General features: G+C 75.1%; 41 protein-coding genes and 1 tRNA gene (1 of these 42 running past the window's edge). 13 read left to right on the plus strand and 29 right to left on the minus strand.

Going from position 1 to position 57671, the window contains the following annotated elements; translation table 11 throughout:
- Positions 1 to 367, plus strand: partial view of an MMPL family transporter gene (locus ACH4SE_RS10085; protein ID WP_398542851.1) — the end only. Its footprint begins 1868 nt before the window's first position; 367 of the gene's 2235 nt are visible here — the last part of the coding sequence; its start codon lies beyond the left edge, outside the window; its stop codon occupies positions 365 to 367.
- A 15-nt stretch (positions 368 to 382) separates the two neighbouring features.
- Here the strand turns inward: ACH4SE_RS10085 and ACH4SE_RS10090 are convergent, their stop codons facing one another.
- The 5 genes from ACH4SE_RS10090 to ACH4SE_RS10110 form a co-directional block, all read right to left on the minus strand.
- Positions 383 to 574 carry a MarR family transcriptional regulator gene (locus ACH4SE_RS10090; RefSeq protein WP_398542852.1) on the minus strand — a complete coding sequence of 64 codons (192 nt, stop codon included), beginning with the start codon at positions 572 to 574 and terminating at the stop codon, positions 383 to 385.
- A gap of 146 nt (positions 575 to 720) precedes the next feature.
- Positions 721 to 1584, minus strand: a complete 864-nt coding sequence (locus ACH4SE_RS10095) for a ketose-bisphosphate aldolase (protein WP_398542853.1) — start codon at positions 1582 to 1584, stop codon at positions 721 to 723.
- A gap of 30 nt (positions 1585 to 1614) precedes the next feature.
- Positions 1615 to 2505 (minus strand): SIS domain-containing protein, encoded by an 891-nt coding sequence (locus ACH4SE_RS10100; RefSeq protein ID WP_398542854.1) that lies wholly within the window; start codon positions 2503 to 2505, stop codon positions 1615 to 1617.
- Positions 2506 to 2808: 303 nt separating this feature from the next.
- Entirely contained in the window at positions 2809 to 3309 is a 501-nt protein-coding gene (locus ACH4SE_RS10105; protein WP_398542855.1) for a MarR family transcriptional regulator, read from the minus strand.
- Positions 3310 to 3722: 413 nt separating this feature from the next.
- Positions 3723 to 3795 (minus strand) — tRNA-Arg (locus ACH4SE_RS10110).
- 444 nt (positions 3796 to 4239) lie between these two features.
- Here ACH4SE_RS10110 and ACH4SE_RS10115 point away from each other — a divergent pair.
- From ACH4SE_RS10115 to ACH4SE_RS10140, 6 genes are all read left to right on the plus strand, one after another.
- Positions 4240 to 5865, plus strand: a complete 1626-nt coding sequence (locus tag ACH4SE_RS10115; protein ID WP_398542856.1) for a dynamin family protein — start codon at positions 4240 to 4242, stop codon at positions 5863 to 5865.
- A gap of 5 nt (positions 5866 to 5870) precedes the next feature.
- Positions 5871 to 7889 (plus strand): ATP-binding protein, encoded by a 2019-nt coding sequence (locus tag ACH4SE_RS10120; protein ID WP_398542857.1) that lies wholly within the window; start codon positions 5871 to 5873, stop codon positions 7887 to 7889.
- A 127-nt stretch (positions 7890 to 8016) separates the two neighbouring features.
- Positions 8017 to 8451, plus strand: coding sequence for a single-stranded DNA-binding protein (locus ACH4SE_RS10125; protein WP_398542858.1), 435 nt, complete (start codon positions 8017 to 8019; stop codon positions 8449 to 8451).
- A gap of 191 nt (positions 8452 to 8642) precedes the next feature.
- The gene (gene ettA, locus ACH4SE_RS10130) at positions 8643 to 10307 is read left to right on the plus strand and encodes an energy-dependent translational throttle protein EttA (protein WP_398542859.1); all 1665 of its coding nucleotides are present in this window, start codon (positions 8643 to 8645) and stop codon (positions 10305 to 10307) included.
- Positions 10307 to 10744: an acyl-CoA thioesterase gene (locus tag ACH4SE_RS10135; protein ID WP_398542860.1), complete on the plus strand. Its 438-nt coding sequence runs from the start codon at positions 10307 to 10309 to the stop codon at positions 10742 to 10744. The genes ettA and ACH4SE_RS10135 overlap by 1 nt, the downstream gene beginning before the upstream one ends.
- Positions 10741 to 11493 carry a hypothetical protein gene (locus ACH4SE_RS10140; protein WP_398542861.1) on the plus strand — a complete coding sequence of 251 codons (753 nt, stop codon included), beginning with the start codon at positions 10741 to 10743 and terminating at the stop codon, positions 11491 to 11493. Before ACH4SE_RS10135 ends, ACH4SE_RS10140 begins: the two co-directional genes overlap by 4 nt.
- Positions 11494 to 11539: 46 nt before the next feature.
- Here the strand turns inward: ACH4SE_RS10140 and ACH4SE_RS10145 are convergent, their stop codons facing one another.
- The 4 genes from ACH4SE_RS10145 to ACH4SE_RS10160 form a co-directional block, all read right to left on the minus strand.
- Positions 11540 to 12574, minus strand: a complete 1035-nt coding sequence (locus ACH4SE_RS10145; RefSeq protein ID WP_398542862.1) for an ABC transporter ATP-binding protein — start codon at positions 12572 to 12574, stop codon at positions 11540 to 11542.
- Positions 12571 to 15450 (minus strand): FtsX-like permease family protein, encoded by a 2880-nt coding sequence (locus ACH4SE_RS10150; protein ID WP_398542863.1) that lies wholly within the window; start codon positions 15448 to 15450, stop codon positions 12571 to 12573. The genes ACH4SE_RS10145 and ACH4SE_RS10150 overlap by 4 nt, the downstream gene beginning before the upstream one ends.
- Position 15451: 1 nt before the next feature.
- On the minus strand, positions 15452 to 18763 hold the full coding sequence (locus ACH4SE_RS10155) for an FtsX-like permease family protein (protein WP_398542864.1): 3312 nt from the start codon (positions 18761 to 18763) through the stop codon (positions 15452 to 15454).
- A gap of 202 nt (positions 18764 to 18965) precedes the next feature.
- On the minus strand, positions 18966 to 19370 hold the full coding sequence (locus tag ACH4SE_RS10160; protein ID WP_398542865.1) for a globin: 405 nt from the start codon (positions 19368 to 19370) through the stop codon (positions 18966 to 18968).
- Positions 19371 to 19443: 73 nt separating this feature from the next.
- Between ACH4SE_RS10160 and ACH4SE_RS10165 the strand changes: the two genes are divergently transcribed.
- Positions 19444 to 20361 (plus strand): methyltransferase domain-containing protein, encoded by a 918-nt coding sequence (locus ACH4SE_RS10165; protein ID WP_398542866.1) that lies wholly within the window; start codon positions 19444 to 19446, stop codon positions 20359 to 20361.
- Positions 20362 to 20374: 13 nt separating this feature from the next.
- Here the strand turns inward: ACH4SE_RS10165 and ACH4SE_RS10170 are convergent, their stop codons facing one another.
- The 15 genes from ACH4SE_RS10170 to ACH4SE_RS10240 all read right to left on the minus strand — a co-directional run bounded on the left by ACH4SE_RS10170 (position 20375) and on the right by ACH4SE_RS10240 (position 40135).
- The gene (locus ACH4SE_RS10170; RefSeq protein WP_398542867.1) at positions 20375 to 21343 is read right to left on the minus strand and encodes an FHA domain-containing protein; all 969 of its coding nucleotides are present in this window, start codon (positions 21341 to 21343) and stop codon (positions 20375 to 20377) included.
- Between the two features lie 89 nt (positions 21344 to 21432).
- Complete coding sequence (locus ACH4SE_RS10175; protein ID WP_398542868.1) at positions 21433 to 22776, minus strand: VWA domain-containing protein; 1344 nt, start codon at positions 22774 to 22776, stop codon at positions 21433 to 21435.
- A 58-nt stretch (positions 22777 to 22834) separates the two neighbouring features.
- Entirely contained in the window at positions 22835 to 24247 is a 1413-nt protein-coding gene (locus ACH4SE_RS10180; RefSeq protein ID WP_398542869.1) for a PP2C family serine/threonine-protein phosphatase, read from the minus strand.
- A gap of 4 nt (positions 24248 to 24251) precedes the next feature.
- Positions 24252 to 26831, minus strand: coding sequence for a tetratricopeptide repeat protein (locus ACH4SE_RS10185; protein WP_398542870.1), 2580 nt, complete (start codon positions 26829 to 26831; stop codon positions 24252 to 24254).
- A 199-nt stretch (positions 26832 to 27030) separates the two neighbouring features.
- Positions 27031 to 28320 carry a hypothetical protein gene (locus ACH4SE_RS10190; protein ID WP_398542871.1) on the minus strand — a complete coding sequence of 430 codons (1290 nt, stop codon included), beginning with the start codon at positions 28318 to 28320 and terminating at the stop codon, positions 27031 to 27033.
- Positions 28321 to 28348: 28 nt separating this feature from the next.
- Positions 28349 to 29350, minus strand: a complete 1002-nt coding sequence (locus ACH4SE_RS10195; RefSeq protein WP_398542872.1) for a glutamate ABC transporter substrate-binding protein — start codon at positions 29348 to 29350, stop codon at positions 28349 to 28351.
- Positions 29351 to 29402: 52 nt separating this feature from the next.
- Entirely contained in the window at positions 29403 to 30851 is a 1449-nt protein-coding gene (locus ACH4SE_RS10200; RefSeq protein WP_398542873.1) for a hypothetical protein, read from the minus strand.
- 237 nt (positions 30852 to 31088) lie between these two features.
- Positions 31089 to 32111 (minus strand): N-acetylglucosamine kinase, encoded by a 1023-nt coding sequence (locus ACH4SE_RS10205; RefSeq protein ID WP_398542874.1) that lies wholly within the window; start codon positions 32109 to 32111, stop codon positions 31089 to 31091.
- Complete coding sequence (locus ACH4SE_RS10210) at positions 32102 to 33379, minus strand: 6-phospho-beta-glucosidase (protein WP_398542875.1); 1278 nt, start codon at positions 33377 to 33379, stop codon at positions 32102 to 32104. Before ACH4SE_RS10210 ends, ACH4SE_RS10205 begins: the two co-directional genes overlap by 10 nt.
- Positions 33376 to 34281 carry a carbohydrate ABC transporter permease gene (locus tag ACH4SE_RS10215; RefSeq protein WP_398542876.1) on the minus strand — a complete coding sequence of 302 codons (906 nt, stop codon included), beginning with the start codon at positions 34279 to 34281 and terminating at the stop codon, positions 33376 to 33378. The genes ACH4SE_RS10210 and ACH4SE_RS10215 overlap by 4 nt, the downstream gene beginning before the upstream one ends.
- An 85-nt stretch (positions 34282 to 34366) precedes the next feature.
- A complete protein-coding gene (locus ACH4SE_RS10220) occupies positions 34367 to 35320 on the minus strand; it encodes a carbohydrate ABC transporter permease (RefSeq protein WP_398542877.1) in 954 nt (317 codons plus the stop codon).
- The gene (locus ACH4SE_RS10225) at positions 35320 to 36651 is read right to left on the minus strand and encodes an ABC transporter substrate-binding protein (RefSeq protein ID WP_398542878.1); all 1332 of its coding nucleotides are present in this window, start codon (positions 36649 to 36651) and stop codon (positions 35320 to 35322) included. The genes ACH4SE_RS10220 and ACH4SE_RS10225 overlap by 1 nt, the downstream gene beginning before the upstream one ends.
- A 132-nt stretch (positions 36652 to 36783) precedes the next feature.
- Positions 36784 to 38010, minus strand: a complete 1227-nt coding sequence (locus tag ACH4SE_RS10230; RefSeq protein ID WP_398542879.1) for an ROK family protein — start codon at positions 38008 to 38010, stop codon at positions 36784 to 36786.
- A 268-nt stretch (positions 38011 to 38278) separates the two neighbouring features.
- Entirely contained in the window at positions 38279 to 38821 is a 543-nt protein-coding gene (locus ACH4SE_RS10235; RefSeq protein WP_398542880.1) for a hypothetical protein, read from the minus strand.
- A 234-nt stretch (positions 38822 to 39055) separates the two neighbouring features.
- Positions 39056 to 40135, minus strand: a complete 1080-nt coding sequence (locus ACH4SE_RS10240; RefSeq protein ID WP_398542881.1) for a mechanosensitive ion channel family protein — start codon at positions 40133 to 40135, stop codon at positions 39056 to 39058.
- A 250-nt stretch (positions 40136 to 40385) separates the two neighbouring features.
- Between ACH4SE_RS10240 and ACH4SE_RS10245 the strand changes: the two genes are divergently transcribed.
- Both ACH4SE_RS10245 and pepN read left to right on the plus strand, forming a co-directional pair.
- Positions 40386 to 40922 (plus strand): HNH endonuclease, encoded by a 537-nt coding sequence (locus ACH4SE_RS10245; protein WP_398443084.1) that lies wholly within the window; start codon positions 40386 to 40388, stop codon positions 40920 to 40922.
- A 254-nt stretch (positions 40923 to 41176) separates the two neighbouring features.
- Positions 41177 to 43753 (plus strand): aminopeptidase N, encoded by a 2577-nt coding sequence (gene pepN / locus ACH4SE_RS10250; RefSeq protein ID WP_398542882.1) that lies wholly within the window; start codon positions 41177 to 41179, stop codon positions 43751 to 43753.
- Between the two features lie 155 nt (positions 43754 to 43908).
- Here pepN and ACH4SE_RS10255 read toward each other — a convergent pair whose 3' ends face one another.
- A complete protein-coding gene (locus tag ACH4SE_RS10255; RefSeq protein ID WP_398542883.1) occupies positions 43909 to 45237 on the minus strand; it encodes an MFS transporter in 1329 nt (442 codons plus the stop codon).
- A gap of 104 nt (positions 45238 to 45341) precedes the next feature.
- On the opposite strand from ACH4SE_RS10255, the gene ACH4SE_RS10260 reads away from it, so the two are divergent.
- Entirely contained in the window at positions 45342 to 45878 is a 537-nt protein-coding gene (locus ACH4SE_RS10260) for a MarR family winged helix-turn-helix transcriptional regulator (RefSeq protein ID WP_398542884.1), read from the plus strand.
- A 372-nt stretch (positions 45879 to 46250) separates the two neighbouring features.
- On the opposite strand, the gene ACH4SE_RS10265 is transcribed toward ACH4SE_RS10260, so the two are convergent.
- Together ACH4SE_RS10265 and malQ are read right to left on the minus strand one after the other, a co-directional pair.
- Positions 46251 to 46481: a hypothetical protein gene (locus tag ACH4SE_RS10265; RefSeq protein WP_398542885.1), complete on the minus strand. Its 231-nt coding sequence runs from the start codon at positions 46479 to 46481 to the stop codon at positions 46251 to 46253.
- 47 nt (positions 46482 to 46528) lie between these two features.
- Positions 46529 to 48667 (minus strand): 4-alpha-glucanotransferase, encoded by a 2139-nt coding sequence (gene malQ / locus ACH4SE_RS10270; protein ID WP_398543192.1) that lies wholly within the window; start codon positions 48665 to 48667, stop codon positions 46529 to 46531.
- A gap of 167 nt (positions 48668 to 48834) precedes the next feature.
- Between malQ and ACH4SE_RS10275 the strand changes: the two genes are divergently transcribed.
- Together ACH4SE_RS10275 and ACH4SE_RS10280 are read left to right on the plus strand one after the other, a co-directional pair.
- Entirely contained in the window at positions 48835 to 49644 is an 810-nt protein-coding gene (locus ACH4SE_RS10275) for an ABC transporter ATP-binding protein (RefSeq protein WP_398542886.1), read from the plus strand.
- 112 nt (positions 49645 to 49756) lie between these two features.
- Complete coding sequence (locus ACH4SE_RS10280) at positions 49757 to 52246, plus strand: FtsX-like permease family protein (RefSeq protein WP_398542887.1); 2490 nt, start codon at positions 49757 to 49759, stop codon at positions 52244 to 52246.
- A 691-nt stretch (positions 52247 to 52937) separates the two neighbouring features.
- Here ACH4SE_RS10280 and ACH4SE_RS10285 read toward each other — a convergent pair.
- Together ACH4SE_RS10285 and ACH4SE_RS10290 are read right to left on the minus strand one after the other, a co-directional pair.
- Positions 52938 to 56282 (minus strand): S8 family serine peptidase, encoded by a 3345-nt coding sequence (locus ACH4SE_RS10285; RefSeq protein WP_398542888.1) that lies wholly within the window; start codon positions 56280 to 56282, stop codon positions 52938 to 52940.
- Positions 56283 to 56490: 208 nt separating this feature from the next.
- Positions 56491 to 57612, minus strand: a complete 1122-nt coding sequence (locus tag ACH4SE_RS10290) for a hypothetical protein (protein ID WP_398543193.1) — start codon at positions 57610 to 57612, stop codon at positions 56491 to 56493.
- Positions 57613 to 57671: the final 59 nt, after the last annotated feature.

The raw sequence follows: 57671 nt of genomic DNA on the forward strand, positions 1-57671 counted from the left end.
CCGGACCGGCGACCACCGCACGTCCGTCGTCTTCGGTCTGCGGCGGACCGGCGGGCTGATCACGGCCGCCGCCGTGATCCTGGCCGTGGTGATGGTGGGCGTGGGTATGTCCCGGGTCGCCAACACCAAGATGCTGGGCCTGGGCATCGCCCTCGCCGTCCTGATGGACGCGATGGTGATCCGCACGCTGCTGGTGCCCGCGGTGATGCGGCTGACCGGGCGGGCCACGTGGTGGGCGCCGCCGGTCCTGCGCCGCTTCCACGAGCGGTTCGGCATATCCGAGGGCGGGGACGCCGTCCACGGGGAGGGCGGAGAGGCGCCGCGCTCCGGCGAGCGGCGCGACGCCCAACCGGCAGGCAGGAGCTGACGGCCGGCCCGGTTCCTAGCGGCCGCGGTTCCCCGGCCGCCGGGCGCTCCAGGCCCGGATGGTGTCCGCGTACCAGTACGGTTTGCCTCCCTCCACCCGGTCGGGATCCGGGAGGTGCCCGTGCTTGCGGTACGAGCGCACCGTGTCGACCTGCACACGGATGAACGTCGCGATGTCCGCGTACGACCACAGGGTCCGGTCCGGCATGGCGCTACCTCCCGAGTGAGGACGACTGTCCGTCAGCACGCTCGCCGGGACAACGACGCCGGTGGGGAAGCCGCGTCGGCCTGTCGATCACCTGTGACGCGGGCCCCGCGTAACGGTGACAAATGTCGCGAACGGGTAACAGCGCGTCAGGAGGCGGAAGGAGAGGGCGACACCTCGCGGGAGACGACCTGGAGGAGGTGCCGGGCGGTGGCGGTCATCGCCTCCCGGGCCGGGCGCAGATAGCGGCGGGGATCGACCACGGCGGGATCGGCGTCGAGGCGGTCGCGGACGGCCGAGGTGAAGGCCACGTTCAGGGCGGTGCCTATGTTGACCTTCACCATGCCGGAGGCGACGGCCAGGCGGAGTTCGTCGTCGGGCACGCCGGAGGAGCCGTGCAGCACCAGCGGTACGGCGACCGACGCCCGCAGCCGGGCGATCAGGGCGTGGTCGAGGCGGGCGGTGCGGGTCGTCATCGCATGCGAGCTGCCGACGGCCACGGCGAGCGCGTCCACGCCGGTGGCTGCGGTGAAGGCGGCTGCCTCGGCCGGGTCGGTGCGCACGCCGGGGGCGTGGGCGCCGTCCTTGCCGCCGATCGCGCCGAGTTCGGCCTCGACCCAGAGCCCCTCGGAATGGGCCCAGGCGGCGATGCGGGCGGTCACCCGCACGTTCTCCTCGTAGGACAGGGCGGAGGCGTCGTACATGACGGAGGAGACTCCGGCGGCGGCGCCCGCGTGCACCAGGTCCTCGCCGGTGACGTGGTCCAGGTGGACGGCCACGGGCACGGCCGCCGCCTCGGCGAGGCGGACGGCGGCGGCGAGCAGGGGCGCCGCGCGGCCGCCGTGGAAGGCCACCGCGTTCTCGCTGACCTGGAGGATCACCGGCAGTCCTGCGGCCTCCGCGGCAGCGGCGACGGCTTCGGCGTGCTCCAGGGTGATCACGTTGAAGGCGGCGACGCCGCGGCCCGCGGCCCGTGCGGTGGTGACGAGGTCGGCGGTGGACACGGCGGTCATACGGCCCTCCGGGGCGCGTGGCGGGTCGGGTCAGCCGAGGACGACCGAGCGGGTCAGGTGGCGCGGGCGGTCGGGGTCGAGGCCCCGGCGCGCGGCGACTTCCACCGCGAGGCGCTGGGCGCGGATCAGGTCGGCAAGCGGATCGAGGTCCTGCCGCGCCTCAAGGGCACCCCCGGTGGCCGCGATGGCGTCGGCGAGCCCGTCCGGCAGGCCCCCGAAGGCCCAGACCGCCCTGCCCGGGCCGGTGATGCTGATCGGGCCGTGGCGGTATTCCATCGCCGGGTAGCTCTCGGTCCAGGCCCCGGCGGCCTCACGCATCTTGAGAGCCGCTTCCTGCGCCAGGCCGTAGGTCCAGCCGGTGCCGAGGAAGGTGGTCTGCTCGGCCGCGGGCAGCGCGGCGGGGAGGTCGGCGGTGACGGCGGTGCGGGCGTCGGCGACGGCGCCGGTGAGGTCGTCGCCCAGGTGGGCGCGGAGCAGGGCGAGCGCGGTGGTGGCGAACCGGGTCTGCACGACGGAGCGTTCGTCGGCGAAGTCCAGCACCACGAGCTCGTCGGCGGCCTGCCGCACCGGGGTGCCGGGGTCGGCGGTGACGGCGGTGACCGGGACGCCCGCGTCCCGCAGCCGTGTGCACGCCCGGAGCACTTCCGTGGTGGTGCCGGAGCGGGTGAGCGCCAGCACACGGTCGTAGCCGCGGCCGAAGGGGTATGCGGAGGCGGCGAAGGCGTCGGTGAGCCCGTGGCCGGCCTGCTCGCGCAGCACCGCGTAGGACTGCGCCATGAACCAGGAGGTGCCGCAGCCGATCACCGCGACGCGCTCGCCGCGCCGCGGCAGCGCTCCGGCGGCGTTCGGGACCAGCTGTGCCGCGCGCACCCAGCAGTCGGGCTGGGTGGCGATCTCGGCGGTGGTCAGGGAAGCGGACATGGGTGCTCCTCGACAGCGCAGGCGGTGCCGGCCCGCCCCGGAGTCGGGGCGACGCGTGCAGTGTAGATGAGCGTTCGTGCGCGAAACCAGCCTTGATCGAGCAGAAATGTGCACGACGGGAGGGGGATGTCCGGGCGGCAGGCAGCGCGGGGACCCGAGGGGGTGGAGGGCAGGGGAGCCTTCGCGCGGGCCCGGCGGCCGCCCGGGCATGGCGGAGCGCGCGGCGGGCGGTGTGCCTGTCGCGGCGGGGTGGGAAAGGGGGGACGGGGGCGGAACGGCGGGGCGGGCAGCAGGCCTACCGCGTCAGCTGTCCGCCAACTCGTCCGTGGCGAGCCGTCCGGCGCGCGACGTGCGCAGCAGGAAGTCGGCGACCAGGAGCAGTTCGGCCTCGTCGTAGTCGGCGCAGATCCCGTCGACGGCGCTGTTCATCGCCGCGAAGAGGCGGGTCACTTCGGCGGTGCGCTCCTTGATCACCTGGACCAGTACGGACCGGCGGTCGGTGGGATTGGGCGTGCGCACCACCCAGTTGCCCCGCTCCAGCCGGTCGAGGACGCCGGTGAGGGTGGCCGGGTGCATGCCGGCGCGCTTGGCGAGGGCGGTCGGTCCGATCGGCCCGTGCCGGCTGATGAGGTCCAGGCACTCCAGATCGGCGTCCCGCAGGTCGAGCTGCATGCCGATCTGGTGGTTGAGCAGCGCCATCTGGATGCTGAGGTCGCGCAGGCCGTCCTGGATCCGGTGGGTCAGGCGCCGCCTCCGCCGTGTTGCCGAAGCTGCCGACGTGGTCCCGGGGAGTGTGGAATCCATACGCAGACGATCCTCGTAATCGCTAGCACGCGGGGACGGGCGGAACCACCGCACCGCCGCGTCGCGACCTCCGGGCGGATGATCTCCTTCCGGTTGCCGCGTCTGCGGTTCGGCAGAGGTGGCTTGGCGCACACCCTCTCACAACCCCAAAAGGGACTCATACGACTTACGTAAAACCTCGCTACCCCTGCCGACAGGTGGGGCGGGTGGGATGGACGAGGTCATCCGCGCCGCGCGCGGGCCGCCCGGCGGGGTGCGGCACCTGCGGCAACCGCGGTGCGGGGTGCCGGATCGGCGGAGTGGACGGACGTGTTCCTTTACGCCGTTGCTACGTACGTCCCGCTAGATTCGGGCCGCCGAAACGGTGGATGCGGCGGCCGGTGCCTCTGGGGGAGGCACCGGCCGCGCGAAGGCGCCCCCGGCAGGACTCGAACCTGCGGCCAAGTGCTTAGAAGGCACCTGCTCTATCCGCTGAGCTACGGGGGCCGGACAGCGGCCGCGGCTGTCTTCGCCCCTGGCTGGTTCCGTGACCTGTGCCGTGGTCAAGGATAGGGCGCCGCGTCCGTGCTGCTGTCTGCTTCAGCCGCGTGGCACGTTGTGGAGGTTCGGTGAAGCGGTCCGATAATCGCAGGCAGGCGCGCGAGCCGCATCGCTTTTGACGGGTCGCAACACTGCTGTTGTGCACTCGTTATGCCGGTGGCTCGTTCTGACTCCCACGTCCCAGCGGGCACCGCCTACCTGGGCTTCCTCATCGGCCCCAGCCCTTTCGCGCGCCTGCTGACCACCCCTTTCCGCCGGCGGCCGCCCTGGTCGCGTCCGGCGGCCGCGCGGCCCGTCCCGCCGCCGCCGGTTGGGCGTTATCCGGGCCGAATGGGGCCAATTGCCCGAAATACGCTTCATAAACAACCCAATATCGGGCATTCTGCCGACGTGGCGATCTTGGATGTACGGCCCGAGCTGCTCGACGCGCTGTCGGCGCTGCGTGATCGCGTCGACACCGCCTGCTTCCCTTTCCCGCTGCCCGGCGCCGACAGCGCCCGCCGCACCCGTCAGGAGCTGGTGGCGCAACTCGACGACTACCTCGTGCCACGGCTCACCGCGCCCGAGGCGCCACTGCTCGCGGTGGTGGGCGGCTCGACAGGGGCGGGCAAATCCACCCTTGTCAACTCACTTATCAGCCGTCGTGTGAGCGAATCCGGCGTTCTGCGCCCGACCACCCGCACCCCCGTGCTGGTCTGCCACCCCGAGGACCGGGCGTGGTTCGCCGACCCCCGGGTGCTGCCCCGTCTGTCCCGGGTCTGGACGGTACGCCAGCGGGTCCGCGGGGACGACGACGCCCCCGACCGCAGCGCACCGGCCCGTGCCGAGCTGCGCCTGGAATGCGACGACTCCCTGCCCCGCGGCCTCGCCCTGCTCGACGCACCCGACATCGACTCCCTCGTCGCCCGCAACCGCGAGCTGGCCGCCGAACTCGTCTGCGCCGCGGACATCTGGATCCTGGTCACCACCGCCGCCCGTTACGCCGACGCACTGCCCTGGCACCTGCTGCGCACCGCCCGGGAGTACGACGTCACGCTGGCCACCGTCCTGGACCGCGTACCGCACCAGATCGCCGACGACGTTAGCAGCCACTACGCGGCGCTGCTGGCCAGGGCCGGGCTCGGCGACGTGCCGAGGTTCACCGTGCCCGAGCTGCCCGAGTCCGCGGGCGGCGGGGGGCTGCTGCCGCAGACCACCGTCGCCGGGCTGCGCGCATGGCTGGCGCACTGCGCCCAGGACCCCGCCGCGCGGCAGCACGCGGCCCGCCGCACCGCCGAGGGCGTGCTCAACTCCCTGCGCAGCCGGCTGCCCGCGCTGGCCGCCGCCTCCGCCGCGCAGCACGCGGCGGCCCTGCGGCTGGCCCGCGTGGCCGAGGAGGCGTACGAACGTGCCGCCCGGAACATCGACGCCGCTGTGCGCGCCGGTGTCCCGCTCGCCGGGGAGGCGCTGGCCCACTGGCGCGGCTACCCGGCCTGCGGTCCCGACGCGCTGCAGGGCGCCCTCGTCGAGGAGGTCGCCGCGCTGCTGCGCGCGGAGACCGACGCCGCCGACGAACGCATCGCGGAGGCCTGGCGGAACGACGCGGCAGGGGCCGCGCTGCTCGACGACCCCGCCACCCGCCCGGACCGCGACCAGGTGGCTGTCGCGGCGCGGATCGACAAGGGCGTACGGCGCTGGCGCCGCGCCGTCGTCGACCTCGCCCGCGCCCACGGGCGCTCCGGGCACGACGGCGAGCGGGCGGCCGCCGACCCCGACGACGTCGCCGCGCTGCTGTGCACCGCGCTGCTCGGCGGCAGGCGCGGGCGGGCGGCCGGCGAGCGGCTCGCCGACACGGTCGGGGCACAGGCGGCGCTGCGGATGCGCGACGCCGCCCGCGACCGGCTCGCGGACGCCGTCGCGGGCCTGCTGGACGCCGAGCGCGACCGCCGGCTCGCACCGGTGGACGCCTACGACGTCACGGCCGGGCAGCAGGCCTCGCTGATCTCCGCGCTGTCCCTACTGCAGAAGGAGAGGTGACCCCGGTGCGCCCGACCACCACCGACCAGTCGTCCACGGCGCCGGAGCCGGAGGCGGGAAACGCGCTCCCCGGTACCGCGGGCCCGGCGGGCTCCGGCGCCCCGGCGGGCGCGGAGGCGGGCGGCGGCCCGGCAGCCGACCCGCTCGGCGAGCGCGTGGACGCCCTCGGCGAACTCCTCGGGCTGTCCCGGGCGCGGATCAGCCCCGACGCCCTCGCCGAGACCGGCGAGCTGCTCGAACGCGTCGCGGAGCGGCGCAGACTCTCGCACGAGCACACCGTGGTGGCCCTCGCCGGGGCGACCGGCAGCGGCAAGTCGTCGCTCTTCAACGCCCTCGCCGGGCTGCCCCTGTCCGCGACGGGACTGCGCAGGCCGACCACCGCCAGGCCCGTGTCCTGCGCCTGGCACCCCGAGCGGGCCGCGGGACTGCTGGACCGGCTGGGCATCGCCCCCCAGGACCGCTACGCCCGCCGGGCCCGCATCCCGGCGCCTGCCGGTGCCTGCGACCGGCCCGGCGGCGGTGCCGCGACGGGCACGGGCGGTGCGGAGCCGGGAACGGACGCGCGCCCCGAGGCGGCCACCGAGGACACGGACGCCGCCGCAGCCTCCGGCGCCGGCGGATACGGCGGGGCCGACGGCATCCCGGTCGGTGACGGCGACTTCCCGTTCGGCACCGGCGACCTGGCGGCCGGCACCGACCGGCCCGCGGACCGCAGCGGCGAGGCCGCGGAAGCCGCCACGAGCCTGGACGGCCTCGTTCTGATCGACCTGCCCGACCACGACTCCGCGGCGCCCGGCCACCGCGCGCAGGTGGACCGGCTGCTGGAACTGGTGGACGTCGTCGTATGGGTGCTGGATCCCGAGAAATACGCCGACGCGGCGCTGCACGAACGCTATCTGCGGCCCCTTGCCGGCCATGCCGACGTGACGGTGCTGGTGCTCAACCAGGTCGACCGGCTGCCGGGCGACTCGGCCGACCTCGTGCTCGACGACCTGCGCAGGCTGCTCGACGAGGACGGCCTCGCGGTCGGCGAGCACGGGGAGGCCGGCGCGGTGGTGCTGGCCACGTCCGCCCTCACGGGACAGGGTGTGGCCGATCTGCGGGGCGTGCTGGCGCAGATCGCCGACGAGCGTGTCGCGGCCGGCCGGCGGCTGGCGGCCGACCTGGACCTGACGGCGGACCGGCTGCACCCGCTCTACGTGGCCGAGGGCGGTGCCGGGCTCACCGACCCGGCGCGGGAGGAATTCGTCGACCGGCTGGCGGACGCGGTGGGAGCTGCCGCGGCGGGCCGCTCCGCGGAGCGGGACTGGGCGGCGGCCGCGCGCGCGGCGTGCGGCACGCCCTGGGGGAGGCTGAGGGGGGAACGGACGGTGGCGGGCGCCGGCTCCCCGCAGCCGCCGGCTGCCCCCGGCCGGCCGGGCGGCGCGGCGGGCGTGGCGGGGCTGGTGGCCTCCCGCCCGCTGGTCGGCGAGGCGGTGCGGGGGCTGGCCGCGGACGCCGCACGGGGGCTTCCCGAGCCCTGGGCGCAGGCGGTGCGCGACGCCGCCCGGCGCGGTGGAGAAGGGCTGCCCGCGGCCCTGGACACGGCGGCCGGCCGCGCCGAGCCGGGACCGCCGGAGCGCCCGGGCTGGTGGTCGGTGGCGCACGCCGTGCAGTGGCTGCTGATGGTGCTCGCGGTCGCGGGGGCGGTGTGCCTGATCACCCTGGCGGTCGGCTCGCTGGAGCTGCCGTGGTGGCCGCCGGCGGTGATGACCGCGGCCGGAGGGGCCGGCGGCCCGCTGGTCTCGGCGGGCTGCCGGGTCGTGGCGCGCGGCCCCGCCCGGCGGCACGGGCAGGCGGCCGAGAGGCGGCTGCGGGACGCGGCCGCCGACTGCGGGCGGGCCCGGGTGCTGGAGCCGGTCGCGGCCGAGCTGATGCGCTACCGCGAGGTGCGCGAGCAGTTCGCCGTCGTCGCCGCCTCCTCACCCGGTTCCCCGCGTGCGGGGGGCCGTGCCGCCGCGTCCCCCGCCCGCTCGTCCGGATGACCGGGTTATCCACAGAGGCAGGTTATCCACAGGCTTGGGACGGTTCTTCCGTGACTGTCCGGGATCCAGGGCACGATGTTCTCAGCGCGTCCCGCAGGGGGACGCCGGGAAGAGTGAGGACCGTGCGATGAACGAGACCCTGGTGACCGTGGTCGGCAACGTGGCGACGGAGCCCGAGATGCACACGACGGCGGCGGGCGTGGGCGTGACGCGCTTCCGGCTGGCCACGACGGCGCGGCGCTGGGACGCGGCGCGCGGGGCGTGGGCGGACGGGCCGACGAGCTTCTACACGGTGCGCGCCTGGCGGACGCTCGCCGGGCACGTCAAGGAGTCGGTCGGGATCGGCGAGCCGCTCGTCGTGCAGGGCCGGCTGAAGATCCGTGAGGAGGAGCGCGACGGGCGCCGCTACACCGACGCCGAGATCGAGGCGGTGGCTGTCGGCCACGACCTGGCACGCGGCGTCGCACGGTTCAGCCGGACGCTGCCGCCGCCCGTGGCCCGTCCCGAGCCGGTGGCGCCCCCGCCGGACGCTCCGGCGCCGGTGCCCCTGCCGGTGGCCTGAGCGTCCGGCGCACGGGAGGGTGACGGGCCGCTCCGGGCGGCGCTCCCCGCGCCGCCGCCGGTCCGGCGCGACCGCGCCCGGCGCCGGTACCCGTTCGCCCCGTGGGGTGGACGTACGGCAAGATGGGGTGTATCTGCCCTCACGCGGCGGAGCCGCACATTGGCCCTTCTCGATCTGCCGGACGGTTTCTCTTGGCTGAGTACATCTACACGATGCGCAAGACGCGCAAGGCGCACGGCGACAAGGTCATCCTCGATGACGTGACGCTGAGCTTCCTGCCCGGCGCGAAGATCGGTGTGGTCGGTCCGAACGGCGCCGGAAAGTCCACCGTCCTGAAGATCATGGCGGGTCTGGAGCAGCCGTCGAACGGCGACGCGTTCCTGTCGCCCGGGTTCAGCGTCGGCATGCTGCTCCAGGAGCCGCCGCTCGACGAGTCCAAGACCGTGCTGGAGAACGTGCAGGACGGCGTGGCCGAGGTCAAGGCCCAGCTGGACCGCTTCAACGAGATCGCCGAGCTGATGGCGACGGACTACTCCGACGCGCTGCTCGACGAGATGGGCCGGCTCCAGGAGAAGCTCGACCACGCCGACGCCTGGGACCTGGACGCGCAGCTCGAGCAGGCCATGGACGCGCTCGGCTGCCCGCCCGGGGACTGGCCGGTGACCACGCTGTCCGGTGGCGAGAAGCGCCGGGTGGCGCTGTGCAAGCTGCTGCTGGAGGCGCCCGACCTGCTGCTGCTGGACGAGCCGACCAACCACCTGGACGCCGAGTCCGTGCAGTGGCTGGAGCAGCACCTGGCCAAGTACGCCGGCACGGTCGTGGCCGTCACCCACGACCGGTACTTCCTGGACAACGTGGCCCAGTGGATCCTGGAGCTGGACCGCGGCCGGGCCATCCCCTACGAGGGCAACTACTCCACCTACCTGGAGAACAAGGCGTCCCGGCTCAAGGTCGAGGGCCAGAAGGACGCCAAGCGGCAGAAGCGCCTCAAGGAAGAGCTGGAGTGGGTGCGCTCCAACGCCAAGGGTCGGCAGGCCAAGTCCAAGGCGCGCCTGGCGCGTTACGAGGAGATGGCGGCCGAGGCCGACAAGGTGCGCAAGCTCGACTTCGAGGAGATCCAGATCCCGCCGGGCCCGCGGCTGGGCTCCGTCGTGGTCGAGGTCGAGCACCTGTCGAAGGCCTTCGGCGACAAGGTGCTGATCGACGACCTGTCGTTCACGCTGCCGCGCAACGGCATCGTGGGCGTCATCGGCCCCAACGGCGCCGGCAAGACCACGCTGTTCAAGATGCTCCAGGGGCTGGAGGAGGCCGACTCCGGCAGCATCAAGGTCGGCGAGACGGTGCGGATCTCCTACGTCGACCAGGGGCGGTCCAACATCGACCCGAAGAAGACGCTGTGGGAGGTCGTGTCGGACGGCCTGGACTACATCAACGTCGGCCAGGTCGAGATGCCGTCGCGGGCCTACGTGTCGGCGTTCGGCTTCAAGGGGCCGGACCAGCAGAAGCCGTCCGGGGTGCTCTCCGGCGGTGAGCGCAACCGGCTCAACCTGGCGCTGACCCTCAAGCAGGGCGGCAACCTGCTGCTGCTGGACGAGCCGACCAACGACCTCGACGTCGAGACGCTGTCCTCGCTGGAGAACGCGCTGCTGGAGTTCCCCGGTGCGGCCGTGGTCGTCTCCCACGACCGGTGGTTCCTGGACCGGGTGGCGACGCACATCCTGGCCTACGAGGGCAACTCGAAGTGGTTCTGGTTCGAGGGCAACTTCGAGTCGTACGAGAAGAACAAGGTGGAGCGGCTGGGGCCGGACGCCGCACGGCCGCACCGCGCCACCTACAAGAAGCTGACACGCGGCTGATGGCACGACACGTCTTCCGCTGCCCCCTGCGCTGGGGGGACATGGACGCCTACGGGCACGTCAACAACGTGGTCTTCCTGCGGTATCTGGAAGAGGCGCGGATCGACTTCATGTTCCGCCTGGCGCCGGGGGAGGGGAGCGCGTCCTTCACGGGCGGCTCCGTGGTGGCGCGGCACGAGATCGACTACCTGCGGCCGCTGGTGCACCGGCACGAGCCGGTGGTCGTCGAGACGTGGGTGACGCACATATCGGCGGCGTCCATGACCGTCGCCTACGAGGTCAGGGACGACGAGACGGTCTACGCCCGGGCCACGACGGTCGTGGTGCCGTACAACCTGGCCGAGGGACGTCCGCGGCGGATCACGCCGGAGGAGCGGGCCTTCCTGGAGAAGTACCGCGACGACGAGCGTGACGGCGACGGGGCCGTCGCCGTATGACCGCAGTGCGGCTGGTGCTCGGCCATGACAGCGGCTCCGCCGGGGCTCCGTCCGGGGCCCGCGGGCCGGGCGGGGCGGGCGGTGACGGCGAGCGGGAGGCCGCGGACCTGGCCGCCTTCCTCGGGCGGCTGGTGCGCTGGGACAAGGCGGCGGTCGTGCGGCTGCGGTCCGCGCCGGGCGAGGCGGCGCTCGGGGTCTTCGGGCACCCGCCGTTCGGCGGCGTGCTGGCCGTGCGCAGTGCCGCGCTGCGCGGGGCCGGGCCGGTGGGTGCGGCGGTCGACGCCACGGTGTCCGCCGGGCAGCTGCTGGAGGAGGTGACGGCGGCGGAGGAGGGTTTCGCGCTGCCGCCGTCCGTCACCGGGCCCGCCTGGGCCGGGGTGCTGCCTCCGCGCACCGGCTGGCAGCGGGTCGCCGAGCTGGACCCGGGCCAGGTGCGTGCGGCCGCCGCCGAGGCGGTCGCGGAATTCCGGGCCCGCACCGAGCGGCTGCCCCGGGAGGAGCGGACGCGGGCGGCGCTGGACGCGCTCGCGGAGGAGCTGTGGACGCGCCCCTGCCAGGGCACCACGCTGCGGGTGGTGCACGCCGCCCACGCGCTGGGCTTCCTGCGCGGCGGTGACGGCGCCGTCCCCACCGAGGCCCCCGTGGCGCTGCTGGCGGCGGGCCCGTGGACGCGGTTGCGTACGGCGTACGGCTCGGTGGCGATCCGCCGCGGGGCCCCGGGCGCCGGGCTGAGTTTCACCCCGGCGTGAGGCAGCGGGCGGGCGCGGGCCCGCCGGACGCGGCCGCTGCGGCCGGCTACTGCTGAGCGGTGGGGTGGTCGTCGGGGCGGACGGTGATGTGGTCGGGCTGGAGTTCCAGCAGGACGCGGCGGCGGATGGCCAGGGCCTCGGTGTAGTCCTGCGGGAGCTGGAGGCGGCCCGCCCGGTCGACGGTGGCGTACTCGCGGGCGACGACCGACTCGCGGCCGTGCTCGTCGATCTCGGTGCGCCGGACGACCTCGGACGCGGTGCGCCCGTCGCGGATGGCGACCGTGCGGTGGACGGCGTCGGCGACGGACTGGTCGTGGGTGACGACCACGACCGTGGTGCCCAGCTGCTCGTTGGCGGTGCGGAACGAGGCGAAGACCTGCTCGGCGGTGGTGGAGTCCAGCTCGCCGGTGGGCTCGTCGGCCAGCACGACCTCCGGGTCGTTGGCGAGGGCGACGGCGATCGCCGTGCGCTGCTGCTCGCCGCCGGACATCTGCGCGGGGCGCCTGTCCTGGCAGTGGGCGACGCCCAGCAGGCCGAGCAGGTCGGCCGCCCTGGCGGCGCGGCGGCGGCGCCCGCGCGGGCCGGAGCCGCCGGAGAGCTGCATCGGCAGCATGACGTTCTGCGCGGCGGTCAGGTAGGGCAGCAGGTTGCGGGAGGTCTGCTGCCAGATGAAGCCGACGACCTCCCGCCGGTAGCGCAGCCGCGACCTGGCGTCCATGGCGAGCAGGTCGTAGCCGCCGACCGAGGCCGCGCCCGCGGTGGGGACGTCGAGCCCGGCGAGGATGTTGAGCAGCGTCGACTTCCCGCTGCCCGACGCCCCGACGAGGGCCATCAGTTCGCCCTTGGCGACCAGCAGGTCCAGGCCCTGGAGGGCCTGTACCTCCACGCCGTCCGCGGTGAAGATCCGTACCAGCCGGTCGCAGCTGATCAGCGCGTCCTGGCCCCAGGCGGCACGGTCGCGGCGTTCGGCGGCCAGCCGTTCGAGGTCGGCGAGGCTCGCGGGTGCGGGTGCGGGTGCGGGTGCGGGTGCGGGCGCCGTACCGCCGTCCGCCGCGTCCGCCGTCACGTCGTCGTCGCTCATGTCGTCCGGTCACCCGCTCTCAGCTCGGTGCTCTCGTGTCGTCGTGCGGCGGCCCACGCCTGGGCCAGCAGGACCGCGCAGGCCAGCAGGACCAGCCCCGCGGAGGGTACGGCCAGCGACCAGGGGTCCGCGCGGAGGGTCACCGCCAGGGCGGGCGGCGGCACCGCCGAGGTGGTGCCCGTCCCGCTGCCGAAGGCCAGCGTGCCCAGGTCGATGCCGGGACGGAGCAGCGGTATCGCCGCGAGGCCCACCAGCGCACCGCCCACTGCCGCCAGCAGCACCTGCGGCAGCATCTCCAGCAGCACCAGCCGCCGGGACTGCCGGCGTGTCAGTCCCATCGTGCGCAGCCGCGCCAGCAGCGCGGTGCGCCCGGGCGCAGCGGCCATGAGGGACAGCAGCAGGGCCAGCGCGCTGTAGCCGGCTCCCGCGGCGACGGCGGACAGGTACACGGTGCGGGCGCCGTGCTGGAGCGGGGTGTCGGCCATCGCGGCGCGCTGCTCGGAGCGCAGCAGCACCGTGGCGGCGTTCGGCCCGGTGTGGGCGGCGACGTCGCGCAGCGCGGCGGTGTCGATGTGCTGCCCGGGCGCCTCGGTGGCGAGCAGCATCGTCGGCCCGCCGTACTGCGGGAGCGCGCCGAGCTGAGCGTGCTGGGCGTGCAGTTGCGCCGCGGAGACGATGACGAACTCGCCGTCGGTGGCGGCCGGGGTGGAGGAAAGGGTCGCCACCGGGCGGATATCGCAGCCGCCGACGTCGGTGGGCACGTGCGTGGTACGGCCGCCCAGCAGGCCGGCGATCTTCGGCGAGACGACGGCGGGCAGCGGCCCGTGCGCCCCCGCCGCGGCGCCCGGGCCGAACGCGTCCGGCGGGAGGTCCGGCAGGCCCGCGTCGCGGGTGATGCGGGCGTACGCGGCCGGGTCGTCGACGACCAGCAGTTCGTAGTTCTGCGGGATGTCCTGGTCGGCGGCGTGCGGCTCGACCCGTACGGCGGCCACGTCGCCGATCCCCGGCACCTTGCGGACCCTGGCCGGCAGTGCGGCGTCCAGCGGGAAGAGCGAGTCGACCCGGGCGTCGGCCCCCACGGCGACCGCCGCCGCGCGGTCCCGCCCGTGCGCGATCCCGGCAAGCACCGAACCGCCGAAGGACGCGACCGTCAGCGCGACCAGCATGGCCACCAGCGGCAGCGGTCCCCCGTCCGGCGCCCGTCCGGCCCGTGCGAGCCCCAGGTGCGCCACGGCCCCCCGCAGCCGGGCGGCGGGCCGGGCGAGCCGGCGCAGCGGCAGCGGGTAGAGGCGCAGCAGCACCAGCGCCGCGGCCACCGCCACCAGCACCGGCGCGGCTGCCAGGTACGGGTCGGAACCGTCCGCGGAGCCGCGCCGCCGCAGCGTCGCCACCGCCCCGGCGACCAGCAGCGCCACGGTCAGCTCCAGGACGAGCCGCCGCCGCGAGGGGCGGATCGCCACGAGGTCCTCGCGCTCGGCCGGGCGCGGCCGGCGTACGGCGAGGGTGGCCCGCAGCGGCAGCGCGAGCACGCCGGCCGCGGTCACGAGCGCGCCGAGTGCCACGGCGGCCGCGTGCCGCCCGGTCGGCAGGAGCAGCAGGGCGAGGGCGGTGCCGAGGATCCCGGCGGGCAGCGCGGCCGTGGAGGTCTCGGCGGTCACGCGGACGAAGACGCCGCGCAGCGAGCCGCCGCGTGCGCGCAGCAGGGCGGTCTCGCGCCGCCTGCGGCCGGCGGCGAGCCCGGCGGCCATCAGCAGCACGGCCAGCGCGGTGGTGCCGACCCCGACGGCCGCGACGAGCACCGGCGGATGCGCGGCGGTGCGGTCGGCGTCGAAGGCGGCGAGGACCCCGCCGACCCCGGCGACGGAGTGCAGGGCCGAGGAGCCGGTGTCGGTCGCGAGGCGGGTGGCGAGCGGGCCGTTGCCGAAGGAGGCCAGTTCGTCGCGCAGCGCGGGCACGTCGTGCGCGGTGAGCCGCGCGGTGTCCAGCGGGTGGTGCCAGTAGAGGGAGGCGCCGGTGCCGAGCAGCGGGATGGACTGCGCGGAGGCGCCGTCGATGAGGACGGTGAAGTGCCAGTACGTCCTCGGCGGGTCGATCATCGGGTGCGGCGGGAAGCTGACGAGCGGCGCGAGCAGGTCGTCGTCCACGGTCCAGAAGCCGGACTCCGGGTCGCGCGGGGCGAGGATGCCGCTGATGCGCACGGACAGCGGTGTCGCGCCGAACTTCATCAGGTGGACGGTCTGGCCGACCTTCAGGTGCAGCACCTGCGCGGTCTTCTCGGTGACGGCGCCCTCCAGCGAGAGCGCGGGTCTGCCGGTGCCCGGCGCGGGCAGCCGGCCCGCCACGACGCGGGCGTGCCGGGCGAGTCCGGCCTGCGCGACCAGGTCGGCGCCCGGCGCGTGGTCGGAGGTGCGCGGCAGTTCGGGGTCGGGGACCTCCGCCTCCGCGCCGCTGCGCACTCCCTGCACCACGCCGCCGGGCAGCAGCCGCAGGGGCGGGCGGACCAGGGCGCGGAAGGCCTTCTCGACGGCGTCGAGGGACGCGGGGTCCAGCGGGTCGCCGGCGGGGTCCCCGGACGTGCCGTAGTCCTCGGCGAGCGAGATCCCGTGGTTGCGCGGGGCGGCCTTCGCGACGGCGTGCCGCAGCGCGGTGTCCTCGTAGCGGTCGACGGCCCGCGGCAGGGCGGCGGCCAGGAAGGACGTGACCAGGACGAGCGCGGCCAGCGCCAGTGCCCCGCCGGGTGCGGCCCGCAGCCGCAGCACCAGCCACGATCCGGCGACGGGCAGGCCCCCGGCGCGCACCCCGGGGCCCGCGCCGGTCGGAGCCTGCGGGCCGGGCGGGTCCTCGGGGCGGGAGGGCGGGGGCGGTGTGGGCGGCATGTCAGTCCTCCACCTGGTGTCGCAGCGCCGCCGCCGGATCGCCGCGGCGTGCCGCGGTGACGGCCAGGACGGCGACCGGGGCGGCCAGCAGCACGGCGAGCAGCTCGGCGAGCCGGCCCACCGGGAGTTCCACGACCAGCGGCGGGACCGGGCGCGCGGCCTGGCCCGTCAGCACGATCAGCGGCGTGATCAGGCGGGTCAGGAAGGCGCCCAGCAGCACTCCGACGACCAGCGAGACCAGCACCAGCAGGGCCTGCTCGGCGGCCAGCATGCGGGCCAGCTGCCGGCGGGGCGCGCCCAGCGCCCGCAGCACCGCGAACTCGCCGCGCCGTTCCCGGGCCGCCCCCGCCGCGCCGACGGCGAAGCCCACCGCGGCCAGCACCGCGGCGGCGACCACCGCGGCGGGCAGCGCGGACTGCGGCCCGGCGCCCAGCGGGTCGGCGCGCAGCCCGGCGGCGGTCTCGGCGCGGTCGAGGACGGTGTCGACGTCGTCGCGGGCGCGTAGTGCGGCTGCGGCGCGCTGCGTGGCACCGGGGCGGGTGGCCAGCCACCATTCGGTGGGCTGGACGGGGAGCGCGTCCTGCGCGGAGAGGATCTCGTTGACGGCCCGCAGGTCGAGGAGCAGTCCGCTGGTGGCACCGGTTGGGTCGGTACCGGGCAGCGCGCGCACGGCAGCCGTGATCCTGACCGGCGTGGTCAGGCTGCCGATCTGCACCTGGATCGTGTCGCCCGCCCTGGCGCCGACCGCGCTGAGGTACGCGTCGGTGGCCACCCCGGTCAGCGGCGGCGGCACGGGCTCGGGGGCCCTGACGCGGACGGTCGCGGCGTTCTGCAGGTAGGTGTTCCCGGGGAAGGCGCCGGTGCGGTAGGCCAGGGTCAGCAGGGCGGGGCCGCTCGTGCGCGGGGCCTCGACGGCGGGGGAGGTGACGCCCGGGGCGGCCGCGAGCGTGCCGTCGTCGAAGGCGGCGCCGGCCTTCCAGGGGGTGCCCGCGAGCGTGCGCAGCGGCTCCTGCGTGCCGTCGGCGAGGGTGGTGCGGGCCGAGGTGAGGGTGAGGACGTGGGCCTCGGCGCTGTCCGGCACGGTGAAGGACGCCTCCAGCTGCTCCAGCCGCAGGGGGCCGGCGGGGGCGCCCTTCCCGGCGGCCAGGGCCAGGTCGAGCGTGAGGGTGTGCGGGCGGCCGTCCGGCGGCAGGTCGCCGAGCGCGAAGTCGTACGGGACGCCCTCGGCGTCGACGAGCACCGCGCTGACCCGGTCCGGGCCGTCGGGTCCGTCCGTGCCGTCGGTACGGCCCGTGGAGCCGCCGGTGGAGCTGAGGGTGGCCTGGAAGTCCACCTGCCGGACGGTGGCGCCGAGGGCGAGGCCGGCGGTCACCGGGGTGGAGCGCAGCGGGGCGAGCAGCTCCGGCAGTGTGCGGCCGCCGGCCAGGTCGGGGCGCAGCCGCACGGCCCGTGCGGCCTGGGCGGTGTCCAGGACCAGCGCGCTGGTGGTCCTGCCGCTGGGCAGCACCAGGGTCTCGCGGGCCGCGGGTGCTGCCGCGGTGAGGCCGGGCACGGCGGAGAAGATCCCGGCCTGGCCGAAGGGCGGCGTGGTCATACCGGTCACCCGCAGGTCGGCGCCGACGGCGTAATCGGCCTGGTCGCGCTGCGAGCGGTCCCAGCTGGCGCCCTGCCCGATTGCGAACATGCCCATCGCCACGGCCAGCACGAGCAGCAGCGCCACCCCGGCGCCGCGCTGCGGTCTCCGGGAGAGCTGCCATCCGGCCAGGGCCAGTGACAGGCTCCTGCCGCGGGCGGCGCGCCGTTCGCCGAGCCGGGCCAGCAGGGGCAGCAGCCGCAGCACGAGCACGGTGCCGGCCAGCAGGCACAGCGCGGGCGCCGCGACCAGCACGGGATCGACGCCCAGCCCGCCGGAGCGGTCGGCGCTGAGTGCCCCGCCGCCGGAGGCGCGGCGCTGGAGCTGCCAGTAGGCGACGCCCGCGACGGCGAGCAGCGCCACGTCCGCGCCCGCCTGGAGCACCCCCGGCACGCCGCGGCGGCGCCCGGTGCGCGTGCCCGGGGTGCTCCGCAGCGCGGGCAGCACCACGGCGAGCGCGCAGGCCAGCGCGGCGGCCCCGGCGACCAGCCAGGCGCCCGCCGCGCCCGTGCCGCCGAGGGTGACCCCGGTGCGGGCCATCGCGCCCGTCCCGGCCATCAGCCGGGTGAGGGGGCCGGCGAGCAGCGGGGCGGCGACGGCGGCGGGCACCGCGAGCAGCAGCGCCTCACCTGCGGCGAGCCGTGCGACCCGGCCGCGCGAGCCGCCGCGGGCCCGCAGCAGGGCCGTCTCGCCGGCCCGTTCCTCGGCGAGCAGCTGCGCGACGAGGAGCAGTGAAAAGGCCGCGAGGATGACCAGCTGGAGGGCGCCGATGAGCAGGGTGGAGCGGGTCACGAGCAGGCTGCGGCGCAGCCCGTCGAGCAGGTCGGGCAGCCCGCTGCTGGTCTGCGCGGCGCCGGTGGCCCTGTCGGCGGCGAGCGCGGCGGTGGTGTCCTTGACGGAGGTCTCCAGCGCGTCGACACGGCGGGCTCCGGCGCCGTCGAAGTCCGCGGTGGCCTGCCAGGACATCTCGTCGGCGGCGACCCGCCCGGAGGTGAAGGTGCCGGGGTCGGCGAGCAGCGGGCCGTATGTGGTGAAGGCCAGGGTGTGGATGCCGCGTCCGCCGAGCGGGTCGAGCTGCCAGTAGGGCGAGCCGGGGTCGGCGGGGCGGTAGACGCCGGTGACGGTGACGTGCAGCGGCGGGCCGCCGAGCCGGTCGGCGAGGGTGAGCTGCCGCCCGGCGGCGAGGTGCAGGGTGCGCGCGACCGTCTCGGGTACGGCCACCTCGACGCCGGGGGAGCCCTTGGCGGCGGGCCGGGGCCACCGTCCACCGGCGAGCGCGAGCTGCGCGTGGTCGAAGGTGGCCAGCAGCGTCAGGTCCGGGTCGGCGCTCCGGGGGGTGCCGGCGGGGCGCAGGGCCGGGGGAAGCGCGAGGGGGCCGGAGCGGGTGCTGGTGGCGACGGCCGCCGGGAGCCCGTCGAAGGCGCCGCGCAGCCGTTCGCGGACGGCGCGGTCGAGGTCCGCGACGCGCTTGCCGTCCTTGCCCGTCAGTGAGGCCTTGGCGTTGTAGGTGGAGCGGTCGGCGGCCTGGTGCTGGAGGGTGCGGCGGACGGCGGCGTCGCCTATCGCCCCGGTGTACGCGGCGAGCGCGGCCAGCACGCACGTCGTCAGCAGCACGGTCAGCAGGGCGGCGGACAGCAGCAACCGGTGGGCGCGGACGCGCAGCAGTACGAATCCGGTCACGCGAGAGCCCCCCGTCATGTTGCTCTCGGGATGCTCTCAATGGGCGGGGGTGCGGCGAAACATGGCGTGGATTGTCGGAATGCGATCGTGACCGTCCGCAGATCGGGCGCGGAACGGCCGCCGGGGTCTCCTTCCGCACGCCCCCCGCGCCCGGCGCACCGAAACGGAACGCCGGCGTGGGAGGCGCCGTCCCCGTCCGGGCTCAGCCGGGGGTGTTCACCATCGAGGCGGCCGCGTACACGAGGTAGTCCCACAGCTGCTTCTCGTGCTCGGGCGCGAGGTCCAGGTCGTCGACGGCCGCCCGCATGTGGCGCAGCCAGGCGTCGTGCGCGGCGCGGTCGACACGGAAGGGGGAGTGGCGCATCCGCAGCCGCGGGTGGCCGCGCTCGTCGCTGTACGTGCGCGGGCCGCCCCAGTACTGCACGAGGAACAGCCGCAGCCGCTCCTCGGCCGGGCCCAGGTCCTCCTCCGGGTACATCGCCCGCAGTTCCGGGTCGTCCGCGACGCCCTGGTAGAAGCGGTGGACCAGACGGCGGAAGGTGTCCTCGCCGCCGACCTGCTCGAAGAACGTCTGCTGCGCTGCGCTGCCCTGCGGGATGTCGGTCACACCACCATTTTCTCAGACCGCCCGGACCGGGACCCGGGTCGTAGGACCCCCGCCGGTGGCGCACGATGGAGGTATGGCCGGGCAGGGGCACGACCAGCGGATGCGGGCCGCGGCGGCCACGCTGCGGCACCGGATGGTGCGCCGCATCGTCGCCGGCGGCGGCCTCGCCGACCCCGCGTGGCGGGCCGCCTTCGAGGAGGTGCCGCGCCATCTGTTCGTGCCCGAGTACCACCGCGGCGCGGGCGAGGACGCGCGCTACGCCGCCGACGACCCCGACCCGCGGCGCCGGTTGCACTGGCTGAGCGGCGCCTACGCCGACCAGCCGATCGCCACCCACGTCGCCCGCGGCGGCGAGCTGGTGTCCTCCAGCAGCCAGCCGTCGCTGATGGCGCTGATGTGCGAGGCGCTGGACATCCGCGAGGGCCACCGGGTGCTGGAGATCGGGGCCGGCACCGGCTACAACGCGGCCCTCATCGCGCACCGCCTGCACGGCACCGGCGCGGTCACGACGGTGGACCTGGAGGAGGCGATCACCTCCGCGGCCCGCGCGCACCTCGCCGCGTACGGGACCCCCGAGGCGCTCGCCGTCACGGTGGTCACCGGCGACGGGACCTTCGGCCACGCGCCGGGCGCACCCTACGACCGGGTCATGGCGACGTGCGAGCTGCCGTCCGTGCCGCCCGCCTGGATCGCGCAGTGCCGTACGGGGGCGCGCATCCTCGCGCCCATCGCGTCCGGTCTGGTGCTGCTCGACGTGCGGGGCCCGGAGCGGGCCGAGGGACGCTTCCTGTCCACGCCCGCCTACTTCGTACCGCTGCGCGGCGAGGGCGCGGGCATCCCGCCGGACGCGGTGGGCGGTGAGCCGTCGCTGCTGGACCGGCGCCCGTCCCGCACACGCTTCGGGATGAGCGTCGACGGGTCGCGCCAGTGGATCTGGCTGGACGATCCCGGGGGCCCGGACACCTGGCCCGTCCCGGCGGCGTCCCCGTAGCGCGGGCCGGCGCTCAGATCCGGCGGATGGTGATCGTGGTCCAGGCGCCGACGTGCACCCGGTCGCCCTCGGCCAGCGGGATCGGGGTGTAGGGGGGGATGGGGTCCTCGGCGAGGTTGACGGTCGTGCCGTTCGTCGAGTCCTGGTCGACCACCGACCACGAGCCGTCCGGCTGCTGCACCAGCACCGCGTGCTTGTGCGAGACACCCGGGTCCTCCGGGGCGCGCGACAGGTCGATGTCCGGGGCCTCGCCCGTGCTGTGCCGCTGCCGGCCGATCGTGACCTGATGGCCGGTCAGCGGCAGCTGCACCTCCGGCGAGTACGCGGGGAAGTACAGGCCGCCGGCCTCCGGGCCGCTGCGGGCCATCATCGAGGTGAAGTACTCCCGGTCCGCCGCGACGACCGCCATCCACGCGCTCCCCGTACCGCCCTGCGCCGGCACCACCGTCGGCGCGGCGGCGGCCGGGGTGGACGCGGTGGGCGGGGCGGTGGGCGCGCTCGGCGGGTCCAGGAGGAAGTCGCCGGAGCCGGACGTCACCGTGACGGACTCCGAGGGCAGCGGCTCGGCGGGGCGGTTGACCCGGGAGGGCTGCGACATCGGCGACTCGAGGCGCTGGTACGGCGGCCGCTCCGGCGCGAGCGGCCCCGGGTGCGCGGGGGGCTGCCCGGACAGGGCGGGGGCGGCCGCGGCGCCGGGCGGCACGAAGGTCGTCGGGGAGTGGGTCTGGAAGTTGTAGCGGCACTCCTCGCAGAACAGCGCCTGCCCCTCGCGCGGGGTCCCGCACGCCGGGCAGAGCTGGCCGGACCCGCCCGCCCCGGGGCCGAAGACGGGCTGCGGCGAGACCGGCGGCGTCGACGAGGACGACGCCGACGACGACGGGGGGCGCGAGCCGTACGTCGCGGACGGCGGCGGGGCCATCCGCATGCCGCAGGAATCGCACCAGTCGCTGTCGGCGGACTCGTGGCCGTTGGGACAAAGCATCGTGCCGACTCCCCCTCCGCCTTCCGCGGCGGATCCACAGGTTGTGCGCGCCAGCTGCCCCGGGGCGCCGGACCACGGCGCCCCGTGCGCTATTTCTTCACCCGCACGGTCTTCGTCGACCGTGTGTCCAGGGTCATTTCGTCGGCCTCGGCGACGCGGGCCTTGAGCCGCACAGTACCGCTCGCGGCATCCACCACGTCCACCACCTTCGCCAGCAGCTTCGCCGTGTCCTCGTTCCCCGAGGCGCTGGCCAGCTGCACCGCGCGGCCCAGCTTGGCCGTCGCGCCGTCCATGTCGCCCGCCTTGCGCGCCTCCAGGCCCTGCTGGATGACCTGCGCCAGCTCGGCCTGGCCGGTGTAGTGGGCGACCTGCGGGTTGATACGCGTGGACATCGCCATGTCGTCGGTCCACACCGCGCGCACCAGGCCCTGGGCCAGCACCTGCGTGCCGCCGTCGGGCTGCGGCAGCACCAGCGACACCCGCGCGGCCAGCATCTCCTGGCCGAGCTGCGCGCCGGGCACCCGCACGCACACGTGGTAGTCGCGGGACTCGTCGCCCCACGAGCCGGTCGGGTAGTCGCCCGCACGCGGGCCCGCCTCGGTGCGGCGTGCCGTCAGGTCCTCCACGGTGGGGGCGACCTGCTTGACGAAGACGATCTCGGAGCCCAGCGGGGTCCACAGCCGCAGCGCGACGTCCGCGACCTCCTTGCCCATCGCGTTCTCCATCATCGCCTGGAAGTCGGCGGCCAGGCCCGCCGGGTCGGCGACGATGTCGACGGAGCCGAGCAGCGCGGAGGCGATACCGGTCAGCTCCTTGACCTCCCAGTCCGTTCCGACACCGCGTGCGTCGCACGTGAAGCGCCCGGCGCAGGCGTCCAGGGCGGCCTGCAACTCCTCGGGCTTCTCGTGCTCGTTGCGGCCGTCGGTCAGCAGGATGCCGTGCCGTATCGCCGCGTCGCCGCCGGACAGCAGCTTGTCGGCGAGCCGCAGCCAGGTGCCGATGGCGGTGCCGCCGCCCGCGCTGAGCCGCCGCAGCGCCTGCTTGGCCTGCTCGCGGGTGGCCGGGCCGGCCACCGCCAGGCCGCCGTTGGCCGGGTAGACCTCGCGTGCCACGTGCGTGCCGGCGACCACGGCGAAGGCGGTGCCGTCGCGCAGGGTGTCGATCGCGGCGGCCGTCGCGTCGCGCGCGTTGCGCATCTTCGTCGGGGGGTACTCCATCGAGCCCGAGCAGTCGACCATGATCACCACGGCGGCGTTCGCCGCCCGGCCGCTCGCCGCGGACGAGCCGGGCAGCGGGTGGCCCCCGGTCGTGCCGCCACCGGTCGAGGTGACCGTCACCACGGCGTTGACCTCGCGACCGCCGTCCGGCAGGTACTCGTTCTGGTAGACGTCGACGGTGAATTGCGGCACGTTCGGTTTCGAAAGAATGGCCATCGCTTCCTCGTAACTCCTCAAAGCCCGTTCACAGTCCCGCCCGTCCCGTGGCGGGTGACTACGCGGATGGGAATCCTGCCCGTGCCGCGGTGGCCGGGAACGGCAGCACCGCGACCGTTACGTTGTCGTGGCCGCCTCCGTCGAGGGCCACGCCCACCAGGGTGCGGGCGCTGTGCAGCGGGCGGCTGCGGGCGTCGGCCGGTACGGCCTGCGCCATCTCCGCGGCCGATTCCGCGTAGTTCCACAGCCCGTCGGTGCACACGACGACCACTCCGGGGCCCTCCGGCTGGAAGGCCGCCACGTGCGGGTCGACCTCGACGGCGTCGGCGCCGAGCCAGCCGGTGATCGCGTGCGCCCGGTGGTCGGCGTAGGCCTCCGCCTCCGACATCAGGCCCGCCGAGACCATCCGGGCCGCCCACGAGTCGTCCTCGGTGAGCCGGGCGGCGGGCAGCGTGCGGTCGTCCGGGATCCAGTACGCGCGGCTGTCGCCGATCCAGCCGACGGTGAACACCGCGCCGGTCACCACCGCGCTGACGCAGGTGCAGGCGGGCGCGTTGTGGCGGGGCGGCGCGCCCGGCGGTTCCTCCTCGTCGGCGAGTGCGGTCACCGCCTCGAAGGCCGTCATCAGCGCGGTGCGCATCGCGTCCTCGGCGGCGGTGCCCTGCTCCAGCGCGCCGAGCAGCGCGTCGCGCCCGGCCGCGGAGGCGGCGGCCGACGCGTCGTCGGGGCGGTGCGCGGTCGAGACGCCGTCGCAGACCACGGCGGCCACCGCTGCGGTGCCGTCCGGCAGCGCGGTGGCGGCGAGGGCGAAGGCGTCCTCGTTGCGGTGGTGCCGCAGCCCGCGGTCGCTCACCGCCGCGGCGCCCTCCAGTTCCTGCTCCTGGTGGTCGCGCTGGCGCGGCTGGGCGTGGCCGCAGTGCTCGCAGTAGCCGTCGTCGTCGACCCCGCCGAGGCCGCAGGCCACGCACACCGGGCCGCCGGGGGCGGGCGGTTCCCCGCGCGGGTCGGACGCCCGTGCCGGGGGCAGCGGGACGCCGAGCGCGAGGGTGTCGTCGCCGTCCTCCGCCGCGGCGGGCCGGGCCGTCCCGTCGCTGCCGGGCGTGCCCGCGGGGCCCGGGAGGCTCCCGGCGGGCTTCGGCGGGGCGAGCACGAAGGAGTCGGTGGCGGGCTCGGAGGCGACCGTGGAGGGCGCGGACGACGCGGACGCCGGGGCGGCCGACGACACCGGGGCGGCCGACGACACCGGCGCGGCCGGGGGCGCCGGCGCCGCGGGGGAGGCGGCCACGGGCAGGCCGGCCGGCGCGGGCGGGGCGGGCGCCGGCGGCGGAACGGGAGCCGGGGGCGGCGGCGCGCTCAGGTCGAGACCGCAGCGCCCGCAGAAGCGGTCGTCGGAGTCCAGCGGGTCCGCGCAGTTGGGGCAGACCTGCAGCGCGGGCGTCTGGGCCCGCGCCGATTCGGGGAGTGGCGGCATCTGGTTACACCCACGTCCTGGGGCGGAAACGGTTGGCCCGCTCCACCAGTTCGATCCTCGTACTGCCCTGCCGGGCGAGCCTGGCAAGGACCCGGTACGAGCGCTCAAGGCCGAACCGCAGCCCCCGCTCGGTCAGTTCGGCGCCCAGCAGCCCTGCGGAGCCGGACACCGACGACGGTACGCCCGCGGGCGCCCCCGGGTGGTCGCCGACACGGCCGGCCAGCACCCAGTCCAGCGCGCTGCCGAGCACCTCGGTGGTCAGCTGCTCGCGCCGGTCGGAGTCGAGGCCCTGCCGTTGCAGCGCCTCGACCTGCAGTCCTGCCGCGTACAGGTCCGGCAGCAGCGGTTCGCTGGGGGAACGGTCGCGCAAGCGTGCCCGTACCGCCGCGACCCGTGCCGCCGTGTAGTGGATGGACGCCTCGGGCACGGATTCGAGTGCGGCCACCGCTCCCGCCCGGTCGCCGGAGGCGAGCAGCACCCGCGCCAGGCCGAAGGCGGCGCTGACGTACGCGTGGTCGGTCGTCCACACCAGGCGGTAGTACTCGGCGGCGTTGTCCAGCTGGCGCAGCACCTCCGCGCACACGCCGAGCGCGAGCTTGGGCGCGGACTCGCCGGGGAAGGCGTCGTACACCGCGTCGAAGCTCAGCGCGGCCGTCTCCTGGTCGCTGGTGCACAGCGCGGTCAGGCCGCGGTGCCACACCACGCGCCAGTCGGCGTTGTCGTCCGGGTCGGCGAGGGTGGCCAGCACCTGCCGGGCGCCGCGTGCGTCGTCCAGCTCCAGCCGCGCCCGGACCTCGCGCAGCCTCCGCTCGACCGAGTCGACGGGCGCCGACTGGAGCGCGGCGACCAGCTCGGCGGGCGCGGCGGCCGAAAGGCCCGCGAGGAAGCCCGCGTTGGGGTCGCCCGGGTCGACGAGCGGCACGGGCAGCGCCAGTACGGCCGCGGTGGTGTCCAGCCGGGCCACGACCGGGAGGGGAACCGCCGTCCACGCCGGGTTCTGCGGCGCGATCGCCACCGCCGGCGGCGCCGCGGGTGCCGCGGCGGCGCCGGACCGCGCCGCCCCGTCCCTGCGTCTGGACGCCTTCTCCAGCGCCCGGTCGGCGCCCAGCGCCGACGTGTCGCCGGTGACGGGCCGCACCAGCTCGGTGTCGACGACCCGCAGTTCGGGCCCGAAGAGCGTGGAGAGCGCCGGCCGCTGCACCCCGCTCTCCAGCGCGACGATCTCCCGCAGCACGCCGAGCAGTTGCTCGGACATCTCCTCGGCGGTCGCGAAGCGCTTGTCCGGGTCGGGGTCGGTGGCCCGCACCAGCAGCCGGTAGAAGGACTCGTAGCGGGAGAAGACCTCGATGTGGGCCGGGTCGGGCAGGCTGTCGACGAAGACGTTGGTGTAGCCCTGGAAGTCGAAGGTCAGCACCGCGAGGGTGCGGGCGACCGTGTAGAGGTCGGAGGCGATCGACGGGCCGACCTCGCCGACCTCGGGCGCCTGGTAGCCGACCGTGCCGTAGATGGCCGACTCGGTGTCGTCCATCCGGCGCACCGCGCCCATGTCGATGAGTTCGAGCCGGTCCTCGGTCTGGATGGCGTTGTCGACCTTGAAGTCGCAGTAGAGCAGGTTGCGGCTGTGCAGGTGGCCCAGCGCCTCCAGCGCCTCGATGGCGAACGCGATCGCCTGCGTGACCGGCAGCGGCTCGCGCCGGCCGTCGGGTGTGCGGCGCTCGTTCGCGATCTCCTTGAGCGACTTGCCGCCCACGTACGCCATCACTATGTAGCCGTCGAGGGTGCCGGTGCGCTGGTCCAGGTGCTCGACGAAGTTGTAGATGCGGACGATGTTCGGGTGCTCGATCTCGGCCAGGAAGCGCCGCTCCGACACCGCGGCGGCGAGCGCGTCCTCGTCGCCGGTGTCCAGCAGGCCCTTGAGCACCACCCAGCGGTCCGACACCGCCCGGTCCACGGCGAGGTAGATCCAGCCCAGGCCGCCGTGCGCCAGGCAGCCCACCACGTGGTACTGCCCGTGCACGACGTCGCCGGGGCGCAGCTTGGGCGTGAAGGAGTACGGGTGCCCGCACTTGGTGCAGTAGCCCTCGGTACGGCCCGGGCGGTCGCCGCGGCTGCGGCCCACCGGCGCGCCGCAGTCGCCCTTGGAGCAGAAGCGCTTGCGCTCGGGCACCTCGGGGTTCTCCAGCACGGCCGCCGCCGGGTCCGGCCGCGGTACGGGCGGCACCGCGACCAGGCCCGCGCCGAGCTTGCCGCGCGTCGGTCCGGAGGGGCCGGAGCGGCTGCTGCGCACCGACACCGAGCGGCCCGTCGCCGCACCGGCCAGGGTCTGCGACAGCCGCCCGGACACCGAGCGGCGGGAGGCGCGCGAGGAGGATTTCGAGGAGCGCGAGGAGGTGGAGCCGGAGGTGCGCCCGGAGTCCGCGCCCGGAGCGTGCGCCGGGGGCGCCGGCAGCGTGGGGCCCCCGGCGCCCGCAACCGGTGCCGCGGGAGCGGCCACCGGGGCGAGGCCGCAGGTGTCGCAGTACAGCTCTCCGCCGCCGACGTCCTCCAAGGCCCCGCCGCAGCCCGGCCGTTGGCACGTGGTCACTGTTTCCCCCTCAGCCTTGTCCCCTGGTGTGCCGGCAGCGCCGGACCCGGCTCCGGCGCCCCCGCGCCACCGCCGTCCGCCCTGTACGTAACGGTTACGACGGCCGTACGGTACGCCCCGGTTGCGAACCGCGCGGGAACTCCCGCCGACGTCCCGGCCACGTGGTGCGCGCGCGCTCCCGCGGCGCCCCCGGCCGAGCTCACCGGCGGTCCTGCGGCGGCCCCTGCGGGCGCTGGGCGCCGGCCTCGGCGACGGCGTCCTGGTAGCGCCGCACCGTCCGCTCGGCGGCGGCCAGGTCGCACGGCGCGCTCCACAGCAGGCGCCGGGCCTGGTCGTACCGCTCGATGAGCACCGGATCCTCGGCCAGGCCGAGCCGGGCGACCTTGGCCCGGTAGGCGTCCAGCCGGCCGCGCAGCTCCGCGCGTACGGCCAGCGGCGCGGTGACCGCGGTCAGCGACTCGCGGGCCCGCAGCAGCTCGTCGTCGGCGTGCTGCTCCAGGCTGTCCAGCAGCGGGGAGAGCCGGTGCCACTGCGCGGTGCGGGCGAAGTCGGCGGCCGCCGCGAGCTGCTCGTGCAGAGCGGAGGCCGGGCCGCTCACCGCCGGGACGTCGGAGGCGAGGATCTTCGACAGCACCTCCACGCGGGCGCTGCGCGCCTCGGTGAGCGTGCGGTCGGCGCGCGAGAGGACGTCGCGGAGCCGGGTGAGCCGGTGCTCGGCGTCGTCCCGGACGTGCAGCACCGCCTCGACCTCGCGGCGGATGCCGTCGAGCCGCCGGCCGGCCTCCTCGTAGCGCGTGGTGTCCGGGCGGCCGGGCGGGGGCGTCGCTGACCAGAAGGACAGCGGGTCGGACACCGCCTGCGCGCGCAGCGCGGTCAGGTCGGCGACCAGCACCTCCAGATCGTCGCCCGCGGGGTGCGCGCCGGGGCGCACGCCCACCGAATGGGCCAGCGAGCGCACCCGCTGGGTCTCGGCGGCCAGTAAATCGATCCTGGCCGGCAGCGCGGACCACACCGAGTCGGCCGCGGCCACGGTCTCCATCGCCTGGTCGTACCAGGCGTTCATCCGGCCGACGACCTCCTCCAGGCTGAGCCGCTCGGTGAGCCGGGCCGGCCCGGTGAGGGAGCGCGCGTGGTCGGGCAGCTCGGCGCCCGTCACGGTCACCCCGTCGCCGCTCAGCAGGTCGGTCAGCTCGCGCAGTTCGGTCTGGGTCGGCCAGCGGCGCCGGGCGCGCAGCGCGCGGGCGGTCGTCAGCGCGTGGGTGTACGCGTCGAAGTGCGCCCAGAGCGCGGTGATCGCCGCGTCCGTGGCAGCCCAGCGCTCCTTGGTGACGCCGGTCAGCTCGGCGCCCTCCAGCAGCCTGCGGCCCGAGTGGTCCTGGAGCGACAGCAGCGAGGACTCGACGGCCTCGTGCTCGGCGGCCAGCCGCGCGAGCGCGCGGTCGACGTCCTCCCGTGCCATGACCGGTCCGGAACGTCCCGCGACCGCCATCCTGTCCTTCCTTTCCGGCTGCCCCGGTCTACCGGTACAGCGGCGCCGGCGGCTTCATGTCCGGCAGTTCGTCCGCCAGCCACCTGTGGTACGCGGCGGCCCAGCGGCCGTCCGCGATGTAGGCGGCGAGCACCTTGTTGACCCGCCGCACCAGGTCGTCGTCGCCCAGCTTCATGGCCACACCGTACGGCTCGACGGTGACGGAGCCGCCCTTGAGGTCCACGCTGGGGTCCTGCGCGGCCTGGCCCGCGGCGAGCGCGTTGTCGGTGAAGACCGCGTCGGCCTTGTGCAGCTGGAGCAGCACCAGGCAGTCCAGCTGGTTGGCGACGCTGACCACGTGGGCGCCGTGCTTCGGGTCCGGCCCCGCCAGCGAGGCGGGGGAGGTGGCCATCCTCCCGTAGAGCACGTCCTCGCCGGTGGAGCCGGTCGCGGTGCAGACCGTTTTGCCGTGCAGCGAGTCGTTGTAGCCGGTGATCGCCGGGTCGGCGCTGAGTATCTGCTGGCCGGCGGAGAAGTAGGGCGCGGAGAAGGCCACCTGCTCGGCCCGCGAGCAGCTGATCGTCATGGTGCGGACGACCATGTCGACGTCGCCGTTCTGGATCTTCTCGATGCGCTTGGCCGTGGGCACGGTCATGTACTGGACCGCGTTCTCGTTGCCGAGGATGTCCTTGGCGACGGCCTTGACGATGGCGATGTCGAAGCCGGCGAACTGGCCGGTGGCGGGGTCGCGGAAGCCCCACAGGTAGCTGTTCTGGTCGACGCCGACCCGCAGCCTGCCGCGCTTCTTGATCGCCTCCACCGCGGGGCCGTCGAGGCTGCCGCCGGCGGGGTTCAGGCTGGGGACCGGGCCGGTGCAGTCCGACGCGGCCGCGTAGTCCGCCCGGACCACCGGGCCGGAGCTTCGGGCCTGGACGGGCGACGCGTCGTCCCGCAGCGGGATCAGCGTGCCCGCGACGGCGAGGGTGCACGCCAGCGCCATGCCCACGACCCCGCCCCAGCCGTGCCGATGTGCTCGCACCGTCGACCTCACCGCTGTTCCTCCCGTCCTTCGCATCCGCCACCCCGCCGCATTCCCGGCCCCCTCACCGGTACTCCGACAGCCGGCGGCCGATGCCGAGCAGCGCGCCCAGCGCACCCAGGACGGCGAGTACGCCGGCGCCGGCCGGCAGCAGCGTCAGGGCGTCGCGCCCGCTGGTGGCGGCCTCGTGGAACTCCGCCTGCTCGTGGGCGACGGCCCGGCCCAGCGCCTTGTCGGCGGCGGCGAAGTGGTCGGCCGTCGACGGTGAGACGTCCTTGCCCCCGGCGTCCTTGCCGAGGACGTCGGCGACGGCCGTGGCGTAGTCGCCGTTGTCGTCCTTCTTGCGCTCCGTGACGTGCAGCGAGCGCCACTTCCTGACGTCGGTGATCGCGTCGGTGACGAAGCCGCGCCCCTCCGCGTCGTTGGCGAGCCGCAGTGCCTGCGTCAGCTCGGCGGCCCGGCGCTCGGCGGGGACGCCGTCCATGAGGTCGGTCATGTCGGCGCCGTAGCTGCTCTCGTACGCGTCACCGGAACCTCGCGCCACCAGGGTCAGGTTCTCGTCGCCGCGGGCCCGGAGCACCAGGATCCGGGCATTGTTGAGCACCTGGACGGAACGTGCGCCGTGCGCCGAGGACTTCGCCAGCTCGGTGCGGGCGACCGTGTGCCCGGCCGCCAGCCACAGCAGCAGCACCGCGCCGGCGGCCGTCGCCGCCAGCATGCCCTGGTTGAACACCCGGTTGGTGCGCCGGTAGTGGCGGCGCTGCGCCCAGGCCAGCGCGCCGAGCGCCACCACGCCGAGTGCCCAGGACGCGTAGGGCAGCGCCTTGGCCTGCGTGTAGTCGTGCGCGAGGCGGGCGTTCTCGATCGTGTAGAGGCGGTCGGCGGCGTCGAGCAGGCCGCCCTGCCGGCGCATCTGCTGGTTGGCGTACCGCAGGTACGCGCCGCCGATCGGCAGGCCCAGCCGGTTGTCGGCCAGCGCGGTCGCCACCAGCGAGGTGTAGGTGGGCAGCTGCTCGTTGAGCTTCGTGATCTGCGCCTGGGCCTCGGGGGACTGCCGGCTGTTGGCCGCGGCCGCGGTGATGAGCTGGGAGGCGGTGTCGATGTCCTCCTGGTACCGCGTGGCCACGTCCTTCGGCTGCGGGCCGCTGACGAGGAATCCTGCGGTCACGGTGGCGTCGGCGTCGGCGAGCGAGCGGTAGATCTCGGCGGCGGTGGCGCTCAGCGGCGCGCTGTGCGTGACGACGTTGTCGGCGGCCTTGGCGCGGTCGTCGACCTGCCAGGCCGTCGTCGCACCGAAGGCGACGACCAGCACCGCGAGCGCGGCGCCGATGATGCGCAGCCGGCCCGGCTCGGTCGTGGCGGCGGCCCTGGCCCGGGCGGTGAACTCCGCCCAGCCGGGCCGCCCGGCGGGGACGGCGGAGGGCGCCGCGGGCGCGTTGCCGCCGCGCGGCGCGGGCACCTGGGCGCCCGTGCGCACGTCGGGAATCTGACGGCCCGTCGGCGTGTGCGTCACGTACCCTCCCCCGATTCCGGCGTGCCGCGTGACGGCCCGTCTGTGCTGTAGGCGCCCAGTATGGCCGCAGTCGCCCGAAGAGCTCCAGCGGCCCTGTGATCTTGCCCGGTCACTACCCGCCCCCGACCGATCACACGCGCCCCGTCCGGGTTCGGTTCCCGCTTCGGCGGGACCGCCCGGCGCGGCCGCCTCCGGCTCCCGTACGGCGGGGGGCGGCCGTACGGGAGGGGGCGCGGGTCAGGCGTAGTGGGCGCGCAGCGCGGCGTGCGCCCCGGGGGGCGCGGCCAGCTGGTCCAGGCCGAGCAGGGCGGCGCCCAGGACGGGCGGCGCGGTCACCACCCGGGTGCGCGCCTTGGGGGCGCGCGCGCCGAGCCGCTCGGTGAGGGTGTCCATCAGGTACGGGTTGCGCGCGCTCATCACGCCGCCGCCCAGTACCACTTCGGCCTCCTCGTCGAGCAGCCCCAGGCGGCCGAGGGCCACCACCGCGAGCGCGGTGATCTCGTCGGCCTGCCGGGCGAGGATGGAGCGGGCCACCGGGTCGCCCGCGTCGGAGGTCGCGAAGAGCACGGGTGTCAGCTCGTGCTTGCGCCCGGGCTCCAGGGTGCCCAGGTGCAGCGCCTCGATGAGCGCGTACATCGAGGAGAGCCCGAAGTGCGCGGGCAGCGTACGGGCCAGCGCGGTGGGCTCCCCGCGGCCGTCCTCGGCGCGTGCGGCGTACCACAGCGCCTCGTCGGCGAGGCCCGAACCGCCGCCCCAGTCACCGGACATCTTGCCGAGGGCGGGGAAGCGCGCGGTGCGTCCGTCCGGCAGCATGCCGACGCAGTTGATGCCCGCACCGCACACCACCGCGACCCCGCGCGGCTCGTCGACGCCGGCCCGCAGGATCGCGAAGGTGTCGTTGGCCACCCGCGTGGTCAGTGCCCAGCCGCGCGCGTGCACGGCCGCCTCCAGCTGCCGCTCCTCGACCGGCAGGTCGGCGTTGGCCAGGCATGCCGAGGTGTGGGCGGCGAGCGGCCGCCCGCCGCCGTCCCCGTCCGGTCCGGGGGCGAGCCCGGCGTCGGCCGCCGCCCGCCGCACGATCGCGGCCAGCTCGTCCACGGCGGGCCCGACGCCGACCACGGGGGGCTGGAAGCCGCCGCCGCGGGCGGATCCGAGCACCCGCCCGTCGGCGGCGACGAGCGCCACGTCGGTCTTGCTGTTGCCCGCGTCGACGGCGAGGACCCCGCCGGGGACGAGCGGCGGCCGCAGGGTCAGGCCCACGCGAGGTGCTCCCGGTTGTGCGCGACGAGACGGTCGGTCAGCTGCTCGGCCAGGTCGTACTGCCCGACGAGGGGATGGGCGAGCAGCGCGGTGAGGACGCGGTCCCGGCCGCCGCGCAGGGCGGCGTCGAGGGCCAGGTCCTCGTACGCCGTCACGTGGGCGACCAGCCCGGCGAAGAGCGGCTCCAGCGGCCGCACCGGCAGCGGCCGCGCGCCCTGCGGGCCCACCGTGGCGGGGACCTCGATGACGGCGTCGTCGGCGAGGAAGGGCAGGGTGCCGTTGTTGTACGTGTTGACGACCTGCACGTCCCCCGCGGTGTCCTGCCCGGCCGGCCGCAGCAGGGAGGCGGCGAGCGCCACCGCGGCCTCCGAGTAGAAGGCGCCGCCGCGCCTGGCGAGCAGCGCGGGCTTCTCGTCCAGCGCCGGGTCGCCGTACATCTCCAGCAGCTCCTTCTCCATCGCGGCCACCTGGGAGGCCCGCGACGGCGAGGTCTGCAGCTCGCGCACCACCTCGTCGTGCGCGTAGTAGTAGCGCAGGTAGTACGACGGGACGACGCCGAGCCGGTCCAGCACCGGGCGCGGCAGGTGGAGGTCGGCGGCGATGCCGTCGCCGTGCTCGGACAGCAGCTTCGGCAGCACGTCCTCGCCGCCCGGGCCGCCGATGCGCACCGCGCGCTCCCACGTGAGGTGGTTGAGGCCGACGTGGTCCAGGTGCACCTGCTCGGGGGCGACGCCCAGCCGGGCGGCGAAGCGGCGCTGGAAGCCGATGGCCACGTTGCACAGCCCGACGGCGCGGTGGCCGGCCTGCAGCAGCGCCCGGGTGACGATGCCGACCGGGTTGGTGAAGTCGATGATCCACGCGTCCGGCGCGAGGCGGCGTACCTGTTCGACGATGTCCAGCACCACCGGCACCGTGCGCATGGCCTTGGCGAGGCCGCCCGCGCCGGTCGTCTCCTGGCCGACGCAGCCGCACTCCAGCGGCCACGTCTCGTCCTGGTTGCGCGCGGCCTGACCGCCGACCCGCAGCTGGAGCAGCACCGCGTCGGCGCCCTCGACGCCCTCCGCGAGGTCGGAGGTGGTGACGATCCGGCCCGGGTGGCCCTGCTTGGCGAAGATCCGCCGGGCCAGTCCGCCGACCAGGTCCAGGCGGTGTGCGTCCGGGTCGATCAGCGCCAGCTCCTCGACGGGCAGGGTGTCGCGCAGCCGCGCGAACCCGTCGACCAGCTCGGGGGTGTAGGTGGACCCGCCACCCACGACTGCCAGTTTCATCCCTTGACTCCCGTCAGGGTCACGCCTTCGATGAAGGCCTTTTGCGCGAAGAAGAAGACCACGATCACCGGCGCCATCACCAGAACGGTCGCGGCCATGGTCAGGTTCCAGTTGGTGTGGTGCGCCCCCTTGAAGGACTCCAGCCCGTAGCTGAGCGTCCAGGCGCCCGGGTTGGAGCTGGCGTAGATCTGCGGGCCGAAGTAGTCGTTCCAGCAGGAGAAGAACTGGAAGAGCGCGACGGCGGCGATGGCCGGCCGGATCATCGGGACGACCACCCGGACCAGGGTGCGCAGCTCGCCGCAGCCGTCGACCCGGGCGGCCTCGGTGTACTCCCTCGGGACGGTCAGCAGGAACTGCCGCAGCAGGAAGATGGTGAAGGCGTCACCGAAGGCCGTCGGGATGACGAGCGGCCACAGGGTTCCGTCCAGGCCCAGCTGCCTGGTCCAGAACAGGTACATCGGTATGACGACCACCTGCGGCGGCAGCATCATCGTGGAGATGACCAGCACCGTCACGAGGTTGCGCCCGCGGAAGCGGAACTTGGCGAGCGCGTACGCCACCGGCAGCGACGACGCCACCGTCAGGGCGGTGCCCGCGACCGCGTAGACCAGGGTGTTGCGCCACCAGGTCAGGAAGCCCGGTGTGTGCCACACGGTGCCGAAGTTGGACCACTGCCAGGTGTGCGGCCACAGGTCCCGGGTGAGGGCCTGGTTGTCCGTCATCACCGCGGTGAGGAAGACGAAGACGAAGGGCAGCACGAAGAACGCGGCGGCGGCGATGCCGAGGGCGTGCACCGCGATCCAGTGGAGCCGGGCCCTGCGGCGCGCGGCGCGCCGGGCCCGCGCGTCCGCCGGGCGGCTCGGGGCCCGCGGGGCGGGAGCGGTGAGCGGTGTGTGGGTCAACGGTCCCCTTTTCCGGTCGGCTTGCCTTCCCGCGCCCCGCGCGGACGGCCTCCTGCCCCGGGCGGCTCCCGCGGCCGCCCGGCCGTCAGTCCTCATGTGCCGTCAGGAATCCGTTGCGGCGCCGCATCAGCAGCGCGGTGAAGGCCATCGAGAGCACGAAGAGGACGAGCGCGACGACGCACGCGGAGCCGTAGTCGAAGCGCTGGAAACCGCGCTCGTAGACCAGCTGCGGCAGCGTCAGCGTCGACCTGTCCGGGTAGCCGGGCTCGAACTGCTGGCCCGAGTTGCCGATGATGCCGGACGCAACCTTCCCCGCCACCAGCGGCTGCGTGTAGTACTGCATGGTCTGGATGACCCCGGTGACCACCGCGAACGTCACGATCGGCGAGATGTTCGGCAGCGTCACCCAGCGGAAGCGCGCCCACGCGCCCGCGCCGTCGAGCTCGGCGGCCTCGTACTGCTCCCTGGGCACGTCGAGCAGCGCGGCCATGAAGATGACCATGAGGTCGCCGATGCCCCACAGCGCGAGGATCGTCAGCGCCGGCTTGGACCAGTGCGGGTCGGTGAACCAGCCCGGTGCCGGGATGCCGAGACCACCGAGGACGTGGTTGACCGGTCCCGTACCGGGGTTGAGGAGGAAGACGAAGGCCATGGTCGCGGCGACCGGCGGGGCCAGGTAGGGCAGGTAGAAGGCGGTGCGGAAGAAGCCCGCGCCGGTCCTGATCCTGGTGATCAGCAGGCCGACGCCGAGGCCGAAGACGACCCGCAGCGTCACCGTGACCAGCACCAGCCACAGCGTGTTGCGCAGCGCCGGCCAGAAGAAGGGGTAGTCGCGGAAGACGTACGTCCAGTTCCTCGTACCGCTCCAGGTCGGCGGGTTGACGCCGTTGTAGTGCATGAACGAGAAGTAGACGGTGGAGACCAGCGGGTAGGCGAAGAAGACGCCGAAGCCGATGATCCACGGGGACAGGAAGGCGAGGTTGCGCAGTGCCGCCTTGCGGCGCCTGGCCCTCAGCAGGGGGTGGACGGCGGCGCTCATCAGCGGGCCTGCGCGATGTCCTTGTCGACCTGGGTGTCGACGCCCTTCAGGCCGGCGGCGAGGTCCTTGGACCTGCCCGACTCGTAGGAGTAGCCGAAGTCCTGCAGCGTCACCTGGTAGGCGCCGCCGTTGACGCTCGGCGGGGTGGTGGTGCTGTGCGGGTTCTGCGCGATGTCGAGGAAGGTCCTGAAGCCCGGGTCCTGGGTCAGCTTCGGCGACTTGAGCGCGGCGAACGTGGACGGCACGTTGTGGATGGCGTTGGCGAAGGAGACGACGGCGTCGGTGTCGGTGGCCATGAACTTCACCAGCTCCCACGCGGCGTTCTTCTTCGCGCTGGTGCCGGCGATGCCGATGACGGTGCCGCTCAGGTAGCCCTTGCCGTACGTGCCGGCCTGGTCGTCGGGCACCGGGAAGGGGGCGACCGCGAGGTCCTTCATGCCGGCGTCCCGGGCCATGCCGAGCCGCCACTCGCCGTCGATGCCCATCGCGACCTGGCCGGTGTGCAGCGGGTTCTTGGGGCCGAACTCGTCGCCGAAGCCGGAACGGTACTTCTCCAGCCTGCCGAAGCCGCCGAGCGCCCTGACCATGTCCTGCTGCCAGGTGAACATCGCAGCGAAGCCCGGATCCTCGGAGACCTGCGACCTGCCGTCCGCGTCGAAGTACCGCACGCCCCACTGCGCGGCGAAGTGGCCGGGGGTCGACTCGTAGCCGTGGAAGTCCGGCATGAAGCCGAGCTGCGTGTAGCCGTCGCCGGCGGGCTTGGTGAGCTTGACGGCGTCGGCCTTGAACTCGCTGAGGGTCTTCGGCGGCGCGGTGATGCCGGCAGCGGCGAATTCCCTGGTGTTGTAGTACAGCCCGTAGGCGTCGCCGAGCAGCGGCAGGGTGCAGCGCTTTCCCTGGAACCGGGTGTATTCCAGCATCGCTTCGGGGAAGGTCGCCTCCGGGTCGATCGCCGACCTCTTCAGGAAGGGCGCGAGGTCGGCGAAGGTGCCCGAGGAGCAGAACTGCCCGACGTTGTCCGTGGTGAAGGACGAGACGACGTCCGGGGCCTTGCCGCCGCCGGCCCGCAGCGCCTGGTTGATCTTGTCGTCGGTGATGTTGCCCTGCACCCTGACGTGGATGTTGGGGTGCGCCTTCTCGAAGCGGGCGACGTTGTCGTTGATCGCCTTGAGCTCGCTCGGCGCCGTCCAGCCGTGCCAGAAGGTGATCGTGACGTCCTTGGTGGCGTCGTCGTCGGCCGAGGTGGTGCTCTGGCCGGTGCACGCGCTCGCGAGCAGGGCCGTCGCGGCGATCGCCGCGACGGCGGCCGCGGCCTTGCGGATACGGGACACTGCTCTCTACCTCCGGGATACGCGGCCGGGCGGGCCGGTCGAGGGTGTGCGGTGCCGCCGGGACGGCGGGGGTGCCGTTCCGTTACGGGTGGTGCGGGATCGTCAGGGGGGCCGCGGGGGCGTACGGGTCGGTCAGCGGGAGGTGTCGAACACCTCGTCGCGGGTCGTGGCGAGGGCGCTTTCCAGCGCGCCGGTCAGGACGGGGTGCAGCTCCACGGTGCCCAGCACCAGCCGGGGCCGGGGCACCGCGAGTTCGGCCAGCTCGGACTGGATGAGGGCGCGCAGCGGCTCGCCGCCCGCGACGGCGACGCCGCCGGCCAGCACGATCAGCTCCGGGTCGACGACGGCCACCAGCGAGGCCAGGCCCACGGCCATCCCGGTGGCGCAGCGCGCCAGCAACTCGGCGTACGGGCCGCCGGCGTCCCGCCCGCTCTCCTCGTGCCGGGCCGCCGCCCCGCGGAGCACCTCCGTGGCGGCGTCCGCGAGGGGGCCCTCGGGGACCTCCAGGCCCAGCTCGCGGGCGTTGCGCAGCACGGCGTTGCAGCCGGCCAGCTCCTGGAAGCCGCCGTTGTTGGCCCGGGTGACGTTGCGGACCAGCGGGGTGCCGGGCACGGGCAGGAAGCCGACCTCGCCGGCACCCCCCGTCCAGCCGCGGTGCAGCCGGCCGTTGATCATGAGGGCGGCGCCGATGCCCTCCTCGTTCCACAGCAGGACGAAGTCGTCGTGGCCGCGTGCGGCGCCGATCCGCTGCTCGGCGACCGCGGCGAGGTTCACGTCGTTGTCGTAGTCGAGCGGCATCGGCAGGGCCGCGGCCAGCTCGTCCAGCAGAGTGGGGGAGTGCCAGCCGGGCAGGTGGCTGGCGTAGCGCAGCCGCCCGGTGCTGGGGTCGAAGGCGCCGGGGGTGCCGATGACGGCGCGGTGCACGTCGGGGCGGCCGAGCCCGGCGGCCTTCACGGCGCCGTCCAGCGCCGTGACGACCTGCTCCACGGCGCTGCCGGAGCGGCGGCGCGGGGTGGGCAGCCGGAAGGAGCCGACGGTGCGGCCGGTGATGTCGGCGACGGCGGCCCGGATGCGCTCGGTCGTCACGTCCAGGCCCGCGACGTACGCGGCGGCGGGGTTGACCGAGTAGAGCTGGGCGTTCGGTCCGGGGTGGCCCGCGGTGGTGCCGGTGGCGAGGACCAGTCCGGCCGCTTCGAGGCGGGCCAGCAGCTGCGAGGCGGTCGGCTTGGACAGACCGGTGAGCTTGCCGATCCGGGTGCGGGAGAGGGTGCCGTGCTCCAGCAGGAGGTCGAGTGCGGCGCGGTCGTTCATGGCGCGCAACACGCGCGGGGTGCCAGGGGTGCCAGCCATGCGCGCCATCCTCCCTCAGTTCACTGTTAGTAAACTTTCCTATCGGCGAACGTCACGGTAGGCCCGCTGTCGGCGGAGCGTCAAGGGATGCGCGGGGAGTGGGCCGAGTCGTTACCGGCGCCGCCGCGGACACGGGAAACGGCCGGGGTACGGGCCCCCCGGCCGTCTGTGTGTGCGTACGTGCGCGCGGTGCGTGTGCGGCCGGGGTACGGGCCACCCGGCCGGTCCGCGCGGGCGAGGGGCCGGAGAACGGGCTCTCCGGCCGGTGTCACCGGTGTCAGGAGCCGTAGAGCTCGGTCATCTCGGTGATCGTGCTGCCGTCCAGGACGACGTCGTAGAAGTTCTGTCCGTAGCAGTACTCCTTGGACTTCGCCGCCTGGCCGCCGTCCCAGGTGTCGCCGTTCGGGTCGGCGCACGTCTTCACGTGCGCGATACCCGTCCGGGGACCTTCCGTGGCCCCGCGGGTCTCGGGCCCGTTCTCCCCGATGACCGTGATCTTCGCACTGAGCGAGAGGGCGTAGGTCTTGAGGGCACCCACCGGGTGGTACGCCGCGCCCTCGTTCGTCGTCGGATCGCATGCGGCCTTCGCTTCGCGCGCGATGACGTTGTTCATCGCGCCCTCCACGTTGTTGACCCAGATGTAGGAGTGGCCGGGCGCCAGGGTCGGGCAGGAGTTGTGGTCCTCGCCCGCCGCGGTCGCCTTGGGCGCCTTGGGTGTGGCGCTGCTGCCGGCCCCCGCGCTCGGGCTGCCGGTGTCGTCGGCCACCGGGTCGTCGGGTCCGCAGGCGGCGAGAGTGAACGCCGCGGACGCGATGGCCAAGGCAGCCAGAATTCTCCGAATGGAAATAGGAACCCCCGATTCCGGCCCGCGTGCATACCCGCACGCGGGTGACATGTTCAAGCCGGAGCAGGGTAGCGGGGGCGTCGGCGATCTTGTCAAATCCCGAACGGCCGGTAATTCCGGACCTCCGGGAGGGTGTTTCCGGCGGTTCGCGCGGGCGCCGGATCCGGGAAAAGAATCCGCCGGCCCCGGATCCCCGAAAAGGGAGCGGGCTCAGTCCTCGCCGGCGGCCGGCGGCGGTACGGCCGCCGGGCGCTGGCCCGCGGGCGGCGGGGCGGACTCGTCGGCGCCGGGCGCCATCGGGGCGCCCTCGGCGGCCTCGGCCGCGGGGTCGGTCACCGTCGCGGCGGGGGCGCCGCCGGACAGCGGGATGCCCTCGCGGTCGAAGGCCTGCTTGATCCGCCAGCGCAGCTCGCGGGCGACCGGCGCGGCCTTGCCCGGCATGGTCTTCGCCTGGAGCTGGATCACCGAGAATTCCGGGCCCACCGACTCCAGGCCCAGCACCTTCACGGGCTCCCACAGGTACTCGTCCCAGGGGTCCTCCTTGCCCATGACGTCCGCGGTCTCGGTGATCACCGTGCGTGCCCGGACGAGGTCGGCCCCGGCGCCCACCTGGACGTCCACCGCCGCCGTCGCCCAGCCCTGGCTGAGGTTGCCGATCCGCTTGACCTCGCCGTTGCGCACGTACCAGATCTCGCCGTTGTCGCCGCGCAGCTTGGTCACCCGCAGACCCACCTCGACGACCGTGCCGGACGCCACGCCCGCGTCGATGACGTCGCCGACGCCGTACTGGTCCTCCAGGATCATGAACACGCCGGACAGGAAGTCCGTCACCAGGTTGCGGGCGCCGAAACCGATCGCGACACCGGCGACACCGGCGCTGGCCAGCAGCGGGGCCAGGTCGATGCGCAGCACCGACAGCACGGTCAGCGCCGCGGTGCCGAGGATCAGGAAGGACGCCACGCTGCGCAGCACCGAGCCGATGGCCTCGCTGCGCTGCCGCCGCCGCTCCGCGTTCACCAGCAGGCCGCCCAGCGCGGTGGCGGCCGCCGCCTCCGCGCCGCGGTTCATCCGGTCGATGAGCTTGCTGATCGTGCGCCGCACGATGGTGCGCAGTGCGACCGCGATGACCAGGATCAGCACGATCCGCAGGCCCGCGCTCAGCCATCCGGCCCAGTTGTCGTCGACCCAGCTGCCGGCCTGCGAGGCGGTCTGGGAGACGGAGTCGAGAGGGGCGGCGGGTGGGGGCGTCGCGGTGGACACGGGCGGGGACCTCCGGAGTGTGCGAAGCATCCACAGTAACGAAGGACCGATGCCGTTCCGTTGCACCGTCCGAGGGGCGGAAAGCCTCCCGGAGGGGGAGAGAAAGTGGGAAGAAGGGGGGATAACCAGGGGAGCGGCACCTGCCGGGGCCCAGCGGTGTGGTCCAAAACACCCTCGCACCGTTACCCGGGCATGGTGGCGCCTCGCCCCGCCTTCCGGAGAGACTGAGACGGATCGTCCCGGCGCGAGCCACGCGCCGCCGGCGTTAAAGGAGGCATACGTGCCGCATGTCCTGGTCCTGAACGCGTCGTACGAGCCGCTCGGCGTCGTACCGCTCCGCCGTGCGCTTGTCCTCGTGCTCAACAACAAGGCCGTGTGCCTTGAGGAATCCGGCGCCTACCTGCACAGCGAGACAGAGGCGCTGCCGGCGCCCAGTGTCGTCAAGCTCACCAAATTCGTCCGCGTGCCCTTCCGCGGCACCGTCCCGCTCACCCGGCGGGCCCTCTTCGCCCGCGACGGCGGCCGCTGCGCCTACTGCGGCGGGGCCGCCACCAGCGTCGACCACGTGATCCCGCGCAGCCGCGGCGGCCAGCACGCCTGGGAGAACGTGGTGGCCGCGTGCCGGCGCTGCAACCACGTCAAGGCCGACCGCCACGTCGCCGAGCTCGGCTGGCGGCTGCGCCACCAACCCGCGCCGCCCACCGGACTGGCCTGGCGCATCATCGGGACCGGCCACCGGGACCCGCGGTGGCTGCCATACCTGCAACCCTTCGGCGCTGACGACGCCCTGGCCCGGATCGACGGCATATCGGCCTGAGATCCGGGCCTTCGTGTGTCACGGGGGCCCCCGCGGTGTCCACCGGCACCGGGCGGGCCGCCCCGTGACGCCGTGCGTCCTGTTCGTCACCCTGGGTGATCAGTGTGTCCCGCGCGCCCGCGCCGTTACGTCCTGCTCCGCGCGACGGCGTGTCCGCTGAGGGCGGCGCCGGAGTTGTCCACAGGGGTTCCGCGGGCTGAACGGGTCGCGTGCAAGGATGGCTGTCTCACCTGACGAGAAGGAGTTGGGCCACCGTGCCTGGTACGAACCTCACGCGCGAGGAGGCGCAGCAGCGGGCGGATCTGCTGACTGTGGACGGCTACGAGATCGAACTGGACCTGACGGGGGCCCAGGAGGGGGGGACGTTCCGTTCGCGGAGCAAGGTGGTCTTCGACGTCGCGGGCGACGGCGGCACGAGCTTCATCGACCTCGTGGCGCCGGAGGTTCACGAGGTGCTGCTCAACGGAGCGCCGCTCGATCCGGCGGAGGTGTTCAAGGACTCGCGGATCGCCCTGGAGTGGCTGCCCGGCGGGCGCAACGAGCTGGTGGTCGTCGCCGACTGCGCGTACACCAACACAGGTGAGGGCCTGCACCGCTTCGTCGACCCGGTGGACAAGCAGGCGTACCTCTACACCCAGTTCGAGGTGCCGGACTCGCGCCGGGTCTTCGCCGTCTTCGAGCAGCCGGACCTGAAGGGCACCTTCACCTTCACGGTCAGGGCCCCGCAGGGCTGGACGGTGGTGTCGAACTCGCCGACGCCCGAGCCGTCGGCCGACGGTGTGTGGTCCTTCGCGCCGACCCCGCGGATCTCGTCGTACATCACCGCGCTCATCGTCGGCCCCTACACCTCGGTGCACAGCAGCTGGGAGGGCGACGGCCGCAGCGTCCCGCTGGGCGTCTACTGCCGGCCCTCGCTCGCCGAGCACCTCGACGCCGAGGCCATCTTCGAGGTCACCCGGATCGGCTTCGACTGGTTCCAGGAGAAGTTCGACTACGCCTACCCGTTCGCCAAGTACGACCAGCTGTTCGTGCCGGAGTTCAACGCGGGCGCGATGGAGAACGCCGGGGCGGTGACGATCCGCGACCAGTACGTCTTCCGCTCCAAGGTCACCGACGCCGCCTACGAGGTGCGCGCCGAGACCATCCTGCACGAACTGGCGCACATGTGGTTCGGCGACCTGGTCACCATGGAGTGGTGGAACGACCTGTGGCTGAACGAGTCGTTCGCCACCTACACCTCCATCGCCTGCCTCGCGCACGCCGAGGGCTCCGCCTGGCCCCACGCCTGGACGACGTTCGCCAACTCCATGAAGACCTGGGCCTACCGGCAGGACCAGCTGCCCTCGACCCACCCGATCATGGCCGAGATCAACGACCTGCAGGACGTGCAGGTCAACTTCGACGGCATCACCTACGCCAAGGGCGCCTCGGTGCTCAAGCAGCTCGTCGCGTACGTGGGGATGGACGAGTTCTTCACCGGCGTGCAGGCCTACTTCAAGCGGCACGCCTGGGGCAACACCCGGCTGGCCGATCTGCTCGGCGCCCTGGAGGAGACCTCGGGCCGCGACCTGAAGGCCTGGTCCAGGGCCTGGCTGGAGACGGCGGGCATCAACGTGCTGCGCCCGGAGATCGAGGTCGACGCCGAGGGCGTCGTGACGTCCTTCGCCGTCCGCCAGGAGGCGCCCGCGCTGCCCGCCGGCGCCAAGGGTGAGCCGGTGCTGCGCCCGCACCGCATCGCCGTCGGCGCCTACGACCTGCGGGACGGCGTGCTCGTCCGCACCCGGCGCATCGAGCTGGACGTGGACGGCGAGCTGACCGAGGTGCCCGACCTCGCCGGGGCCCGCCGCCCCGACGTGGTGCTGCTCAACGACGACGACCTGTCCTACGCCAAGATCCGGCTCGACGAGCAGTCCCTCGCCGTCGTCCGCGACCACGTCGGCGACTTCACCGAGTCGCTGCCGCGCGCGCTGATCTGGGCCTCCGCCTGGGACATGACGCGCGACGGCGAGGTCGCCGCCCGTGATTACCTGGAGCTGGTGCTGCACGGCATCGGCAAGGAGACCGACATCGGGGTGGTGCAGTCGCTGCACCGCCAGGTCAAGCTCGCCCTCGACCTGTACGCCGACCCGGCCTGGCGCGAGACGGGGCTGACGACCTGGACGGCGGCCGCGCAGCAGCACCTCGCCGCCGCCGCGCCCGGCAGCGACCACCAGCTCGCCTGGGCCCGCGCCTTCGCCGCGACCGCCCGCACCGACGAGCAGCTCGACGTCCTCGCCGGTCTGCTCGACGGCTCGGTGGGCTACGAGGGCCTCGCCGTCGACACCGACCTGCGCTGGGCGCTGCTGCTGCGGCTCGCCGCGACCGGCCGCGCCGACGAGCAGGCGATCGCCGCGGAGCTGGCCCTCGACCCGACGTCGGCGGGCGAGCAGCACGCCGCCGCCGCCCGCGCCGCCCTCCCGACGGCCGAGGCCAAGGCCGCGGTGTGGTCGGCGGTCGTCGAGTCCGACACCCTGCCCAACGCCACGCAGGAAGCCGTCATCACCGGCTTCGCGCAGGCCGACCAGCGCGAGCTGACGGCGCCCTACGCGGAGAAGTACTTCGCCGCGATCAAGCAGGTGTGGGCCGAGCGCAGCAACGAGATGGGCCAGCAGATCGTCGTCGGCCTCTACCCGGTGCACCAGGTCTCGCAGGCCACGCTGGACGCGACCGACGCCTGGCTCGCCACCGCCGACCCGGCCCCGGCCCTGCGCCGCCTGGTCGTCGAGAGCCGCGCGGGCGTCGAGCGCGCCCTCAGGGCCCAGGCGGTGGACGCGGCCTCGGCCGCGAGCTGACACCGCCGGCCCCGGGGTGAGCCACCCCGGGGCCGCCCGGCGGAGCGGCGGGTGAGCCGGCGCACGCGCTGCCGGGGTGCGGTCGGGCGGGTGCTGCCGGCCGCGGGCGGCGGCCGGTCCCGGCGGGGTGGCTGTCGTGCCGGGGCGCGGGGCCGTCAGGGGGTGACGGCGGGGCGCGCGGGCTGCGGGGCCGTGGGCGGGGCGGTCCAGGTGCGGGGCGCGGGCGGGAGGTGCACGGCCGCCTCCGGGAGGCAGCGCTCCAGCCGGAGCAGCACGGCCGCGGCCGCCGCGGCGGTGCCGGTCAGCAGCAGCCACGGCAGCCGCGGATCGGCGGCGGCCAGCGCGGTGAAGAGGGACGGCGCCACGATCGCCGCGAGCGACCAGGACAGCTGGTACGCCGCCATGTAGCGGCCGCGCAGCGCCTCCGGCGCGGTGGCGACGGCCAGCGAGCTCGCCGCCGGGCTGTGCACCGTCTCGCCCGCCGTGTAGAGCGTGACCAGGGCCAGGAGCAGTCCGCCCGCCGCCCATCCGGCCGCGGGCCGCGCGGTGGCCAGCAGTCCCAGCCCGGCGAAGGACGCGGCGAACAGCAGCGCGCCCAGCGCCGCCGCCCGGGTACGGCGCGCCCCGCCCCGCCGGGTGAGCCGGGCGACGTGCACGCCGCCCGCCGCGCACAGCACGGTGTTGAGCGTGAAGGCCGCGCCGGTCAGCGCCTCGGGGCCGTGCAGCGGGCCGGCGATGAAGAGCGGGAAGAGCACGCCGAGAGCGGAGTACCCCAGCGCGGTGAGGAAGTTGGCGCCGGCGAGGGCCAGGAAGGGGCGGTCCGCCGCGACGACCCGGTAGCCCGCCTTCGCCTTCGCCCTCACCGCCGCCGCCGCGCCGCCCCGCCGCGCGGCGGGTGCGTGGACGCGGCGCATCAGCAGGAAGGCGGCGCCGAAGCTCGCGGCGTTCAGCCACGCCGCGAGCGTGAACCCGCGGTCCCCGGCGAGCGAGACGACCAGCGACGCGAGCAGCGCGCCCGCGCCCAGTCCGCCGTTGCGCAGCGCCCGGGCCGCGGCCTGCAGGCGGTCCCGGTCCGCGCCCGCCGCCACCTCGCCGATCCAGGACTGCTGCACCGCCGGGAAGGCCCGGTCCCCGAGCGCGGTGCCGAGCGCGACGGCGGCGAAGGCCGGCAGCGCGGCGGCGAAGGGGTAGAGCGCGAAGCCGGTGCCCCGCACCGCGTACAGCAGGAGCTGCACCCGCCGCGCGCCGTACCGGTCCACCGCCGCCCCGGCCAGCGGCAGCCCCGCCATGCCGGCCAGTCCCACCACGCTCAGCACCGCGCCGACGGTGGCGAAGGACAGGCCGGTGAGGTGGTGGAAGAAGACGAGGCTGAAGGGCACGTACATGCCGGAGCCGACCGCGTCGACGGCCATCGCGGCGAGCATGGACCGCTCGCCGGGCAGGCGGTCCGCCAGGGGGCGGCTGCGGCGCGGGCGCAGGGGCATGCGGGTCTCCCGGGGTAGGTCGGCGCTAACTAGCTTAGCTCCAAGCTAGTTAGCGTCAAGCTACTTTCTTGCCGTCGAGCGGTCCCGCGCCCGATACTGGGGGGATGGGAAATGCCGCCGGGGATGCCGGGGCCGCTGACGCGGGAGAAGCCGGTGACGCCGTTGACGCGATCACGGCGCAATGGGCCGTCGAGCGGCCCGAGCTCGACACGCTCGCCATGGCCGTCTACGGGCGCGTCTACCGCATCGCGCGCGTGATGGGCGACCGGATGGAGGCGGAGTACCAGCGGTACGGCATCGGGCGGGGGGAGTTCGACGTCCTGGGGACGCTGCGGCGGGCGGGTGCGCCTTACACCCTGTCACCGCGCGAGCTGTCCGCGACGCTCATGCTCACCACCGGCGGGATGACGGGGCGGCTCGACAAGCTCGAACGGGCGGGACTGCTGGCCCGTTCGCCGGACCCGCACGACCGCCGTGGACTGCGGGTGACGCTCACGGAGCGGGGCGTCGGTGTGGTCGACCAGGCCCTTGCCGCCGGCCTCGCCGTCCAGCGCGAAGCGCTTGCCGCGCTGGCGCCGGAGGAGGGGCCCCGGCTTGCCGCGCTGCTGCGGCGCCTGCTCGCCGCGTCCGCCGCGGTGTGAGGCGTACGCCCCGGGACGTCCGGGGCTCCGTGGTGCGCCGTCGTCGTGGTGTGCCGCGCGGTCCCATCGCCGCCGGGCGGCAGGTACCCTCGCGCACCGGCGGCACCCGCCCGCCGGGACGGGGAGCGCCGACGGGCCTGAGCGCGGGGCGGCGGACCGGGCGCGCGGGGAACGGCGCGCTCGGCCACGGCAGCGGGAAGGCGGCACGCCACGGCGCCCGGCAGCCCCCCGGGGCACCGCGCGCCAGGACAGGGGGCGGCCCGGCGGGCCGGGACGCCGTGCGCGCCCGACCTGGCCGGCGGACGGCCGCGCGGGCCACCGCACGTGGCAGCTCCTCAGGCGCGGACCGCCGGCGATCCCGCAGGGGCCGGGCTACTTGCGGGACTTGTCCGTGACGATGACGAGGCCCGCGATGACCGCGAAGGCCACGAGCGGGATCGCGACGTAGAGGCCGAGGGTCTGGGCGACGCTCAGGCCGGAGCCCGGGTCGTCACCGTCGTCGTGCGCCAGCGCGAACGCCGGGGTCGACAGCAGCATCAGCACCGTGGCGGTCGCGGTGACGACGCCGGCGCGCATGACCTTCTTGTTGAGCTTCTTGTCCACGTGGCCAATGTAGTGACCACCCCGGCGGCCCGCGCGCCCGGGGGTGCCTAAGAGGGGTGGGCGAGGGCGCGGCGGATCTCGTCGGTGAGGGCGTGCAGGCGGGGCGAGGCGGCGAGCTGTTCGAGGGCGAGCGGGTTGCCCTCCGCGTCGGCGACGGGCAGCCGCCAGTTGGGGTACTGGTCCCACGTGCCCGGCAGGTTCTGCGGGCGGCGGTCGCCGACGCCGTCGCCCAGCCACACGCCGACCATCCGCGCCGGGGTCGCCACCAGGAAGCGGTGGACGGCCCGTACGACGGCCTCCTCGCCGGCCGCGCCCTCGGGGAGCAGGCCGAGCCTGCCGAGGAGGCCGATCCACTCGGAGACCTCCGCCGCGTCGTCCGCCTCCTCCTCGGCCAGCGGCCGGGTGAGCAGGCCGAGCCGGTGGCGCAGGCCGACGTGCTCGCCGGTGAGCCGGGCGGCCGTGCTCGGCAGGTCGTGCGTGGTGGCGGTGGCCAGGCACGCCTCCCGCCAGTCGTCCGGCAGCAGCGGTGGCGGCGGCCGTCGCCCGGCCTCCGTGCCGTCCGCGGCCTCCGTGCCCCCGCCGGGGGGGTCCGGGTGGTCCGCCGCGCCGTCCCCGTCCCCGTCCGGCGCCGTCCCCGCGCCGTAGTCGCGCTCGAACCACAGCACCGAGGTGCCGAGGATGCCGCGGCCGGCGAGCTCCTCCCGTACGCCGGGCTCGACCGTGCCGAGGTCCTCGCCGATGACGACGGCCCCCGCCTCGTACGCCTCCAGGGCCAGCAGGCCGAGGAGGGCGCCCGCGTCGTAGCGGACGTACGTGCCCTCGGTCGGGGGGCGGCCCTCGGGGACCCACCAGAGGCGGAAGAGGCCCATGACGTGGTCGATGCGCAGACCGCCGGCGTGACGCAGCAGCCGGGAGACGAGGTCGCGGTAGGGGGCGAAGCCGGCGGCGGCGAGGGCGTCGGGGCGCCAGGGCGGCAGGCCCCAGTCCTGGCCGCGGGCGTTGAAGGCGTCCGGCGGGGCGCCCGTCGACATGCCCGTGGCCAGGACGTCCTGCATCGACCAGGCGTCGGAGCCGGCGGGGTTGACGCCCACGGCGAGGTCGTGCACGACACCGACCGCCATCCCCGCGTCACGTGCCGCCCGCTGCGCCGCCGCGAGCTGGCCGTCGGTCAGCCAGCTGAGCCAGCGGTGGAAGTCGACGCGGTCCTCGTGCTCGCTGCGGGCACGCGCCACCTGCGCGGAGCGCGGGTCGCGCAGGCCCGCGGGCCAGGTGCGCCAGTCGGGGCCGTGCAGCTCGGCGAGCATCGACCAGGTGGCGTGGTCGTCGAGCGCCCGGCCCTGCGCGGCGAGGAAGTCGGCGTAGGCGGCGCTCCGCCCGGGGCTGAGCGGCACCTCCCGCAGCAGCTCCAGGGCCTGCGACTTCAGCTCCCAGACGGCGTCCCGGTCGATGAGGCTGTCCTTGAGCAGCACGGTGTCGCGCAGCGCCGCGGCCCTGGTCAGCAGCCGGGCCGCGGCGGCGCGCCCGTCCGGCGGCAGGTAGGCGTATTCCGGGATCTCCTCGATCCGCAGGTAGACCGGGTCGGGGAAGCGCCGCGAGGACGGGCGGTACGGCGACGGGTCGGTGGGACGCCCCGGTACGGCCGCGTGCAGCGGGTTGATCTGCACGAACCCCGCTCCCAGTGCCCGCCCCGACCAGGCGGCCAGCTCCGCGAGGTCGCCCAGGTCGCCCATGCCCCACGAGCGGCGGGACAGCACGGAGTAGAGCTGCGCCATGAAGCCGAAGCTCCGCCCGCGCGGGCCCGCGAGCCGGGCGGGCGCGACGACGAGGTCGCCGCGCGCGGACCGCCCGTCCGGCGCGACCGCGCGCAGCGTGTAGCGCCCGGGGCGGCCCGGCAGCCGGCCCAGCGTCTCGCCGGCCTCGGTCTCCACGGTGACGTCGGTGCCCTCCGGCAGCCCGGTCAGCGGCTCTCCGGCGCGCAGCACCGTGCAGGGGGGCAGCAGGTGCCGGGCGGCCCGCTCCTCGTACGCGGCGAGGGCGGCGCGTACGGCGTCGGGCGTGGAGGCGTCCACGCCGAGGGCGGCGAGCACGGCCACCACCGTGTCCCCGGCGACCGCGACCTCCCGCCCGGGCGCGGGGCTGTACGTGACGTCCACACCGTGCAGCGCGGCGAGCCGTGCCCGGTCCATCGAGCCTCCGTGGTCCACTTCCGGATTTTTCCGGCCGATCACCTCAGCCCTACCCCCTGCGGGGGGTGCCACACCCGTTGCCGTGGGTCACGGTGGGGTTCTCCCCACCTCCAGGAGGCCAGGAGACGCCATGGTTCACCCGGTCGGCACTCCGTAGCGTCGAGGACATGGCTGCTCACGGCTTCGTCCCCGTATCCGACGCCTCCCCGCCCGGAAGGGCCCCCGGCGCCTTCGCCGTCGAACTCCGCTCGGTCACCCGCACCTACGGGCGCGGCGACGCCGCCGTGCACGCGCTGCGCGGCGTCGACCTCGCGCTGCCGCGGGGCAGCTTCACCGCCGTCATGGGGCCGTCCGGTTCCGGCAAGAGCACCTTCCTGCAGTGCGCGGCGGGCCTCGACCGGCCGAACGGGGGAGAGGTGGTGCTCGGCGGCGAGCCGATCACCGGGCTCGGCGAGAACCAGCTCACCAAGCTGCGCCGCCGCCGGATCGGCTTCGTCTTCCAGTCCTTCAACCTGCTGCCGTCGCTGACGGTGCAGCAGAACGTCCTGCTGCCGCTGCGGCTGGCCGGGGTCCGCCCCGACCGGCGCCGCGCCCAGGACCTGCTCGCCGAGGTGGGCCTCGCCGGCCACGGGCGGCGCCGCCCCGGGCAGCTGTCCGGCGGCCAGCAGCAGCGCGTCGCCATCGCCCGCGCGCTCATCACCGACCCCGAGGTGATCTTCGCCGACGAGCCGACCGGCGCGCTGGACACGGGCACGGCCCGTGACGTCCTCGCGCTGCTGCGCCGCGCGGTCGACGCGCTCGGCGCGACGGTGGTCATGGTCACGCACGACCCCGTCGCCGCCTCCCACGCCGACCGGGTCCTCTTCCTCGCCGACGGCCGCCTCGCAGGCGAGCTCCGCTCCCCCTCTCCCACGCAGGTCGCCGACCGCATGGTCGCGCTGACGGCTGCCGCCGCGTCCGCCGGGAGGGCGGCATGACGACCCCGCGCCGGGCGGGCGTCTCCACGGGCGCGCGCACCCTCCCCCCTGGCCCGCGCGGGCGGCGGCCCGCGACGGCGCACGGCGGCCGCCGTGCTGGAAGGGGGCTGCGGTGAACGGGCTCGCGAGGGCGTCCGTACGCTTCCGGCCCGCGTCCTTCGCCGGGACGTTCGTCGCGCTGTTCTTCGCGGCGGTCGTCGTCAGCGCGTGCGGGATGCTGCTGCAGACGGGACTGACCGCGCACGTCGCGCCCGAGAGGTACGCGCACGTGCCGGTCGTCGTCGCGCCGCATCCGGCGGCGCGGATCCATGCGGGGCACGGGGACGACGCCGACACCGAGGAGGAGCCGCTCACCGGCACACCGCGGCTGGACGCCGGCCTCGCCGCGCGCGTCGCCGCGGAGCCGGGGGTGGCGACGGCCGTCGCGGACACGGCCTTCCCCGTGCAGGGCGCCGGGCAGCTGACGGGGCGCAACTGGGCGGCCAGGGTTGTCGACGGCACCGACGTCGTGCGGGGGCACGCGCCCGGCGCCGGCGAGGTGGTCCTCGACCCGGCGACCGCGCGGGCCGCGCACACCGCCCCCGGACGGACCGTCACCCTCGACGCGCCCGGCGGGACGGCCGCCTACCGGGTCGCCGGACTCACCGCGCCCGCAGGCGCGCCCACCGCCTACTTCGCGGACGCGACCGCGGACCGGCTGTCCGGCCACCCCGGGTTCGCCGACGCCGTCGCCGTCCTGGGCAGGCCCGGCGTGAGCACCGACCACCTCGCCGACCAGGTGCGGCACGCGGTCCGCGGCGCCGCCGACGTACGCACCGGGGACGGGCGCGGGGCCGCGGAGCAGCCGCAGCTCGCCCAGGCGCGGGAGATGCTCACCGCACTCGGCGGGTCCTTCGGCGGCATCGCCACCGCCACCGCCGTCTTCGTCGTGATGGGCACCGTCTCGCTCGCGATCGGCCAGCGCGGGCGGGAGATCGCGCTGCTGCGTGCGGTCGGTGCCACCCCGCGGCAGATCCGCCGCACCGTCGCCACCGAGGCGCTGCTCGTCGCGCCGGTCGCCGGGGCGGCCGGCATCCTGCCCGGCATCGCGCTGGCCCGCTGGTGGCTCGACCAGCTCGTGCGCAAGGACGCCGTGCCGCACGGCGTGACGCTCGCGGTCGGCTGGATCCCGATGGTCTCGGCGGTCGGCGCCGGGCTGCTCTCCGCGCTGGTCGCGGGCCGCCTCGCGGCCCGCCGCCCGGCGAAGGCGCGGCCCAGCGCCGCGCTCGGCGAGGCGGCCGTGGAACGCCGCCGTCCCGGCGTCGTCCGTACGGTGCTGGGCACCGCCGCCCTGGCGGGCGGTGTCGCGCTCGCGGTCGTCGCCGCGCACACCACCGGCGACGACGCGGCCAGCGTCGCCCTCGGCGTCGTCTTCTGCTTCATGGTCGGCGTCGCGCTGCTCGGCCCGGTCGTCGCCTGGCTGGCCTCCGCGCTGCTCGGGATCCCCCTGCGCGCCGGTGGTGCGCCCGGCGAGCTGGCGGCCGCCAACACGCGCGCCAACGCGCGCCGGCTCGCCTCCGCGATCACGCCCCTCGTGCTCGTCACGGCCTTCACCGGAACCCTGGTGTGGATGCAGAGCTCGGTCGTGCACGAGTCGTCCCGGCAGATCAGGGAAGGCGTCGTCGCCGACCAGGTGATCGGCGGCAGCGGCCCCGGCCTGCCCTCCGGCACCGTCGCGCGCGCCGCGCGCACGCCCGGCGTGGACACCGCCCTCGGCGTGCTCCGCAGCGGGGCCCTCTACCGCGCGGGCGGCTCGCTCAACTCCACCAGCGTCCTCGGCGTCGACGGCGACCCCGCCGCGCTCCCGCGCGTCCTCGACCTCGGTGTCCGCGAGGGCTCCCTCGCCGCGCTCACCGGGGACGGGCGCACCGTCGCCGTCGACACGCTCCTCGCCGGTACGGCCAAGGCGCACGTCGGCCACCGCATCTCACTGTGGCTCGACGACGGCACGCAGCTGCGGCCCACCGTCGTCGCCGTCTACAGCCGCGGCCTCGGCCTCGGCTCGCTCCTGCTGCCCCACTCCGCCGTCGCCCCGCACGCCACCGCCGCCCTCGACACCGAAGTGCTCGTGCACGACGCCCCGGGGGCGGACCCCGGCGCCGTACGGCACGCCCTCGGCGCACCCGGCCTCACCGTCACCGACCGCGCGGGCTACCGGGCGCAGGCCGACCGCGACCTCGAACTCAACAGCTGGGCCAACCGGGTGATGGCGACCGTACTCGGCGGCTTCGCCGCGGTCGCGGCGGCCAACACCCTCGTCATGACGGTCCTCGACCGCCGCCGCGAACTCGCCCTCCTCCGGCTCGCCGGCACGACCCGGGGCCAGGTCCTGCGCATGCTGCGGGCCGAGGCGCTCCTCGTGGCCGTCACCGGGCTCGGCATCGGCGGGGCGATCGCCTGGACCACCCTCGTCCCCATCGCCCGCGGCCTCACCGGCGCCACGCCGTACATCCCCCCGGCCCAGCCCCTCGCCCTCGCGGCCGCCACCCTCGCCCTGACCCTGGCGTCCACGTCCCTCCCCGCCCGCGCGCTGCTGCGTACGCCTCCGTCCGTGACCACCTGACCCACCACCGCGGTGTGCCCACGCCTGGCGGCGCCCGCTTGCGGTGGGGCTCGCGGCTGCCCCGCCGCCGGGGTTTCCCGCGCCTGGCGGCGCCGCGCTCGGGCGGTGCCCGGATGCCGTGCGTTGGCGGCTTGCCCGCCGCCGGGGTGCCCGCGCCTGGCGGCGCGGGGTGTTCCCACCCCCACCACCCGTGCAGGTGATTGCGACAACTTCTGTCCACCTGTGGGGGTGCGCCGCCGTCGGGGGCGAACCGCGGTCCCTCAAGGACTTCACCCCCACCGACAGGCAGCCGCCACACCGGCCCGGGAGGGGGACGATCCGGGGGTGCCCCCGCAGGAATGCGCACCCCGCCGCCCACTAATCCCGTAAGAGGTCAGACGCGCATTCCGAGGAGGTACCCCCGGAGTGGCACCCGACCCCACCCCCGCACGGAGTGCGCGATGCCCCGCCGGGCAACCCAGGGGCGCGGGGAACTGCGCGAGCAACCACCCACCCACAGAAGGCCGCGCGCACAACCGCACCACGCACCCCCGCAGCGCAAAAGGAACCGCGGGGAACGGCGCGAGCAACCCCCAACCCCCCGACCCCCACCCACCGCAGGGCCGCGCAGCGACCCGCACCACGCGGAACGGGGGCGCAAAAAAAGGGGGGCGCCCCCCGCCGAAGCGAGGCGCGCCCCCCAAAGAAAGAGCTACGGCAGCGTCGACGCGATCAGGACGGATCCCGTACCCGCGGGCGTCCCGCCCGCCGTGAGCACGCTGACCTGCCCGAACAGCTGGCGCCCGGCGGGCGCGACCGCCGAGGCCACCACGTCGGCGGTGACGACCGCCGACGCACCGTGCGGCAGCGACACGGGCGCGCCGGCCCCCACCGTGACCTGGCCGAGGGCGGCGGAGTAGTAGACGTCCTCGTACGTGTACGTCGTCGAGCCGGACGGCACGGAGTATCCGTCCACCTCGAAGGTGTAGTTGCCCGGCGCGGGGTTCGCGAGGCTCACGGACTCCTCCGCGTCCCCGTCCGCGCTCTGCGCGACGAGCACCCCGTCGCGGTAGACGTACAGGTCGAGGTCGGCCTGCTGGTCGGACGGGGAGCCGATCGAGACGTCGAGGCGCGAGACGCCCGCCGGCACGGTCAGTTTGGTCGTGCGGGTGTCGCCCTGGGCGATCGTCGGCGTGTCGGTGGCGGCGGAGCCGAGCGGCCCGCCGGCGACCGTACCGCCGCTGATCGGCGCGAAGTTGTTGGTGACCGTCCAGCTCACGGGCGTCGGCTCGCCGACCTTGGCGGTCGGCAGCGTCTGCACGGCCGGGTCGAAGGAGGCGCCGAGGACGGCGACCTTGAGCGTGTACGGGTTGTCGAGCTGCGGCGAGGTCCTGCGGGCCTCGACCTCGATCTCCCAGACGCCCGGCAGCGGCTGCGCGTACGACCTCAGGTCGGGACGGCAGGTGTTGGCGGGGTTGTTGTAGTTGGGGTAGCAGTCGGGGGTCTGGGTCGAGTCCAGCGGCACTCCGTAGGGGTGCATGGTGATGAACCGGGTCTGGCTGCCCGCCTTGAGGCCGCCCATGGAGACCTCCAGCGAGGTCGCTCCGGCCGGGACGGTCACGAAGTAGGAGCGGGTGCTGTCGCGCTGGATCGTCCCGGAGCGGGTGAGGGTGAAGGACGGTCCGGTCACCGGCGTGGAGACGATGACGGTCGCGGCGATCTGCGTGTCCGTGCCGGGGGTGAGCGGGTCGTCGAGGTTCAGCAGCGCGCTGTGCACCCCGGCGGTGCGCGGCCGTGCGGTGACCTTGACCGTCACCGGCGTGCCGAGCGGCAGCGACACGAGGGGGCTCGCGACCGAGAAGGTGCCGTCGTCGTAGGCCCAGCGCAGCGTGTGCAGCACGGGGTGGGACGGGCCGCTCGTGCGGGTCACGGTCACGCTGTAGGTGCGGCTCTGACCGGTGGTCAGGCCGCCCTCGCGGTCGTAGATGCCGGTGCCGTAGCCGGGCGTCTGCAGGTAGCTCGACAGGGCGGTGTCGACGGGTGCCTTGACGGTGTACGTGCCGGTGGTGCCGCCACGCTCGAGCAGTTTCCACGCGGGCGTGACGGCGATGAGGCCGGCGCCCTGGTCGGTGGTCTGGAAGCCCGGGATCGTCCTGGCGGTGCTGGTGAGCGCGGTGCGCAGCTGCGCGGGGGTGACGGTCAGGTGCCGGGCCTTGGCGGCGGACAGCAGCAGCGCCGCGGCGCCGGCCGCCTGCGGGGAGGCCATCGAGGTGCCCTGGAGCATCGCGTAGCCGGGCGGCAGGCTGTAGCCGGCCTCGGCGACGGGCGCACCGGCCTCCCACGTCGGGATGGCGTTGACGGCGGCGCCGGGGGCGGTGATGACGGGTGCGAGGCCGCCGTCCTCGCGCGGGCCGCGCGCGGAGAAGGGCATCATCGCGTAGGGCACGGTGGTCTGCGAGCCGTAGTTGGCGGCCCAGGTCTCGCGGGAGATGGACGCGCCGACGCTCAGCACGTGGTCGGCGAGGGCCGGGTCGCTGATGGTGTTGACGCCGGGGCCGTCGTTGCCCGCGGAGATCACCAGCTGCACGCCGTAGGTGTCGACGAGCTGCTTGTAGAGCAGGTCGCGCGCGCTGGCGCCGTCGTTGAGCGAGCCGAGGCCGCCGATGGACATGTTGACGACGTCGACGTGGTGGTTGATCACCAGGTCGGCCATGCCCTCGGTGAGCGCGATGCTGGTGCAGCTGCCGGTCCAGGTGCAGGCGCGCGAGGAGACGATCTGCGCGCCGGGCGCGGCGCCGTCCATCGCGCCGCCGAAGAGCCCGTTGGCGGCGGTGATGCCCGCGACGTGCGTGCCGTGCTCGGCCTCGACGACCCCGATGTTGACGAAGTCGGCCTTCTTGCCCACCCAGGTGCCGCCGTAGGGGTCCATCGGGACGTCCTTGCGGATCTCGATGGTGAAGGGGACCGACTCGGAGATCGCGGTGGCCGGGTCGTCCGTGCCGAAGTGCCCGATCTGGTAGGCGTCCTTGTACGGCTTCATCGCGGTCTCGTCGCCGAAGTCGCCGTCGTTGTCGAGGTCGACGCGCACGGTGCCGGCCGCCTGGTCGTACAGCACGCCCCACACGTCGGTGGTGTCGCCGTCGCGGTTGAGGTCGCCCTTCGCGTCGCCGCCCTTGGTGGCGGCCTCGGCGAAGGTGCTGAAGTAGTAGCTGCCGGCGGGCGCGGTCCAGGCGCGGCCGGAGGCGGTGAAGGAGGGGCCCGACACGGCGGTGACCATGGGGCGCCAGGTGGCGTCGCCGTCCAGGATCGGGTCGGTCGAGGTGACCCAGTCGACGATCTTGCGCTGCCCGGTGCTGGTTTTCTGGAGCGCCGGGTGGCCGACGTCGACGCCGGAGTCCAGGATGCCGATGGTGATGCCGCGGCCGTCCGCGCCGGGGTTGTGCCTGACGAAGTCCACCGCGCCGGTCTCGAAGGCGGGCTCGTAGGGGTTCGCGGCGGGGGTGTGCGCGTCGGGGCCCGGGTAGGTCTTCGCGGGCCTGCCCTTGCCGCGTGCCGCGGCGGTGGTGTCCGCGGACGGCGTCGGGTCGTCGAGCTGGATCTCCTGCTTGAGGTCGATCGCCAGCACCTGCGGGAGCTTCTGCGCCGCGCCGAGCGCCGCGTCGGCCTTCGCGGTGGGTACGGTCGCGCGGACGTAGCCGAGCTGGTCGTACGTCCGGCCGACGCTCGCGCCCTGGGCGTGCAGGCGGGAGCTGATCTCGGCGGTGGTGCCGGGCTTGCCCGCGACCATGAAGGTAACGGTCTTGTCGCCGTCCGCCTTGGCCTGGGCGAGGGCCTCGGCGTCGGCGGCGCCGAGCTTGTCGTCGGCGTCCTTGCCCGGCGCGCCCGTGCCGTCGGGTGCGGCCGGCGCCGCGGTCGCGGGCGTCGTGGCGGGCGGTGCCGGCTCGGGCGTGGCGGCGGCCGCGAGCGTGGGGCCCGCGGCCGTGAGGGCGGCCACCAGGCCCGCGGCGAGTGCGAGCCTGGCCGTGCGTCTGGTGCCGGATATGTGAGCGAGTGGCATGGGCATCCCTGTTCGGGCCGTCGTGACGGTGTACGGAAAACGGAAGACTGTGCGGAACAGACCGTACGGATCGTCACCCTGCCGGGGAAAGCCGCCCTTTGTGGTGCGTTGACCTTCGCCCGGTGCCCTGCTGACGTGTATCCGCCAGCCAGGTGAGCGGCATACCGGTGCAAAGGCCGCATCCCTGCCACGGGCCGGCGGCCGCGGATCAGCGCGGGGTCACCACGACGTAGGCGGCGGACAGCTGGTCGGCCGCGGCGACCAGCGCGGTACGCACCACGGCTGCCTGCGGCGCGCACGTGTCCCGCAACTCGGCGGGGGCGACGTGCACGAGCGTGATGCCGAGCGCCTCCAGCCGGTCGCGCTGCCGGACGGTGCGCGACCACGCCTCGTCGTCCCGGAACACCGTCTCCGGCCGCCACGCCTCCGCGTCCCGGGCTCCGCCCGAGCCGTACGGGTCGGCGTAGAGGTCGCCGGCCCCGTCGTGCTCCGCGGCGCCGTCGTCGTCCGGGGCGTCGTACGGGGCCGGGCCGCCGTGCCGCGGCTCGATCACGAGGGCCACGCCGTGGTCGGGCCAGTACGCGTCCACCGCGCCCAGCGGCGGGCCCCCGGGGAGGCGCAGCTCGACGTTCCAGACCGGGTCCGGCAGCGCGTGGGTGCGCACCATCGTGTAGAGCCGCTGCTCGGCCATCCGGCGGTCGGCGCCGTGCAGTGCCCCGACCGCGTGGGCCACGTGCGGGTGGTCCAGCAGCCCGGCCGCGCCCAGCTCGCGCATCACCGCGGCGGCGTCGCAGTGCCCGTCGCGTACGGCCTCGGTCAGCAGCCGCCGTACCGACCGGGTGTCGTCCAGGCCGCCCACCGCGTCGGCCAGGGCGCGCGGCACGGGCGCGCACGGCAGCCCGGCCACCTCCTGGGCGCGGGGGAGGGCGCGGGCGCGGTGCACGGTCACCTCGCCGGCGTCCCGCAGTCGCCGCTGACGGGGCACCAGTACGTCGATCCGCAGCAGCGCGGACAGCGGCGGCACGCACGAGAAGCGGTGCAGCGCGAGGGCGGCGAGCCCGGTCACCATGGCCTCGCGCCCGCCGCCGGGAGCCGGGCCGGAAGGGCCCGGGGCGCCCGCAGGGGCCGCGGCCTGCGGTGTGCCGCCGCGCCGGTCCGGCTCGCGGCCCGCGTACAGCAGCGCCGCCTGGAGCCGCTCCCGTGGGCCGGGCGGGCCCGGGTGCAGCAGGTAGACCTGCGGCAGCAGCTGCCGCCAGGGCCCGTCGGGGCCGCACCGCTCGGCCACGACGGAGGCCGGGACGCCGTGTGCGCGCAGCCGGCGCAGCGTCATGACCGGCTCGCCCGCGGGCAGGCGCCCGTCCGGGGCGTGCGGTGCGGGGCCGGCGGCGT

Source organism: Streptomyces sp. NPDC020983 (assembly GCF_044333485.1).
Lineage (GTDB): Bacteria > Actinomycetota > Actinomycetes > Streptomycetales > Streptomycetaceae > Actinacidiphila.

What these genes read in the sequence shown, in the direction of transcription:
- ACH4SE_RS10090 (WP_398542852.1), bottom strand. Translation starts at nt 574, where the DNA reads ATGCCGGACCGGACCCTGTGGTCGTACGCGGACATCGCGACGTTCATC.
- ACH4SE_RS10095 (WP_398542853.1), bottom strand. Translation starts at nt 1,584, where the DNA reads ATGACCGCCGTGTCCACCGCCGACCTCGTCACCACCGCACGGGCCGCG.
- ACH4SE_RS10100 (WP_398542854.1), bottom strand. Translation starts at nt 2,505, where the DNA reads ATGTCCGCTTCCCTGACCACCGCCGAGATCGCCACCCAGCCCGACTGC.
- ACH4SE_RS10105 (WP_398542855.1), bottom strand. Translation starts at nt 3,309, where the DNA reads ATGGATTCCACACTCCCCGGGACCACGTCGGCAGCTTCGGCAACACGG.
- ACH4SE_RS10125 (WP_398542858.1), top strand. Translation starts at nt 8,017, where the DNA reads ATGAACGAGACCCTGGTGACCGTGGTCGGCAACGTGGCGACGGAGCCC.
- ACH4SE_RS10135 (WP_398542860.1), top strand. Translation starts at nt 10,307, where the DNA reads ATGGCACGACACGTCTTCCGCTGCCCCCTGCGCTGGGGGGACATGGAC.
- ACH4SE_RS10140 (WP_398542861.1), top strand. Translation starts at nt 10,741, where the DNA reads ATGACCGCAGTGCGGCTGGTGCTCGGCCATGACAGCGGCTCCGCCGGG.
- ACH4SE_RS10145 (WP_398542862.1), bottom strand. Translation starts at nt 12,574, where the DNA reads ATGAGCGACGACGACGTGACGGCGGACGCGGCGGACGGCGGTACGGCG.
- ACH4SE_RS10150 (WP_398542863.1), bottom strand. Translation starts at nt 15,450, where the DNA reads ATGCCGCCCACACCGCCCCCGCCCTCCCGCCCCGAGGACCCGCCCGGC.
- ACH4SE_RS10165 (WP_398542866.1), top strand. Translation starts at nt 19,444, where the DNA reads ATGGCCGGGCAGGGGCACGACCAGCGGATGCGGGCCGCGGCGGCCACG.
- ACH4SE_RS10170 (WP_398542867.1), bottom strand. Translation starts at nt 21,343, where the DNA reads ATGCTTTGTCCCAACGGCCACGAGTCCGCCGACAGCGACTGGTGCGAT.
- ACH4SE_RS10175 (WP_398542868.1), bottom strand. Translation starts at nt 22,776, where the DNA reads ATGGCCATTCTTTCGAAACCGAACGTGCCGCAATTCACCGTCGACGTC.
- ACH4SE_RS10180 (WP_398542869.1), bottom strand. Translation starts at nt 24,247, where the DNA reads ATGCCGCCACTCCCCGAATCGGCGCGGGCCCAGACGCCCGCGCTGCAG.
- ACH4SE_RS10190 (WP_398542871.1), bottom strand. Translation starts at nt 28,320, where the DNA reads ATGGCGGTCGCGGGACGTTCCGGACCGGTCATGGCACGGGAGGACGTC.
- ACH4SE_RS10210 (WP_398542875.1), bottom strand. Translation starts at nt 33,379, where the DNA reads ATGAAACTGGCAGTCGTGGGTGGCGGGTCCACCTACACCCCCGAGCTG.
- ACH4SE_RS10220 (WP_398542877.1), bottom strand. Translation starts at nt 35,320, where the DNA reads ATGAGCGCCGCCGTCCACCCCCTGCTGAGGGCCAGGCGCCGCAAGGCG.
- ACH4SE_RS10230 (WP_398542879.1), bottom strand. Translation starts at nt 38,010, where the DNA reads ATGGCGCGCATGGCTGGCACCCCTGGCACCCCGCGCGTGTTGCGCGCC.
- ACH4SE_RS10240 (WP_398542881.1), bottom strand. Translation starts at nt 40,135, where the DNA reads ATGCTTCGCACACTCCGGAGGTCCCCGCCCGTGTCCACCGCGACGCCC.
- ACH4SE_RS10255 (WP_398542883.1), bottom strand. Translation starts at nt 45,237, where the DNA reads ATGCCCCTGCGCCCGCGCCGCAGCCGCCCCCTGGCGGACCGCCTGCCC.
- ACH4SE_RS10260 (WP_398542884.1), top strand. Translation starts at nt 45,342, where the DNA reads ATGGGAAATGCCGCCGGGGATGCCGGGGCCGCTGACGCGGGAGAAGCC.
- malQ (WP_398543192.1), bottom strand. Translation starts at nt 48,667, where the DNA reads ATGGACCGGGCACGGCTCGCCGCGCTGCACGGTGTGGACGTCACGTAC.
- ACH4SE_RS10275 (WP_398542886.1), top strand. Translation starts at nt 48,835, where the DNA reads ATGGCTGCTCACGGCTTCGTCCCCGTATCCGACGCCTCCCCGCCCGGA.
- ACH4SE_RS10285 (WP_398542888.1), bottom strand. Translation starts at nt 56,282, where the DNA reads ATGCCACTCGCTCACATATCCGGCACCAGACGCACGGCCAGGCTCGCA.
- ACH4SE_RS10290 (WP_398543193.1), bottom strand. Translation starts at nt 57,612, where the DNA reads ATGACGCTGCGCCGGCTGCGCGCACACGGCGTCCCGGCCTCCGTCGTG.